This is a genomic window from Archangium sp. (genome assembly GCF_057119385.1).
In genome coordinates this window covers 1-56149 of sequence record NZ_DBNGVP010000207.1, presented here as the reverse complement: position 1 = coordinate 56149, position 56149 = coordinate 1, and the positions used below count along the sequence as shown (strand labels likewise).

At 70.3% G+C, this 56149-nt stretch carries 38 protein-coding genes and 2 pseudogenes; 25 read left to right on the top strand and 15 right to left on the bottom strand.

The window, feature by feature from the left end; all coding sequences use genetic code 11:
• Positions 1-113 precede the first annotated feature (113 nt).
• From AC16DP_RS47525 to AC16DP_RS47500, 6 genes are all read left to right on the top strand, one after another.
• Positions 114-485 carry a hypothetical protein gene (locus AC16DP_RS47525; protein ID WP_329729076.1) on the top strand — a complete coding sequence of 124 codons (372 nt, stop codon included), beginning with the start codon at positions 114-116 and terminating at the stop codon, positions 483-485.
• 136 nt (positions 486-621) lie between these two features.
• Entirely contained in the window at positions 622-978 is a 357-nt protein-coding gene (locus tag AC16DP_RS47520; RefSeq protein WP_414640718.1) for a helix-turn-helix domain-containing protein, read from the top strand.
• A complete protein-coding gene (locus AC16DP_RS47515) occupies positions 975-1586 on the top strand; it encodes an IS630 family transposase (protein ID WP_329729078.1) in 612 nt (203 codons plus the stop codon). The genes AC16DP_RS47520 and AC16DP_RS47515 overlap by 4 nt, the downstream gene beginning before the upstream one ends.
• A gap of 105 nt (positions 1587-1691) precedes the next feature.
• On the top strand, positions 1692-2888 hold the full coding sequence (locus AC16DP_RS47510; protein WP_329729075.1) for an NAD(P)/FAD-dependent oxidoreductase: 1197 nt from the start codon (positions 1692-1694) through the stop codon (positions 2886-2888).
• Positions 2889-3014: 126 nt separating this feature from the next.
• Positions 3015-3395 (top strand): hypothetical protein, encoded by a 381-nt coding sequence (locus AC16DP_RS47505; protein WP_329729074.1) that lies wholly within the window; start codon positions 3015-3017, stop codon positions 3393-3395.
• A 46-nt stretch (positions 3396-3441) separates the two neighbouring features.
• Complete coding sequence (locus AC16DP_RS47500; RefSeq protein ID WP_329729073.1) at positions 3442-5997, top strand: GAF domain-containing sensor histidine kinase; 2556 nt, start codon at positions 3442-3444, stop codon at positions 5995-5997.
• Between the two features lie 16 nt (positions 5998-6013).
• Here AC16DP_RS47500 and AC16DP_RS47495 read toward each other — a convergent pair whose 3' ends face one another.
• The gene (locus AC16DP_RS47495; RefSeq protein WP_329729072.1) at positions 6014-6877 is read right to left on the bottom strand and encodes a metallophosphoesterase family protein; all 864 of its coding nucleotides are present in this window, start codon (positions 6875-6877) and stop codon (positions 6014-6016) included.
• Positions 6878-6998: 121 nt separating this feature from the next.
• Between AC16DP_RS47495 and gluQRS the strand changes: the two genes are divergently transcribed.
• From gluQRS to AC16DP_RS47475, 4 genes are read left to right on the top strand one after another with little or no spacing between them, the layout of a single operon-like run.
• On the top strand, positions 6999-7946 hold the full coding sequence (gluQRS, locus tag AC16DP_RS47490; protein WP_329729071.1) for a tRNA glutamyl-Q(34) synthetase GluQRS: 948 nt from the start codon (positions 6999-7001) through the stop codon (positions 7944-7946).
• Between the two features lie 8 nt (positions 7947-7954).
• Positions 7955-8518, top strand: a complete 564-nt coding sequence (locus tag AC16DP_RS47485; protein ID WP_329729070.1) for an AgmX/PglI C-terminal domain-containing protein — start codon at positions 7955-7957, stop codon at positions 8516-8518.
• A 46-nt stretch (positions 8519-8564) separates the two neighbouring features.
• Positions 8565-9401, top strand: coding sequence for a GNAT family N-acetyltransferase (locus tag AC16DP_RS47480; RefSeq protein WP_329729069.1), 837 nt, complete (start codon positions 8565-8567; stop codon positions 9399-9401).
• Between the two features lie 20 nt (positions 9402-9421).
• Entirely contained in the window at positions 9422-9739 is a 318-nt protein-coding gene (locus tag AC16DP_RS47475; RefSeq protein ID WP_329729068.1) for a hypothetical protein, read from the top strand.
• Here the strand turns inward: AC16DP_RS47475 and AC16DP_RS47470 are convergent.
• The gene (locus tag AC16DP_RS47470; protein WP_329729067.1) at positions 9716-10321 is read right to left on the bottom strand and encodes a hypothetical protein; all 606 of its coding nucleotides are present in this window, start codon (positions 10319-10321) and stop codon (positions 9716-9718) included. The genes AC16DP_RS47475 and AC16DP_RS47470 overlap by 24 nt on opposite strands.
• A gap of 148 nt (positions 10322-10469) precedes the next feature.
• Here AC16DP_RS47470 and AC16DP_RS47465 point away from each other — a divergent pair, with 148 nt between their 5' ends.
• Positions 10470-11093 carry a MiaE family protein gene (locus AC16DP_RS47465; RefSeq protein WP_329729066.1) on the top strand — a complete coding sequence of 208 codons (624 nt, stop codon included), beginning with the start codon at positions 10470-10472 and terminating at the stop codon, positions 11091-11093.
• Between the two features lie 60 nt (positions 11094-11153).
• Here the strand turns inward: AC16DP_RS47465 and AC16DP_RS47460 are convergent, their stop codons facing one another.
• Both AC16DP_RS47460 and AC16DP_RS47455 read right to left on the bottom strand, forming a co-directional pair.
• Entirely contained in the window at positions 11154-16724 is a 5571-nt protein-coding gene (locus tag AC16DP_RS47460; RefSeq protein WP_329729065.1) for a lamin tail domain-containing protein, read from the bottom strand.
• A 164-nt stretch (positions 16725-16888) separates the two neighbouring features.
• Positions 16889-18745 carry an SLC13 family permease gene (locus tag AC16DP_RS47455; RefSeq protein ID WP_329729064.1) on the bottom strand — a complete coding sequence of 619 codons (1857 nt, stop codon included), beginning with the start codon at positions 18743-18745 and terminating at the stop codon, positions 16889-16891.
• A 229-nt stretch (positions 18746-18974) separates the two neighbouring features.
• Between AC16DP_RS47455 and AC16DP_RS47450 the strand changes: the two genes are divergently transcribed.
• The 3 genes from AC16DP_RS47450 (at position 18975) to AC16DP_RS47440 (ending at position 23131) form a co-directional block, all read left to right on the top strand.
• Positions 18975-20768, top strand: coding sequence for a phosphoenolpyruvate carboxykinase (GTP) (locus AC16DP_RS47450; RefSeq protein ID WP_329729063.1), 1794 nt, complete (start codon positions 18975-18977; stop codon positions 20766-20768).
• A 138-nt stretch (positions 20769-20906) separates the two neighbouring features.
• Positions 20907-21725: an outer membrane protein assembly factor BamD gene (locus AC16DP_RS47445; RefSeq protein ID WP_329729062.1), complete on the top strand. Its 819-nt coding sequence runs from the start codon at positions 20907-20909 to the stop codon at positions 21723-21725.
• Entirely contained in the window at positions 21725-23131 is a 1407-nt protein-coding gene (locus AC16DP_RS47440; RefSeq protein ID WP_329729061.1) for an ABC transporter substrate-binding protein, read from the top strand. Before AC16DP_RS47445 ends, AC16DP_RS47440 begins: the two co-directional genes overlap by 1 nt.
• Positions 23132-23209: 78 nt before the next feature.
• Here the strand turns inward: AC16DP_RS47440 and AC16DP_RS47435 are convergent, their stop codons facing one another.
• Both AC16DP_RS47435 and gspG read right to left on the bottom strand, forming a co-directional pair.
• On the bottom strand, positions 23210-23614 hold the full coding sequence (locus AC16DP_RS47435; RefSeq protein ID WP_329729060.1) for a DUF5335 domain-containing protein: 405 nt from the start codon (positions 23612-23614) through the stop codon (positions 23210-23212).
• Between the two features lie 102 nt (positions 23615-23716).
• On the bottom strand, positions 23717-24148 hold the full coding sequence (gspG, locus tag AC16DP_RS47430) for a type II secretion system major pseudopilin GspG (RefSeq protein WP_329729059.1): 432 nt from the start codon (positions 24146-24148) through the stop codon (positions 23717-23719).
• 403 nt (positions 24149-24551) lie between these two features.
• Here gspG and AC16DP_RS47425 point away from each other — a divergent pair, with 403 nt between their 5' ends.
• The 6 genes from AC16DP_RS47425 (at position 24552) to AC16DP_RS47400 (ending at position 40742) form a co-directional block, all read left to right on the top strand.
• Positions 24552-29831: a polyketide synthase gene (locus AC16DP_RS47425; RefSeq protein WP_329729058.1), complete on the top strand. Its 5280-nt coding sequence runs from the start codon at positions 24552-24554 to the stop codon at positions 29829-29831.
• A gap of 3 nt (positions 29832-29834) precedes the next feature.
• Positions 29835-30785, top strand: coding sequence for a hotdog family protein (locus tag AC16DP_RS47420; protein ID WP_329729057.1), 951 nt, complete (start codon positions 29835-29837; stop codon positions 30783-30785).
• The gene (locus AC16DP_RS47415) at positions 30782-36163 is read left to right on the top strand and encodes an SDR family NAD(P)-dependent oxidoreductase (protein ID WP_329729056.1); all 5382 of its coding nucleotides are present in this window, start codon (positions 30782-30784) and stop codon (positions 36161-36163) included. The genes AC16DP_RS47420 and AC16DP_RS47415 overlap by 4 nt, the downstream gene beginning before the upstream one ends.
• Complete coding sequence (locus AC16DP_RS47410; RefSeq protein ID WP_329729055.1) at positions 36150-36878, top strand: 4'-phosphopantetheinyl transferase family protein; 729 nt, start codon at positions 36150-36152, stop codon at positions 36876-36878. The genes AC16DP_RS47415 and AC16DP_RS47410 overlap by 14 nt, the downstream gene beginning before the upstream one ends.
• 320 nt (positions 36879-37198) lie before the next feature.
• Positions 37199-38557: an ABC transporter substrate-binding protein gene (locus tag AC16DP_RS47405; protein ID WP_329729054.1), complete on the top strand. Its 1359-nt coding sequence runs from the start codon at positions 37199-37201 to the stop codon at positions 38555-38557.
• Between the two features lies 1 nt (position 38558).
• Positions 38559-40742 carry a sensor histidine kinase gene (locus AC16DP_RS47400; protein WP_329729053.1) on the top strand — a complete coding sequence of 728 codons (2184 nt, stop codon included), beginning with the start codon at positions 38559-38561 and terminating at the stop codon, positions 40740-40742.
• A 47-nt stretch (positions 40743-40789) separates the two neighbouring features.
• Here the strand turns inward: AC16DP_RS47400 and AC16DP_RS47395 are convergent, their stop codons facing one another.
• The gene (locus AC16DP_RS47395) at positions 40790-42640 is read right to left on the bottom strand and encodes a methyl-accepting chemotaxis protein (protein ID WP_329729052.1); all 1851 of its coding nucleotides are present in this window, start codon (positions 42638-42640) and stop codon (positions 40790-40792) included.
• A 271-nt stretch (positions 42641-42911) separates the two neighbouring features.
• Here AC16DP_RS47395 and AC16DP_RS47390 point away from each other — a divergent pair, with 271 nt between their 5' ends.
• The 4 genes from AC16DP_RS47390 (at position 42912) to AC16DP_RS47375 (ending at position 47878) form a co-directional block, all read left to right on the top strand.
• Complete coding sequence (locus tag AC16DP_RS47390; protein WP_329729051.1) at positions 42912-44363, top strand: NAD(P)/FAD-dependent oxidoreductase; 1452 nt, start codon at positions 42912-42914, stop codon at positions 44361-44363.
• Between the two features lie 110 nt (positions 44364-44473).
• Entirely contained in the window at positions 44474-46588 is a 2115-nt protein-coding gene (locus AC16DP_RS47385; RefSeq protein WP_329729050.1) for an OPT family oligopeptide transporter, read from the top strand.
• 182 nt (positions 46589-46770) lie between these two features.
• A complete protein-coding gene (locus AC16DP_RS47380; protein WP_329729049.1) occupies positions 46771-47241 on the top strand; it encodes a response regulator in 471 nt (156 codons plus the stop codon).
• A 199-nt stretch (positions 47242-47440) separates the two neighbouring features.
• A complete protein-coding gene (locus AC16DP_RS47375) occupies positions 47441-47878 on the top strand; it encodes a citrate lyase holo-[acyl-carrier protein] synthase (RefSeq protein WP_329729048.1) in 438 nt (145 codons plus the stop codon).
• A gap of 9 nt (positions 47879-47887) precedes the next feature.
• Here the strand turns inward: AC16DP_RS47375 and AC16DP_RS47370 are convergent, their stop codons facing one another.
• The 6 genes and pseudogenes from AC16DP_RS47370 to AC16DP_RS47345 all read right to left on the bottom strand — a co-directional run bounded on the left by AC16DP_RS47370 (position 47888) and on the right by AC16DP_RS47345 (position 52895).
• The gene (locus AC16DP_RS47370; protein ID WP_329729047.1) at positions 47888-49060 is read right to left on the bottom strand and encodes a pyridoxal phosphate-dependent aminotransferase; all 1173 of its coding nucleotides are present in this window, start codon (positions 49058-49060) and stop codon (positions 47888-47890) included.
• Positions 49057-49374: a hypothetical protein gene (locus tag AC16DP_RS47365; protein ID WP_329729046.1), complete on the bottom strand. Its 318-nt coding sequence runs from the start codon at positions 49372-49374 to the stop codon at positions 49057-49059. The genes AC16DP_RS47370 and AC16DP_RS47365 overlap by 4 nt, the downstream gene beginning before the upstream one ends.
• Before the next feature lie 64 nt (positions 49375-49438).
• A pseudogene (gene bioD, locus AC16DP_RS47360) lies at positions 49439-50116 on the bottom strand (dethiobiotin synthase); the annotation flags it as partial.
• An 86-nt stretch (positions 50117-50202) separates the two neighbouring features.
• On the bottom strand, positions 50203-51327 hold the full coding sequence (gene bioF / locus AC16DP_RS47355) for an 8-amino-7-oxononanoate synthase (protein ID WP_329729077.1): 1125 nt from the start codon (positions 51325-51327) through the stop codon (positions 50203-50205).
• A 110-nt stretch (positions 51328-51437) separates the two neighbouring features.
• Positions 51438-52469, bottom strand: coding sequence for a biotin synthase BioB (gene bioB / locus AC16DP_RS47350; protein ID WP_329729045.1), 1032 nt, complete (start codon positions 52467-52469; stop codon positions 51438-51440).
• Positions 52470-52628: 159 nt separating this feature from the next.
• Positions 52629-52895, bottom strand: coding sequence for a GlsB/YeaQ/YmgE family stress response membrane protein (locus AC16DP_RS47345; protein ID WP_329729044.1), 267 nt, complete (start codon positions 52893-52895; stop codon positions 52629-52631).
• A gap of 211 nt (positions 52896-53106) precedes the next feature.
• Between AC16DP_RS47345 and radA the strand changes: the two genes are divergently transcribed.
• Positions 53107-54468: a DNA repair protein RadA gene (gene radA, locus AC16DP_RS47340; RefSeq protein WP_329729043.1), complete on the top strand. Its 1362-nt coding sequence runs from the start codon at positions 53107-53109 to the stop codon at positions 54466-54468.
• A 14-nt stretch (positions 54469-54482) separates the two neighbouring features.
• Here the strand turns inward: radA and AC16DP_RS47335 are convergent, their stop codons facing one another.
• Positions 54483-55352, bottom strand: a complete 870-nt coding sequence (locus AC16DP_RS47335; RefSeq protein ID WP_329729042.1) for a hypothetical protein — start codon at positions 55350-55352, stop codon at positions 54483-54485.
• A gap of 318 nt (positions 55353-55670) precedes the next feature.
• Positions 55671-56149, bottom strand: a pseudogene (locus AC16DP_RS47330) (hypothetical protein); the annotation flags it as partial.

The following is a 56149-nucleotide window of genomic DNA, read 5'->3' as shown; positions in this document are numbered from 1 at the left end:
CCATCAGCCAACGTGCCTCACCTTTCCAGTCTCGGTGATGGGATACCCCTGCTCACGGGGAGCCTGCCCATCACCCAGCTCGCTCATTCTGGCCCGCTTTTCCCTCATCCAGCGTGCTCGGTAACACAGAGGAGGCACTGGCGGACTTCGTCGCGTTCGCGACGCGCTGGGGTGACGGACTCGTACTGCTCGACATCCTCACGCCCCAGGTTCTGGATGAAGACCAGCAGATCTTCCGCCGGGTCCTCAACGCCAAACTCGATGAGGTTGAGCAACTGAGGCAGCAGATGACGATCTGCCGCCTCTTTCCTGGGTGGTTCCCCCTCGTGGGACCGACAGCGGTGATGCTCGCCTTCCTTTCTCTCGCATGCGGCAGGAAGGCGTTGGTTCGCGATTATCTCGCCTTCTACAATATCGATCACACCACGGCCGGTCCGCGTTGGGATGCGCTGGTGCGGAGCCTCAAGCGCAAGGCGAGAGGGTAGCGCGGCAACTCGCCCACTCATAGCGCTTCCCGATTGCGTTGAGCCCATTTCATATTTCAACACTGCGGGGGCTTTGGGAATCATCCCGATTGCGTTGAGCCTGCGCGCCTGATTTCTGAAGTGGCTGGAGGTGGACATGCCCCGGCCCTATTCCACTGACTTGCGCGAGCGTGTGCTTGCGGCCTGCGACCGCGGGTGCACGATCGAAGAAGTGGCTGAGCAGTTCGGTCTTGCGGTAGCCACCGTCAAGCGCTGGCGCCGCCTTCAGCACCGGACAGGCTCCGCAGGTCCAGTGCCGCACGGCGGTGGTCGTCCCCCTCGGGTTGTGGACAAGGGCCTGACAGTGGTGTCCCAGATCGTGCAGGAGCATGCTGACCTGACGGTCGCGGAGATTGCGGCGGAGTACAGGACGCGCACAGGGATCGCCGTGAGTCGCTCTTCCATGGGGCGCACGCTTCAGCGGTTGGCGCTGACGCGAAAAAAAAGTCCCTGACCGCCACCGAACAGAAGGCACGGAGGGTCCAACTCCTACGCGCGCTCTTCCTGCTGCTGGTGCACCTCATCGACCCTCACCGGCTCATCTTCCTCGACGAGTCGGGCAGTCACATCGGTATGACCCGGGAGTATGCTCGTGCGCCGCAGGGAGAGCGAGCACCTGCCAGCGTCCCACGCAATCGAGGCTGTGCCCTCACGCTGTTGGGCGCCCTGGACTGCCGAGGGCTGAGAGCTCTGATGACCATCGAAGGTGCCACCACGACGGAGGTCTTCGACGCCTTCTTGGAGCACTGCCTGGTGCCCGAATTGAAGGAAGGGGACGTCGTCGTGCTGGACAACTTGGGCGCACACAAGTCGGCGTCCGTCCTACGACGCGTCAGGGCGGCAGGTGCCTTTGTTCTCTTCTTGCCCCCGTATTCTCCGGAACTCAATCCGATAGAGCTATGTTGGAGCAAGTTCAAGAACCTGCTCAAGCATGCCGGTGCATGTACTCGCGAGGAACTCGAACACGCGGTCGCAGAAGCAATGAAATCAATAACCCCGGAGGATGCGGCGGGTTGGTTCCATCATTGCGGATACAGGCTCAACCCAAATGAGCACGACTGAGACAATCAGTCACTTCAAGCCACAAACGCAGGCTCAACGCAATCGGGAAGCGCTATCAGAGGAACAAGCTGGCGGGGCCGGGACCCAGGCGCTACAACGCGCGCGATGACATCCCTCCACGTCGCCATCGTCGGCGCGGGGCCGGCCGGCTCCTCCGCGGCCACGTTCCTCGCCCAGCAGGGTGCCCGGGTGACGCTGCTCGAGCGCAACCGCTTCCCCCGCGACAAGATCTGCGGAGATGGGTGCACGCCCCGCACCCTCTGGATGCTCGAGCGCCTGGGCCTCGGCGAGCTGCCCACCAGCACCGACGCCGCCCCCGTGGACTCCGTCTATGCCCTCTCCCCCGGCGGCGTCGTCCTCGAGGAGACCATCCCCTCGCGCCTCTTCGGCGGCAAGGCCAGCGTCATCGCCCGCCAGGTGCTCGATGAGCGGCTCGTCCGGCGCGCCGTCCAGGCCGGCGCCGAGCTGCGCGAGGGCGTGCTCGTGGACGGAATCGAACGGGACGAGCGCGGCGTCCTCCTGCGCTGCCGGGACGGCGAGCCGCTGCGCGCGGACCTGGTGCTCGGGTGCGATGGCTCCCCGTCCGTGGTGCGGCGCGCGCTCGGGGCTCCCGACTTCCCCCGCGACGAGGGCGCCTTCGCGGTCCGCGCCTACTACGAGAACGTCCGCCTCTCCCACCCGCGCAGCTTCGCCTTCTTCTGGGAGAAGGAGCTGCTGCCCGCCTACGGGTGGATCTTCCCGCTGCCGGACGGCCGGGCCAACGTGGGCCTGGGCATGCGGGCGGACCAGCTCGACGCCTCCGAGGTGAAGCTGCCCGCGCTGCTGGAGAAGTTCTGCGCGCTCCCCCGCGTGGCCGCGGAGCTGGCCGGCGCCCGGCGCGTGGGCAAGGTGAAGGGCCACCACCTGCCCTACGGCTCCTTCTCCCGGCACACCGGGTTCGACCGGGCACTGCTGCTGGGAGACGCGGCAGGCTTCGTCAACCCGCTCACCGGCGAGGGCATCGAGTTCGCCCTGGAGTCGGGCGCCTTCGCCGCCGAGGCGGTGGCCGAGGCCGCCGCGGCGGGAGACTTCTCCGCGCGGGGACTGAGCGGCTACGCGCGGCGCTGGGAGACGCGCTTCCGCACCGCCTTCCACCTCAACCGCCGGTTGATGTGGGCCTTCGAGCGGCCCTGGCTGCTGGACCGCGTCTTCCGCACGGCCAACCGCAGCACGTCCGTGCGCGCCGAGCTCAGTGACATCCTGGCCGGCGAGGCCACGCACATCTCCTGGCGCTTCGTGGCGGAAGTGGCACGCGGGGGCTGAGTAGCACACACCTCTGACACATGGATGACGTCTCGGAATGACGCACCGCGAAGGGGGTCGCGCCCCCTTGCACGCCCTTGGCACGTGGGCACATTCTTGCGGCGGACGGCCAACAGGGAGGTGGGCATGCTTTCCATCCACGAGCACGCAACGCTGGAAGAGGCGAGCACCGAGTTGCTCGAGTTCGCCCTCGAGCCGTCCAACTGGATGACGCTTCCACCCGCCGAGCAGGCAGCCGCCACCGTCCCGCAGGACGTGCGCTACCAGCGGCGCGTGGGCTCGCTGCGCATCTACACGGTGCTGGAGGTCGCGCCCTCGCTCGAGGTCTTCCTGCGCGTGGCCTTCCGCGCGCCGGGCCTCACGCCCGTGAAGGCGGCGGACCACCTGGAGGCCTTCCTCAAGCAGCGTCTGCCGCTGACGCCCAACAGCGAGTGGCAGGTGGAGGTGGACGAGCGCCGGTGGATCCACTTCGTGCGCCGCTACTCGGCCCCGCGCCTCCAGGCCTGATCGCCGGTACCACTCCCGCCCGGGTGGACGTCCCTATCTTGACGCCATGGCGGGGAGCGACACATCCACCAGCCCCGAGGCCCCCCTCCGGCTGTGTGACTTCATCCGGAGACACCGCGCCCGGGTGCTCGAGTCGTGGGCGGGACAAGCCGGTCTGCTGCCGGGCATCCAGGGCCTCTCCCGGCCGCAGCTCCTGGACCACCTGCCGGACCTGCTCGACCGCATCGCCAACGTGGTGGAAACGGTCCACACGGGCGAGCACCGCACCCTCGAGGAGTTCCCCGAGATGCATGCGCTCGAGCGGCTGGATGCCGGGTTGGACCTGGAGCAGGTAGCGAGCGAGTACGCCCTGCTGCGCGCGTGCATCCTGAAGCTCTACAGCGAGCACGTGGGCGAGCGGAACGCCGGGGTGGTGGTGCGGGAGATGTTGTACTTCAACCAGACGTGCGACACGGCCGTCGTCACCGCCGTGGCGCGTTATGCGCGGGCCCGCGAGCGGACGCTGGTGGCGTTGGATCGTCTCTCCGAGGCGGCGCTGGGCACGGAGGACCTGGACACGTTCCTGCCCCGGCTGCTGCGGGTCATCCTGGAGAGCACCGAGTCGGTGGACGCGCTCGCGCTGCTGCTGCGCGACGGGGACACGCTGCGGGTGGGCGCCTCGGTGGGGCTGGGCGAGGAGGAGTCCACGGGCTTCAGCCTGAAGGTGGGCGAGGGCTTCGCCGGAACCATCGCCGCCGAGCGGCGCCCGAAGGAGCTGCGCTCGGCCTCGACCCGCGGCATCCAGGCCCTCTACGGCGTGCCCCTGCTGGATGGAGAGCGGGTCATCGGCGTGGCGCACATGGGCAGCCGCACCACCCACGAGTTCTCCAACGAGGACAAGCTGCTCTTCCGGGTGATGGTGGGCCGGGCCGCCAGCCTCATCGTCCAGGCGCAGCTGGTGGCGCGCGAGCGGGAGGCGCTGGCGCGCGTGCGGGCGCAGGAGGAGCGCGCCGTGCGCCTCCAGGCGGTGACGGCCGCCCTGTCCCAGGCACTCACCACGACGGACGTGGCGCGCGTGGTGGTGGACAAGGCGGTGCGGGCGCTGGGGGCCATGGGTGGCTCCATCGGCCTGCTCTCGGAGGACGGCCAGTGGTTCGAGATGCTGGAGGCCCAGGGCCACCGCGACGAGGTGGTGCGGGACTGGACGCGATTCCCGGCGGACGCACCGGTGATGTTCCGCCAGGTGGTGTCCACGCGTGCGCCCGTCCTCTACGAAACGGTGGAGCACTTCCTGGCGGACTACCCGCAGTGGGAGGTGCTCGCGCGCGAGGAGGGCCATGGCGCCTTCGCCACCCTGCCGCTGTTGGCCGATGGCCAGGTGCTCGGGGCCATGGGCCTGACGTTCCGCGAGCGGCGCACCTTCTCCGCGGAGGAGGTGGCCTTCATGCGCGTGCTGGCGGGACAGTGCGCCCAGGCCCTGGAGCGCAGCCGCCTCTACGATGCCGAGCAGCGTGCGCGGGCCGAGGCCCATCTCCACCTGACCCGGCTCAACCTCATCATGGACACGGCGCCGGTGGGGCTCGCCTTCCTGGACACGGAGCTGCGCTATGTGCGCATCAACGAGCGCCTGGCGGAGATGAATGGGCGCTCCGTGGCGGACCACCTCGGACGCACCGTGCGCGAGGTCCTGCCCGGGCTCGCCTCCACCCTGGAGGCGCTCTTCCACCGCGTGCTGGAGACGGGACAGCCCGTGGTGGACCTGGAGGTGACGGGAGAGACGCCCGCCCACCCGGGCGTCCAGCGCCACTGGCTGGTGAGCTACTACCGGGTGCAGGACGTGAAGGGCCCCCCGCTGGGCCTGGGCGGCGTGGTGGTGGAGATCACCGACCGCAAGCGGGCCGAGGAGGAGCTGCGCCGCACGGCGGAGTTCCGCGAGCTGTTCCTGGGCATCGTCTCCCATGATCTGCGCAACCCGCTCAACGCCATCCGCCTGTCCGCCAGCACGCTGCTGCACTCCGAGGGGGTGGAGAAACATCAACTGAAGGCCGTGCGCCGCATCACCACCAGCGCGGAGCGGATGGGGCGGATGATCTCGGATCTGCTCGACTTCACGCGGGGGAGGCTGGGCGGAGGCATCCCCATCCACCCCCGGCCCGCCAACCTCCGTCACATCTGCCAGAACGTGGTGGAGGAGCTGGAGGCCGGCCACCCCGAGCGCAAGCTGAAGCTGACCGCGGTGGGCCGCTTCCAGGGGGCGTGGGACCCGGACCGGCTCGCGCAGGCGTTCGGCAACCTGGGCAAGAACGCGCTCGAGTACAGCCCCGAGGGCTCCCTGGTGGACTTCGTGCTCCGGGACGAGGGGGACACCGTGCGCCTGGAGGTGCACAACGAGGGCCCGCCCATTCCGGTGGAGGGGCTCTCGTCCGTGTTCGAGCCCTTCCAGCGAGCCGTGGAGCACACCGGCTCCTCGGGGCTGGGCCTGGGCCTCTTCATCGTCCAGCAGATCATCACCGCGCATGGCGGCACCGTGGAGGTGCGCTCCACCGAGGCCGAGGGCACCACCTTCACCGTGCGGCTTCCCCGCCACGCCGTGGAGAAGAGCCAGGGCACTCCGGCGAAGTAGACGGCCCCGTGGGCGCTCAGTTCAGCGCCCCACCGGGCACGTGCTTCTGTCCCCCCACCACCTGGCCGTCCTTCACCTCGATGACCCAGTAGCCCTCTCGGCCCGCCTGTGTGGAGGAGCCCGCGCTGAAGATGTGCGGGCGCTCGGCGGTGGACGGGTGGTGGTAGCGCTTGTGGATGTGGCCGTGGAGCACCGCGAAGCGGGGGCCCGGAATCAGCCGGAAGAGCGCCTCCGCGTCCCGCAGCCCGTGGAAGTAGCTGTCCGCCCGGCCATGGTGGGTGAGCGGAGCGTGGTGCACCGCCACCAGCACGGCGCGGCCGTCGAGCCGCGGATCCTTCACCAGCGCCGCGAGCCCCTCCAGTTGCGCCGGGCCGATGTGGCCATGGGCGATGCCCGGCAGGGAGGGCACCCGCGCCGACAGCAGGCCCACCACCGCGGCCTCCTGGCCCACCAGCCGCACGAAGGGGAAGGCTCCCTCGCGGCGGTACTCGGGCAGGTCACTCTCCAGCAGGTGGCCGAAGTACCGCGCGAAGCGGCCCTTGCGGTGACTGCCCGGGGTGAAGACGTCGTGGTTGCCGGGGATGACGGTGCAGCGGCCCGGATCCTCGGCCAGCGTGCCGAGCGACTCGCGCGCCAGCTGGAACTCGGGCTCCAGCGCATACGCGGTGACGTCCCCGGAGAGGATGAAGTGGTCCACCCCCTGTTGCTCCGCGTCGCTGGCGATGGCGGCGAGCGTCTCGGGAGCCCGCGCGTAGGCCTTCTTGCGCCCCCCCACGGACAGCTCGGCCAGGGCGGCCCACCGCCTCCAGCCGAGCCTCAAGAAGGGCAGGGAGAAGTAGTCGGCGGTGATGTGGACATCGGAACAATGGAGGAAGCGCATCCCGGTCCCCAGTTAACCTTCCGTGGCGTCCATGGCCACGGAAAGCTGCGCATGTCCGGTGCGGGGGCCAAGGAGGAAGCAGCCAGCCCTCCCCGGGCGCGTTAGTCTGCCAGGGACTTCCATGAGCTTCCGCGGACGCTTCGCCCCCAGCCCCACCGGCCGCATCCACCTCGGCAATGCCCGCAGCGCGCTGCTCGGCTGGCTCCAGGCCCGCGCGGCCGGTGGCCAGTTCCTGCTGCGCATCGAGGACCTCGACCGCGCGCGCTGCAAGCCGCAGTTCCTCGACGACCTGTACCGGGACCTGGAGTGGCTGGGCCTGGATTGGGACGAGACGCCCCTGGTGCAGAGCCAGCGCGATGACGTGTACCGGGAGGCCCTGGAGAAGCTGGAGCGCGCGGGCCGCGTCTACCCGTGCTTCTGCACGCGCGCGGAGATCGCCCGCGCCGCGAGCGCCCCCCATGGCCTGAGCGACGAGGGGCCGCGCTACCCGGGCACGTGCGCCGCCCTGACCCCCGAGGCCGTGGCCGAGCGGGCCCGGACGCGTGTGCCGGCCCTGCGCTTCCGGGCGGCCCCCGGCGAGTGGTGCTTCGAGGACGGGCTGCATGGCCGCACCTGCCAGGACGTGGCCACGCTGGTGGGCGACTTCGTGGTGCGCCGCAACGACGGGGTGGCCAGCTACCAGCTCGCCGTGGTGGTGGACGACGCGGCCAGCCACATCACCGGCGTGCTCCGGGGGGATGACCTGCTGACGTCCACCCCGAGGCAGCTTCAAATCCACGAGGCACTGGGCCTGACGCCTCCGCGCTTCTGGCACGTGCCCCTGGTGCTCGGCGAGGACGGCAAGCGGCTGGCCAAGCGGGAGGGCGCCTTCGCGGTGGCCGAGCTGCGCGAGCGGGGCATCTCCGTGGAGCGGGTGCTCGGGCTGCTCGCGGCGTGGAGCGGGCTGGGGGACGGCACGCCGGTGACGCTGCGGGAGCTGGTGCGGCGCTTCCGGCCCGAGCTGCTCCCCCGCTCCCCCGTCGTGGCCCGGGAGGCGCTGTTGAAGGAGGCACTGGGGCTCGGGGGTTGAAGGTGCACATGCGGGGCAGAGCCGTCTTCCTCTGGGTGGTCATCCCCTTCGTGGCCCTGAGCGTGCTGGCGCTCTGGCTCACGCGGGACACGTCCGCGCCCACCAGGGCCGTGGCCGTGGACGTCCCCGCCTCGCCTCCGCCCGGGCCGCCCTCCCCTGCCCCCGCTCCCGAGGTGCCCGTGGAGCGGACGCCTCCCGTGGCCCCACCGCCCCCCACGCCCCCCCCGGAAGAGGAGCCGAGGCTCGAGCTCCCGCCGGGCACGTGGAGCGAGGAGGAGGTCCGCGTGGCGCTCCGGTCCGTGCAGCCGCTGGTGCGCTCGTGCCTCGAGGACGCCTCGGTGCGCCACCCGGGTCCACAAACAGTGAGGCTGCGCTTCACCCTGGAGGCGCGGGGGGAGCGCGGCCACTTCCAGGACAGCGAGGTGGTGGAGAGCACCGTGCTGGACCCCTTCGTGCTCGCCTGCCTGGTCGATGCTTTCGCCGACGCACAATTTTCCGCTCCACCTGGGAAAGCGCCGCTGACGCTGACACATCCGTTCCACTTCCGGCCCGGAAAGCGCGGAGCCCCTTGAAAACCCTGGCGGGACGTATGGTGTAGTAGGACGGTCCGTCTCCCCCATGCCCATCACGGTCCAACAACTCGCCCCTTCGGACGCCGATGCGCTGCGGGCGCTGCTCGCCAAGGATCCGGCGCAGAACCTCTACCTGTTGGGGTTGCTGCAGGAGTTCGGCATCGCACCGGCGGACGGGCGCAGCAGCTTCTCGTACTGGGGACGCTTCGATGGGAAGACGCTCACGGCGGCGCTCTTCGTGGGAGGCGGGGGCGGACTGGTGGTGCCCTCGGCGAGCGACAGCGCGTCCACGGGAGTGATCGCGGACGCGCTGGCCGAGCGCGTGAGGCTGAAGGCCTCGGTGGGCGAGAAGCCGGCGGTGGACGCGCTGGTGCGCAGCCTGTGTCCGGGCAAGCCGCGGCTGTCGAAGAACTACCGGCTCTTCGCGGTGTCGGCGGATGACATGGGGCCGTTCACCAACCCGCTGCTGCGGCTGGCGCGCGAGGAGGATGTGCCGCGCCTGCTGCCGTTGGCGCTCGGGGCGGTGCAGGAGATCTACGGCCGGGACGCGCTGGCGGAGGATCCCCACTTCGAGGCGCGGGTGGCGCAGCGCGTGAGGGCCCGGCGCACCTACGTGCTGGAAGAGAACGGGGAGATGGTGTTCAAGGTGGACATCGGCAGCCGCTCGCAGTTCGGGGCGGAGCTGGAGAACCTGTACACGGTGCCCTCGCAGCGGGGGAAGGGCCACGCCACGCTGTGCCTGGGGCAGATCTCCCGCTTCCTGCTGTCGTCGTTGCCGAGGCTCACCCTCCGGGTGGAGGAGAAGGACGAGTCGCTGGCGCGGATCGCTCGCAAGGTGGGCTACCTGGCCGGCCGCACCCAGCGCCTGGTGCTGGCGGAGTAGTGCCGGTCCCGAGGGGTGTGATGAAGCAGGACGACCTCTTCGCGCGCATCCGGAGCATCTGCGAACGCCCCCGGATGTTCGCCCCCCACTTCTCGCTCGAACACCTGTTGCTGTTCATTCACGGTTATGAGGCGGCCCTGCGGGACACGCAACAGCCGGGCCAGCATGAACGCTTCGAGGCCTGGCTGTACGCGCAGCACCCGGAATGGCGGGCCTCGTCGATGTGGTGGGGGAAGCACCTGCTCGAAGCGTGCGGAGGCGACCTGGAGCGCACGCTCACGGAGATCATCGGACTCGTGGATCGCTTCGTGGCGTCACAGGCTGCTCACGGTCTGTGACGTGATGCTCGCTCCAGGCTCCGTCACCAACCGCTTCATGTATTCATCCACTGGAAGCCCGGCCGGGCCGGTGAACGCATCGTAGAGCCGATCCTTCACCCGCACGACGACATGCATCCATCGCTCACTGACTTGAATGGTGCTGCCCGGTTTGCCCGCGCGCATTTCGAATCCCAGGAACCGGGAGCCCTGAGCAGTGAACCGGACGAAGGAGGGCTCCGCACCGAGGCGTTTGAAGCCTTCGAAGATGGCCTTCGCCACCTCGATGCAGGGGCCCGCCCGTTGATTGCCCGTGCTGAATGCGTTTTGGAGCGCTCGCAGCCACAGGGGTGCCTGGCGTCCCATCTCCAGTTCCCACAGGGCGATGGCACCTGCGATGTCCCCTCGTGCGAGTGCCGCCAGGACCCGGACCCGAAGCGTGTCCGGCATCTGGAGCACGAGCTGGGAGAGCTGCGCGGGAACCCCAGCGGCCTGCGCCAGGACCAATTGCTGGGTGAGAACCGCAGGAGCCAGCACCCTGGGCGAAGCCTCAGCGGACATCGCGCCCATGGCGAGCACGACCATCAACCAGCGAAAGCGCATATCGAGGTGACCTCCCCGGGAATCATCCTCCACACCATGGCTCGCCCGGAAGGCGGGAAGCCAGGCTCACAAACCCGGCGCCCCATGACGGCAGCAGTAGCGTCCGCGAGCGGGGCGGTTACACTCCGCGCCCTCGCCGGAGTGCACCATGTCCCGTCCCACCCCTGAGCGCCGTCCCCTGTCCGGAGAGGGCCCCGTCATCCTCCGAGTCGCCTCGGATCCCCGCTGGCTGCCGCTGGCACTCGAGCGCTTCGACGAGGTGCTCGTGGACCATGCCCACTGCGAGAAGAAGGCGGCGGCCAACGCCCTCTCGCTGCTGCAGGTGTACCCGGACCTGCCCGGCCTGCCGGCGCAGATGGCACGGCTGGCGCGCGAGGAGAGCGCCCACCTGGCCCGCGTGCTGGACCTGATGGCGGCCCGGGGTCTGACGCTGGGGCGCGACGCCGGTGACCCGTACGCCCAGGGGCTGCAGAAGTTCGTCCGCACCTCCGCGGACGGGCGCCGGGTGGACCGGCTGCTGGTGGCCGCCGTCATCGAGGCCCGCTCGTGCGAGCGTCTCTCCCTGCTGGCCGAGGGACTCGAGGACCCCATGCTGCGCCGCTTCTACGGTGAGCTGGCGCAGTCCGAGGATGGGCACCAGTCCCTCTTCTTCCGGCTGGCCGTCACCGCGGCGGCGGGCGACGAGGCCACGGTGCGCACGCGGCTGGACGAGCTGCTCGTCCTGGAGGCCGAGGTGCTCGAGCGCATCGGCCTGCGCGCCGCCATCCACTGAAGCAAGAGGCCGCCCCGGTGTACTTGGGACGGCCTTGAGAAGCGTCCGTGGGACGGCGGGCTACTGGATCTCCGTGGCGCTCGCGGAGTTCTGCGGCTGACGCGTCGTGCGCAACACGAAGTCATTCGCGTTGTTGTCGCTGTCGTACCCGTTGCCACGAGTGGCGTCGCTGCCCCCCACGGCCATGGTCGCCGCGGTCGAGGTGGAGACCGCCTTGCGCTCGTAGCTGCCACTGGTGGCCAGGGTGCCCGTGATGGCGCTGCCCTCGGGGGCGTTCGCCGAGCCGTAACCCACCGTGTCCACAACCGTCACGCCATCCGCCTGGACGAGGCGCACATGGCCGCCAGCCTGGGCCATCGCCTGGGTATAGAACCCATTGGAGAGGGTGGAACCGGAGTAGGTGCCGCCGGACAACTCCAGCAGGTAATAGCCGCGGGCGGAGAGCTTCGCGCCGATCGAGAAGGTGTAGCTCGTCGCGTACGAACCACTGGTCGCCGCCTTGTACTGGAGCGTCCAGTTGGACAGGGACACGTCCGCGTTGGTCGGGTTGTGGAGCTCGATGAACTCGTCACCGTTCCCATTCGGCCCCGTATGAGCCAGCTCGCTGATGACCACGTGATTGGTCAAGACGGGAGGCGGCGGCGTGGCGACCGTCACGGTGCCGTAGGTGCCAGCCGGAGGCGTCACGGCCCCGCTCTGGTCGCAGTACGTATAGGGCGAATAGGTGCCCGTGGCCGGATCCAGGAGCCGGTAGCGGAAGCCGTACTTGTACGTGCCCGCCGTGGGAATGCTCAGGGTCCCCTGCACCTCATCGTTGTTGCTGGACGTGCTGGAGTAGCCGGCATTGGGGCTCGCCGCCGTCCACGTCCAGCCCGCCGGGTTGCTGGCATCCGTGCCGTAGCCCAGCTCGGCGGAGACATGCGGGTAGCCATCGTTGCCCTTCGTGTTCCGGTCGGTGACGCCGGGCTCTTGGAACTGGCTGAAGATCGTCCACGAGGAACCGGGAGTCACGGTGGCCGGGTAGACACCATCCCCGGACGGGAACGTCTTCGGGTACTGGATGGCGCAATAGTCCACGGGAGCCGCGGGCGCGATGCCGCACGAGGAGTTGGCGGCGTTGGGCGTACCGTAGTCGCCGCCCGAGAGCAGCGCCGTCAGCTCGGAGTCACACCAGTACCAGGGTTGCGCGCTGGCCGGGGTGCCCACCACGAGCGACGAGAGATTCATCGCGCGGCCCGTCGTCTGCGGGAAGCTCAGGGTGTACGTGAAGTCCTCCACCGAGGTGGCGCCGCTGACGAGCTGGATCCGTCCCTCCTTGTCCAGGTCGATGCCGGAGCCATAGGCGAAGTCCGCGGAGACGCCACCATTGGTGGCCGTGTCCTGGTTCTGCGCCAGGACGAAGGTGCCCTTGCGGTCGATGACGGCCGGCACGCTCCCGGAGCCCACCGTGAAGGAGCCCAGGGTGGTGCCGCCACCGTTCTTGAAGGTGACCGCGAGCCCGTTGAGGTTGAGCAGGGAGGAGGTGGTGTTGGTCAGCTCGACGTACTCCGTAGTGCCGACCGAGGCGGAGTGCATCACCTCGGAGACGCGGAGCGCGCTGGCGCCCGGCTTCGCCGCCGTGTCACAGGCGCTCTTGAAGCAGACGGCGTCGGTGCCCGGGCAGGCGGTGGTCGTCTGCGAGTCCTGGCACGTGGGGGTGTTGTCCACGTCCACGCAGGTCGACGAGTAGGTGATGCGTGAGACCCCATCCGGAGCACAGGTGGGCGAGGCCGCCGTGCAGGTGTACCCGGCGCACGGGTCCACGCGGGTCGTCACGCTCAGCACGGAGAGCACGCTCGCGTTGCCCACGTCGTCCTTCACCCTCAGCGCGAACTGGTACGAGGTGTTGGGGCTCAACCCGGTGATGACGCCCGACATCCCGGAGCCCGAGCCCAGCGGGCTCACCACCACCCCCGTGGTGGAGGCGGAGCCGAACGTCGAGTCGTCGATGGTGCTCGTCGCGTAACGCAGCTCGTAGCTGGAGGCGGAGCCGGCCATGGCGTCATCGCCCACGAGGTTCCACTGCAGCTCCACCCGGACGCTCGTCTTGCTCACCTCGGCGAGCACCGGAGCGCTCGGCGCGACGTCGTCCACGATGGAGAAGGCCGCACTGGAGACGGGAGCATACGAGCCACCCGAGGCCTCGAGCTGGAAGCCCGAGCCCTGCTGGTCCACGGAGAGGGAGCCGAAGGTGACGATGCCTCCCGAGGGGCTGGCCGGCACCATGCCACCGAGCACGGCCGCGGGATTGCCGCCGGTCAGGCGCAGGGAGATCTCCGGCTCCGAGACGTCGACGACGTTGCCGAACCCGTCCGTGACGACCACGCTCACGGTGCCCAGGGACTCACGTACCCGGGTGGAGCTGCCAGGCGGGTCGCGGAAGGCGAGCTTCTCGGCCGGGCCGGCGTCGACCCGGATGGAGGTCTCCGCCGCCAGGGAGGCGCTGGCCACGTCCTTCACGGTGAGCGTCTGGGCATCCACCCGGGCCGTCTTCAGCGTCACGGAGAAGGACCTGTGGCCGGAATCCCCGGGGACGAACGCGGTATCGCCGGGGAGGGCCGCCTTCGCGTCGCTCGATGCGAAGTGGACCGTGCCCGTGTAGCCGGTGGCCACGTTTCCGAAGCCGTCCATCGCCGTCACGTCGACGGTGAGCGCGGTGCCCGCGACAACAGGCCCCGAGGGCGTCACTGCCATGACGAGCTGCATCGCGGAGGCGGGGGTGACGTCCACCGTGTCGGAGCCGCTCTTGCCCAGGGCCGCGTCCGTCACGGTGAACGTGGTGGAGACGGCCTTCTTCGGCGTGAAGGAGAAGAAGGCGCTGCCCTTGTCCGCCGGGGCGAAGGTGTAGTCCGCCGGCAGCTCGGCGCCCGTCGGAGCCGAGGAGAAGCCCACCGTCCCGAGGTAGTCCTCCACGGTGTTGTCGTAGGCATCGAGCGCGGTGACCTTCACGGTGACCGGGTCGCCCGCCTTCGCGGAGGCCGGAGCGTCCATCAGGAAGCGCGCCAGCTCGGCCCACGTCACCTGGACACTGGCCGTGGCGGTGAGCGACGGGGTGGCCTTGTCCTCGACCGTCACGGAGTGAGCGAGCGCGCGCGCCGTGAACAGCTTGACGGGGAACTCCTTCGTGCCCAGGTCGGCGGGCGTGAAGGTGTACTCCGGCGGCAGCTCGGCCCTGCTGTCCGAGGAGGTGAAACGCACCGTGCCGGTGTAACCGGTCTTGGGCCTGCCGAAGCCGTCGAACACCTCGACCTTCAGCATGAACGAGTCGCCCGCCTTCACCGGGCCCGGCGGCCCCGTGAGCACCAGCGTGTCCGGAGGAGGCGGAGTCACCTCCACCTCCAGCGTGTTGCCCGGCAGCCCGTCGCTGGAGGACGCGGTGAGCGTCTGCTTGCCCGGGGTGCGCAGGATGACGCCAGGGAAGGTGTACTGCCCCTTGTCGGTGGCGGTGAAGGCGTGGCCCGCTGGCAGCGAGGCGCCGGCGTCACCCGAGGCGAGCGTCACCGTGCCGGAATAGCCCTCCGCGACATTGTCGAAGGAGTCCAGCACCTTCACCGTGGCGCTGTGCTCGGAGCCGGAGACGACGGGGCTCGAGCCGGACAGCACCAGGCGCGCGGCCGAGGCATGGGAGATGTTGAAGAAGTTGCTGGTGGCGGGGATGAGCGGGGTGCCCGAGGCGGTGCTCGCGGTGGCCTCCAGGGAGTAGTTCTCCCCCGCCTTGTCGATCCGCACGGCCCGGGTGCCGTCGAACGTGGCCACGCCTCCGCTGGCGTTGACGGTGAAGGGACCGAAGCCCGAGACGCCCTTCACGGTGAGCGTCACGGCGAGGCTCGAGCCGCTCACGATGCGCCCGGCCGCGTCCTGGATGGCCACCTGGACGGCGGGAGCCAACTGCGGCACGCCGGCCGTCCCGTTGCGAGGCTGCTCGAGGAAGACGAGCCGGGAGGCCTCGGGGTCCGGAGTGGAGGCCGAGCCCGTGACGCGCACGGAGTTGCCGGCGTTGTCCATCACCTTCAGGGCCACGTAGTAGGGGGTGCCGGGAAGGAGGCCCGAGAGCGTCGCCGACTCCAGCGCGGCGGCCGGCTTGGGCGAGCCCAGGACCACCGAAGAGGCCGAGGCGAAACCCGGGTCCGTGGAGTAGACGAGCTCGTGGCTGCTCGCCTGGCCGAGCAGACCGTCATCGCCGACGGCCTTCCAACCGACGGTGATGGAGTCGAGGCCGTTGACCGTGAAGGTGAGCTCCGGCGCGGAGGGCGCCAGGTTGTCGGTGATGGTGAAGGCATTGCTGGAAACGGGAGTCAGCCCGGAACCCGAGGCCGTCAGCACGTAGCCCGAGTCATCCTCGGCGATGGAGAGGCCGGAGAAGGAGGCCACACCGTCCACCGGGGTCACGGGGGCGCGGCCCACCAGCGTCCCGGTGGTCTTGTTGAGGCCGAGCGTCACCGATGGAGCGCGAGCGGCCACCCGGTTGCCGAAGGAGTCCGTCAGCGCCACCTGCACGCCGAACGTCTGGCGGACGAAGCGGTCCGTGGGCTGCCCGGTGAAGACGAGCTTCGCGGCGGCGCCGGGCACCACGCCCACCTCGCGGGTGGAGGCGAGGGCCGCGTTACCCGTGTCCCGCACCGTCAACCGCCGCGCGCCCGCCTGCTTCAGCACGAGCGCACCGGTGAAGACGTGGTGGCCCGCGTCGGCCGCGGTGAAGACGTAGTCCGCCGGCAGCGTGGCCGAGCCATCCGTGGAGGAGAAACGCACGGTGCCGGTGTAGCCCGTCACCCTGTTGCCGAAGACGTCCAGCACGGACACCTCGGGGCTGAGCGCGGCACCCGCCGTCACGGAGGCCGCCACCTGGGCCAGTTCCAGCGAGGCGGGCGCGGCGGGCGCCACGGCGAAGGAGGAGCTCGTCGTGCCCGTCAGTCCCGCGCCGCTCGCCACCAGGGTGTAGTTCGGCGCGGCCTTCTTCAGCACCAGCTCGGAGAAGCGCGCCACGCCATTCACCGCCGCCACCGACACGGTGCCCTCCAGGGCCGCGACCGCCGGGCCGGAGCCGAGCGCCAGCGTCACGGTGTTCGTGGCGCCCGTCATCGTCTCGCCATCCGCGTTCTGGATGGAGACCTCGACAACGCCGAGCACCGCGCCGGCCGTACCGCCCGAGGGCCCCTGGGTGAAGGCCAGCCGGGAGGCCGGCGGCACGACGAACTCGAGCGAGGGCCGGGACGTCAGCGTCACCGGGCCGCCCTCGGCCTCCACCGAGGCCGTCACCGTCTTGAGGCCGGCGACGGTGGAGGACACCCGGGCCACGGCCACGCCCTGTGCGTCCGTGGTGCCCTCGGGCTGCAGCACCGTGTTGCCCTCACCGGAGACCGCCACCTTCACGGTGCGGCCTTCCAGCGCCGTCCCGTCCTCCTTGCGCACCGTCACCGTGAGCTCGACGATGTCCTTGCCGTTGGCGCTGATCGCCAGGGTCTTGCTGGCCTCCACCGCCGAGCGGTCCGCATCCGGCATCTCGCGCATCGGTGGCGTCCCCGGGTCACAACCCGCGCCACATCCCACCGACAGACCGAGCAGCAACACGCTCCACGCGACCAGGCGCGTCATGACCCTCTCCCATCAAGAAATGCACCCGCCAGCACGGGGCACGGCGAGAACGAAGTGTCTTTTAGCAGACGCCTCGGCCTGCCCCCAATGTGGAGCGGGTGCGCCCAGGTGACGGGACCTGTGCGCTACGACCTGGGACGCATCTCCAAGACCCACCACCCCTCTCACCGTGGCGCCATGCGCTCGCTCACCGGCTCCCGGGCGCGAGCCGGCTCGGACCCGGCCTTGTGGAAGGGCCACACCAGGGGCACCACCGCCACCAGGAAGGCGAGCAGCAGCGCCGTCAGGGGCGTGCCCAGCCGGAAGAAGTCGGTGAAGCGGTAGTGGCCCGGGCCGTACACCAGCACGCAGCTCGGCTCGAGCGGCGTGATGAAGGAGCAGCTGGCCGCCAGCGTCACGCCAATGGCGAAGGGCCGCGGGTCCACGCCCAGCTTCGTGGCCGCGCCCACCGCCACCGGCAGAATCACCAGCGCGGCGGCCTGGTTGCTCATGGGCGCGGACAGGATGATGGTGAGCGCCATCATCAGGAGCAGCACCAGGCGCGGACCTCCGTACTCGCCGAGCCGCGCCGCGTGGGTGCCGAGGAACCTGCCCGCCCCGCTCTCCTCCATGGCCACGCCGAGCGCCAGCATGGAGCCGATGAGCAGCACCACGCGCCAGTCCACGCGGAAGGCCCGCCGCGCGTCCACGCACCCGGTGGCGATCATCGCCAGCATCCCCGCCAGCCCCGCCACCGACAGCGGCATCACCTTGAAGGTGCCCGCCGCGAGCGCCCCCAGGAAGAGCACCACCGCCAGCAGTGACTTGCCGTAGCGCGGCGGCTGGTACGCCACGTCCCCCAGGATGAGCAGGTTGACGCCGTCCGACAGCTCCTGGACCTTCTCCCGCGGGCCGCGCAGCAGCAGCACGTCACCGGCCGACAACGGCAGCGAGGACAGCGACTGCCCTCCGAAGAGCCGCCCCAGCATCTGCAGCTTCGTCAGCCGTTGGATGGCGGGCTTGCGGTGCAGCGCCAGCGCCACCAGGCCGTAGCGCTCCAGGAAGAGCGTCTCCTTCAGGCTGCGGCCGATGAGCGGGCTGCCCGTGGGCACCGTCGCCTCCACCAGCAGCGTGTCCTGGGGCCTCAAGTCCGTGTCCGACAACCGCATGTCCGGGCGGATCTCGATGCCCCTCAAGTCCTTCACCCGCAGGATGTCCTCGCGGTTGCCCTCGATGATGAGCCGCTCGTCCCCCACCAGCCGGTACGTGGGGACCGCCGGCTGCGACTGCCCCTCGCGCACCAGCCCGATGACGCGCAGCCCCAGGCCCTCGGTGATCTCCGCCAGCGCCTTGCCCGCGTAGCGCGAGTCCGGCGGCAGCTCCGCCTCGGTGAGGTAGTCGCGCAGGGACCAGTCGGCCACCGTGCCCTTGCCCACCCGCGCCGGCAGCAACACCGGCCCCAGCAGCACCACCACGAGGATGCCCAGCACCGCCACCGGAAACCCCACCGGCGACAGCTCCGCCACCCCGATGGGCTCCAGCCCGAAGCGCGGGAAGGCCGCGGACGCCACCAGGTTGGTGGACGTGCCGTACAGGAACACCATGCCCCCCAGCATGGAGGCGTACGCCAGCGGCAGCAGCACCTTGCTCTTGGGCACCTTGGCGCGCTGCGCCGCGCCAATGGCCACCGGCAGGAAGGCCGCCGTCGTCACCGTGTTGGACACGATGGAGGAGAACACCGCCACCACCACCATCATCGCCAGCACGAACGTCTGGTGCCCGAAGCGCGCGAAGAAAGCGAGCCGCTGCCCGACCAGGTGCACCACGCCCGTACTGGCCAGCCCCTCCGTCATCGCCAGCAGCGTGAAGATGAAGATGACCGTGTCGTTGCTGAATCCCTCGAAGGCCTGCTCGGGCGTCAGCACCCGGGTGACCGCCAGCAGACACACGATGACCAGCGAGCTGACCTCGATGGGTACGACATCAATGGAGAAGAGCACCAGGGCAACCAGCACGATGCCCAGCACGATGACGATGGTCATGGACGCCCCCAACGTGCGGACTCGTGTGCCCGGAGGTGAGACCCCTTCCGCTCCGAACGTCCGCTAGCCGAGAGCCTGTACTTCTCGAACGTCTTCTACTGAATAGTGGGGGTTCAATAAGTGAAATTGAAGGAACGTGGCAGCGCCGGGACGGTCTTCACCCGGGGCGGTTGTTGCTTTTACAGGGGCCTCCCGGGAAGGTTCGCCCACCAACTGAGGAGACAAGCGAATGGCTTCGACCCACAACGCGGCGCTCCAGGGCACTGCTCCCACGAAGAACGCGGAGCTGCTGGCCTGGGTAGCCAAGATGGCGCAGATGACCCAGCCGGACAGCATCGTCTGGTGTGACGGTTCCGAGGAGGAGAAGAAGCGCTTCACCGACATGGCGGTGAAGGAGGGCATCCTCATCCCGCTCAACCAGCAGAAGCGGCCGGGCTGCTACCTGCACCGCTCCAACCCCAACGACGTGGCGCGCGTGGAGCACCTCACGTTCATCTGCACCACCAACAAGGAGGACGCCGGCCCCACCAACAACTGGATGGAGCCCGAGGCGGCCTACACCAAGCTCACCCACCTGTTCACCGGCTGCATGAAGGGCCGCACCCTGTACGTGGTGCCCTACGTCATGGGCCCGCTGGGCAGCCCCTACGCCAAGATTGGCGTGGAGCTCACCGACAGCGTCTATGTCGCGCTCAACATGCGGATCATGACCCGCATGGGGAAGGCCGCGCTGGACATGCTCGGCGACTCCAACGACTTCAACCGCGGTCTGCACAGCACGGGAGATCTCAACCCGGACCGCCGCTACATCTGCCACTTCCCCCAGGACAACACCATCTGGAGCTTCGGCAGCGGATATGGCGGCAACGTGCTGCTGGGCAAGAAATGCCTCGCGCTGCGCATCGGCAGCTACCTCGGCGAGCACGAGGGCTGGCTGGCCGAGCACATGCTGATTCTGGGCGTCACCAGCCCCAAGGGTGAGACCACCTACGTGGCGGCGGCCTTCCCGTCCGCGTGCGGCAAGACGAACTTCGCCATGATGATCCCGCCCAAGGAGTACGAGGGCTGGAAGATCGAGACCGTGGGCGACGACATCGCCTGGATGCGCGTGGGTCCGGACGGGCGCCTGTGGGCCATCAACCCCGAGGCCGGCTACTTCGGCGTGGCCCCCGGCACCAACTACAAGAGCAACCCCAACGCCATGGCCTCCGTGGCCAGGGACACCATCTTCACCAACGTGGCCATGACGGCCGATGGTGACGTGTGGTGGGAGGGCATGGACGGCGAGGTCCCCGAGGAGCTCACCGACTGGCAGGGCCGCCCCTGGAAGAAGGGCAGCACCGAGAAGGCCGCGCACCCCAACAGCCGCTTCACCGCGCCCGCCTCCAACAACCCGGTCCTCAGCCCCAAGGCCAACGATCCCATGGGCGTGCCCATCTCCGCCCTCATCTTCGGCGGCCGCCGCTCCAACACCGTCCCGCTGGTGCTCCAGGCCTTCAACTGGACCCACGGCGTGTTCCTCGGCGCCACCATGGGCAGCGAGACCACCGCCGCCGCCACCGGCAAGGTGGGCGTGGTGCGGCGCGACCCCATGGCCATGCTGCCCTTCTGCGGCTACCACATGGGTGACTACCTCCAGCACTGGCTGGACATGCAGAAGAAGATCACCCACCCGCCGAAGATCTTCCAGGTCAACTGGTTCCGCCAGGACAAGAACGGCAAGTTCATCTGGCCGGGCTTCGGCGAGAACATGCGCGTGCTCGAGTGGATCGTGAACCGCGTCCACGGCCGCGTCCCCACCGAGGAGACGCTGCTGGGCTGGGTGCCGCGCTCCGACCAGGGCCTCAACCTCAAGGGCCTGGACCTGTCCCCGGAGGCCGTCAGCGAGGTCACCTCCATCAAGGAGGACGAGTGGAAGACCGAGCTCAAGAGCCAGGAGCCCTTCTTCGAGTCCCTGGGCCTCAAGGCCCCCGAGGCGCTCACGCTGCAGCGCAAGCTGCTCATCTCGCGCCTGGGCAGCTGAGCCACCGGCCCGTGGAGGGCCCGCCGTCTTCCGGGGCCGTCCCGCCACCAGGTGGGGCGGCCCCGCCGTTTTTCCGGCCCCCCCGTTCTTCCGGACCCTCTTCGCCCGGCGGGGAGTTCAGGAGTAGGCTCCGCAACCATGCGATTGGTCTTGGTTTTATTGGCGGCCTTCCTGTTCGCGCCCGCCCCCGCCCATGCCCAGCGGGGTGGCTCGCGCAACCCCAAGGAGCTCATCAAGCAGGCCGAGCGGCTCTACGACCAGAAGAAGTACCTGGAGGCCGCGGCGCTGCTGGAGAAGGCGAGCGAGTCCCTGCCGGACACGCGCATCCTCTACAACATCGCCCGCGCGTACGATCAGGCCGGCAAGGAGACGGAGGCCATCTCCTACTACGAGAGGTACCTGACGGACGGAGAGGACGCACAGCTGCGCAAGCGCTCGCGCCTGTCCATCGACCGGCTGCGGCTGCAGAAGGAGAAGGAGGAGAAGGCGACGGCGGCGGCGGAGGCCGAGCGCAAACGGCTGCGCGCGGAGGCCGAGGAGGCCAGGAAGCGGGCGGAGGCCGAGCGGGCCGAGGCCCGGCTCACCGACGAGGCCAACCAGCAGCGGCTGAAGGTGGCGTACGAGGAGGCACAGGCCTCGCGCAAGCGCATGCAGGTGACGTCCATCGCCCTGGGCGGCGTGGCGCTGGCGAGCGCGGGGGTGGGGGCCTTCTTCGGGGTTCAGGCCAACAACTCGCGCACCGCGTTCAACTCCGCCACGGAGCTGGACCAGAAGCTGGCGGCGAAGAGCGCCACCCGGAGCAACGCGCTGGTGGCGGACATCGGCTTCGGGGTGGGCCTGGTGGGCGCGGTGGCCGCCGTCCTGCTCTACCCCAAGGAGCCCGTGACGAAACCCGGCAAGGTCCGGCTGACATCTGCGCCCCGGGGGACCGGGGCCGGTGTGGAGGTGAACTTCTGATGCGCGCGCTGTTCTTGACGGGAGTGATGTCGGTGCTGGCCACCGGGTGCAGCTTCATCGTGGCGCCCGGGCTCGAGTGTGAGACGAGCGCGGACTGCCTGGAGGCGCAGGTGTGCACGGAACGGGTCTGCATGCCCCTGCCCGCCGGCTGCCAGGTCGAGCCCTACGGTTCCACCGACGCCGATGCCATCCGGATGGGCGGCCTCTTCCCCATCCACACCAGCCCGGAGCCAGGAGCCAGCGAGGACGAGTCCGACGTCCAGGGCTTCAACGCCGCACTGCTCGCGCTGGAGGAGGTCAACCAGCGGACGCTGAACGGAAAGAAGATCGCCCTGTACTTCTGCGACACCGGGAGCAGCAAGGACGTCGCCGAGGAGCAGGCCCGGTGGCTGGTGAAGGAAAAGAAGGTGGCGGCGGTGCTGACGGCTGGCAGCAGCCAGACGATCGCGGCGGCGGATGTGGCGATCCCCGCGGGCGTGCTCACCATGAGCTACAGCGCCTCCTCGCCGGAGCTCACCGCGAAGCCGGACACCAACGGCGGCCCGGTGGGCCTGCTGTGGCGCACCTCGCCCTCGGATGCCATCCAGGGCAGTGTCATCGCGAACCTGCTGCGCTCGGACAGCCGCTTCGGCGCTCCGGCCAAGGTGGGCATCCTCTATGTCGAGGATACCTATGGCCAGGGCCTCTCCAACATCATCTCCGAGCAGCTGAGCACCGGCCCGACACGGGTGGCCAACCGGCCCTTCCTCTACCAGCGCGGCGGCGACGTGAAGGCCGTGCTGGACTCGCTCGACATGACGTACGACCCGGACGTCACCGTGCTGATCGGCTTCGCGGATGACGTGAAGGCCATCCTCAAGGAGGCCGCCAACCGGACCAACCTCAAGCGGGAGAACGGCCACCGCTGGTTCTTCTCCGACAGCGTGAAGGACAAGGCCGTGCTGGCGGACGCGCTGGCGGCAGCGCAGGCCCGGGGCTTCTACGGTACGGCCCCGGCCCAGGGCACGGGCCAGGCCTTCAACACCTTCAGCGCGCGCTTCACCGACAAGTACAAGAAGGATCCGGCCGCGTACGCCTATACCTCCAACGCCTATGACGCCATGTACCTGCTGGCCCTGGGCGCGTCCTACTCCCTGAGCACCAGCAACGCGGTGACGGGAGCGAAGATCGCCGAGGCGCTGATGCGCGTCTCCAGCGGCGCGAGCAGCACCAACACCCAGCTCACCAACTCCAACTTCACCTACCTCGCGGCGGAGCTGGCCGCGGGCCGGAGCGTCAACATCGAGGGCGCCAGCGGCCCGCTGAACTTCGATGCCAATGGCGAGGCGCGCGCCCCCGTGGAGCTGTGGCAGGTGGGCGACACGGACTTCGTGACCATCGCGTCCAACCTCGAGCCACCTCCCTAGCACAAGGGCAGCCCCCCGCCCGCGAGCATGCGGGGGCGGGGGAGACGGCCACTCAGGGGCTCCGCTCCTCGAGTCTCCTCATGAACTCGGGGCGGACTCCTCGAAGCCCGTGGAGCCCGGCTGGAACTGGGCCGGCACCCCGCTCCCCTCGAAGAAGACGAGCGTCTTGCCGTTGTCCCCGTCCTCGATCTCCAAGCAGTCGATGTTCCCGTCGTCATCCACCTCGAGGTACACGCGCACCGCGTTGTCGATCTGGTGCGTGAGCTCCCGGCGCTCATCGCCCACCGTCACCTCGATGTTCCCCGCCTCGGAGCCCTTCGTCTCCAGGTCGATCCCCCTCAGGGGAAGCCTGCGCGTCAGCTCCTGGTCGCCGATGTCCCGGTTCTCCACCTCGATGCGGACGGGCTCACTCAGCGCCCGCTTGTTGAGGTTGTCGAAATAGACGGCCCAGGTCTCCCTCGGAATCTCGATCGTTCGTCCCATGACCTACCTCCGCACCCAGGAAGGTAGGTCCGGCGACGCACGCGCGATGCCCGCGGCCGCGTGCCGGTGGCATGGCGGTTCCCCGTCTGGCCGCACCACCGGCTACCGGTTCGCCACCGCGTCCTTCCGCAGGTCGCGCGAGGACACGTCCGCGTCCGCGCCCTCTCCGCCCGGCGAGCCGTCCGCGCCATAGGCGGTGATGACGGGCTTGCCACCCTCGTTGAGGTACACGTACTCGTTGCCCCACGGGTCCCTGGGCATCTGCTCCAACGTCTGCGTCTCCACCAGCGCGCGCAGGCCGGTGCTCGTGTCGGGGAACTTGCCCTTCTTGGCGTAGTAGAGCTTGAGCGCGTTCTGGAGGTTGGCGATGTCCAGGCGCGCGGTGTCCCGCTTGGCCTCCTCCAATCGAGGGATGACGGCCACGCCCACCGCGGCCATGATGAGGCCGAGGATGGTGATCACCACCATGATCTCGATGAGGGTCATGCCGCGCTGGCGGCGGCGCGTGCTGCGCGTGCTCTTCTTCTGGCTCATGTCATTCTCCTCGCGTGTGGCCTTCCGTCAGGCCACCGGGCTGCTTGTGCAACCCCCGCGCCCGGCGCCATGACGCGGGCGCTCCCGAGGGAAGCGCGGCGTGGCGGAGCGGAGCCGGGCGGCACCGGCGCGCCAGCGTGTCCGCGCGGCGGGGGAGCGCCCTGACAAGCCGTCAATGCCAGTGGAGGAGAGTGCGCTCCCGGTCAACAAAGCCCGGATGATCGCCCTCCAGGCGGCCAGCCAGCCCACTTCCCTGGGCCGTGCTCGCCACCCAGGCTGGTCATGTACGCCTTCACATCCCCCTCCACGGCACGAGCCGCGTGGTAGGATTGTCCTCCCCGAGGTCATCGCCCAAGCAGGATCCCCCCTCCTGGGTTCGGCCCGGTCTACAGAGAGAACCTGTATGGATGCCATCGCCGTGGTAGGATTGGGCTGCGTCCTGCCGAACGCCCTTCGCGTTTCCGACTTCTGGGCCAGCGTTTCCACGGGCAGGGTGTCCCTCTCGAAGGTGCCCTCGCGCGCATGGGACCACTCGCTCTACTTCCACCCGGACCGCACCATGCCGGACCGGGCGCATGCGGAGCTGGGCGGCTTCATCCACGACTTCGTCTTCGACTGGCGCAAGTACAAGGTCACCCCCGCGGACGCCCAGCAGGTCAACCCCTTCCAGTGGATGGTCCTGGAGGCGGGCACCCAGGCGCTCTCCGAGGTGCGGGTGCTGCCCCGGGACACCACCGGCATCATCCTCGGCGCCACCAGCCTCGGCTGGCAGCGCGACAGCGGCATGCACATCCGCCTGGAGGACATGCTGGACGCCGTGCGCGCCACGGACGAGTTCCGCGCGCTGCCTGGCACCCGGCAGCAGGAGGTGCTCGAGGTCACCGCCCAGCGGCTGCGCTCGCGCCTCAAGGAGTGCAGCGACGACAACGTGGTGGGCTCCTCGGCCAGCGTGGCCGTGGGCCGCATCAACATGCAGTTCGATCTCAAGGGACTGCACTACTCGGTGGACGCGGGGTACTCGTCCTCGCTGGCGGCGTTGGACCTGGCGGTGCGCGGGCTGCGCGACGGCGAGTTCGACCTGGCGGTGGCCGGTGGCGTGAGCGAGATGCTGACGCCGCTGGAGTTCATCGCCTTCTCCAAGCTGGGGGGGCTGTCGCACAAGGGCCACGTGAGGCCCTTCTCGGACGAGTGTGACGGCACGCTGCTGGGCGAGGGCGTGACGCTGTTCGCCCTCAAGCGGCTGGAGGACGCGGAGCGGGACGGGGAAACCATCTACGCGGTGCTGCGCGGCGTGGGCGGCTCGTCGGACGGGCGGGGCAAGTCGCTGGTGGCGCCCCGGCGCGAGGGCCAGGCGCTGGCCATGCGCCGCGCGCTCGAGGACGCGGGCCTGGGGCCGGACTCCGTGCAGTACGTGGAGTGCCATGCCACGGGCACGCCGGTGGGTGACGTCAGCGAGGTGCAGGCGCTGGCCAGCGTGTACTCGGGCGCGGCGGGCTCCATCGCGCTCGGCTCGGTGAAGGCCAACATCGGCCACCTGCGCGCGGGCGCGGGCGGCGCCGGCCTGCTCAAGGCCGTGCTCGCGCTGCACCACGGGCAGATTCCGCCCCAGCCGGGCGTGGAGCGCATCAACCCCAAGCTGGAGCTGGAGCGCACGCCCTTCTTCATTCCGCGCAAGGCGCAGCCGTTCCGCGCCGGCACCCTGCCGCGCGCGGCCGTCAGCTCCTTCAGCTTCGGCGGCAACAACTTCCACGCGGTGCTGGAGGCCTGGCAGCCCGGCACCGAGCGCAAGGCCGCCCCCCGCCGCCGCCAGGCCGAGCCGCTGGCCATCGTGGGCATGGGCGGCATGTTCCCCGGCGCCCCCAACATCGAGTCGCTCTGGAAGCGGCTGCTCGAGGGCCACGACGCCACGCGCGAGGTGCCCAAGGATCGCTGGAAGGTGGAGCGCTACCACCACCCGGATCGCAAGGATCGCACGTACACGAAGCTGGGCTGCTGGCTGGACGAGCTGCCCACTCCGACGATGGAGATGCGGATTCCGCCCGCGGCCTGGGCCTCGTTGGACCCCTCGCACGTGGTGACGCTGCTGAGCACCGAGCAGGCGCTGAAGGACGCGGGGTACTCGCCGGACAAGTGGGACCGGGACAGGGTGGCCCTGGCGCTGGGCTTCCTGCCGTACCAGGGCATCAAGTTCCTCGCCGACACGCGCGTGCGCTGGGCCGAGTTCGCCCGGGAGCTGCGCGAGACGATGGAGAAGTCCGGCCTGCCCGAGGAGCTGCGCCTGGCCATCCTGCGCAACGCGGAGGAGCGCTACAAGGCGGGCCTGCCGCCCATCAGCGAGGACAGCCTCACCGGCTACCTGGGCAGCCTCAACGCCGGCCGCATCTCCGCGCTCTACGACTTCCACGGGCCGCACATGGTGATGGACTCGGCCTGTGCCAGCTCGCTGGCCGCGCTCCACGGCGCCTGGAAGCTGCTGCAGCATCGCGAGGCGGACGTGGTACTCACCGGCGGCGTGTGGGCCGACATGTCCCCCGAGTTCTACATCGCCGGCTGCCGCTTCAACGCCCTGTCCGCCAAGGGCAGCCAGCCCTTCAACGCCCAGGCCGACGGCTTCGTCCCCGGCGAGGGCGCGGGCATCCTCGTGGTCAAGCGCCTGTCCGACGCCGAGCGCGACAAGGACCGCATCCACGCCGTCATCCGCTCCATCGCCGGCTCCAGCGACGGCAAGGGCCGCTCCGTGCTGCCCCCCAGCGAGATGGGTGAGACGCTCGCCATGCGCCGCGCCCTGGCCTCCGCCAACCTGCCCCCCGCCAGCGTGGACTACGTGGAGTGCCACGGCACCGGCACCGCGCTGGGGGACGTGGTGGAGACGAAGTCCACCCACAACGCCTACAGCAGCGAGGGCCGCACCCGCCCCATCCTCATCGGCTCGGTGAAGTCCAACATCGGCCACCTCAACGCCGCGGCCGGCGCGGCCGGGATGATCAAGGTCACCCGCGCCATGCAGGAGCGCGTCATCCCCCGCTCCCTCAAGAGCGAGCCGCGCAACCCGAAGATTCCCCAGGGCGTCGAGGTGGTGACGGACAACCGCGAGTGGCCCGCCCCCGCCGGTGGCGCCCCGCGCCGCGCCGGTGTCAGCTCCTTCGGCGTCGGCGGCTCCAACTTCCACGCCATCCTCGAGGAGTACAAGGGGCCGCCCTCGGCTCCGGGCAAGAAGGAGGGCGAGCCGGCGGAGGGAGACCCGAAGCTCGTCGCGGTGGCGGGCGCGGACGCGCGCGCGTGCCTGGAGCAGCTCAACGCCCTGTGCGAGCAGCAGGGCCCGCTGGAGGACACGCGCCACACGCCCGAGGGCCCCTGGCGCGTGGCCATCACCGCGCGCACCCGCGAGGAGCTGCGCAAGAAGCGCGACTTCCTGCGCAAGACGCTGGACGCCGGTGGTGACCCAGAGCCGCTGGGCCAGTCCGGCATCTTCGCGGCGGGCCCGGACGCGCCCCTGCGCGGCGCCAAGGTGGCCATCACCTTCCCCGGCCAGGGCGGCCAGTACGCCAACATGCTGCGCCCGCTCGCCCGCGCCTACCCCGTGGTGGCCCGGACGCTGGAGGAGGCGGACCGCGTCTACCTGCGCCTCACCGGCCGCACGCTGACGAGCAGCTTCTACACGGAGGATCCGAAGAACTACCGGCAGAACGACGAGGACATCCACGCGGCCGTCTTCCTGGTCAACGTGGCCCTCTACCGGCTGCTGAAGGCCCATGGCATCCACGCGGACATGGTCATCGGCCAGAGCGCGGGCGAGCTGGCGGCGCTGGTGACCGCGGGCAGCCTCTCCCTGGAGGAGGGCCTGCACGCCATCCACTCGCGCACCGTGGCCGTGCTGGAGATGCCCACCGAGGATCCCGGGCAGATGGCCGCGCTCGCGTGCCCCTCCGAGCAGGTGCCCTCCCTCATCGAGGGCCTGCCCGGCTACGCCACCCTCGCGGCGGACAACGGGCCGCGCGCCTGCATCGTGTCCGCGGATCGCAACGCCCTGCCCGGCCTGGTGGAGCGCTGCACCGCGCAGGGCATCGAGTGCACCGTGCTCGCCGTCTCCCACGGCTACCACTCGGAGCTCATCGGCGCGGCGCGCCCCGCCTACCAGAAGGTGCTGGAGGGGCTGACGTTCCACGCCCCCACGGTGCGCCTCATCTCCACCATCGACGCGGCGGAGTACGGCGGCCGGCCGCTGCGGGAGTACCCGGCGTTCCTGACCAGCCAGTTCGTCGAGCCCGTGCGTCTGCGCCAGGCCATCGGCGAGGCCCACGCGCAGGGCGCCCGCATCTTCATCGAGGCCGGGCCCAAGTGGTCTCTCACCCAGTTCACCCGGGAGATCCTCAAGGGCCGGCAGCATGGCGCCATCGCATCGATTCATCCCAAGGTAGGTGACATGGAACAGTTCAAGCGCGTGGTGGGATATTCATTCGTGAATGGCGTCGGCCAGCTCTCGGAGGATGCCGCGGGCGCCGTGGTCGAGGTGGAGCAGGCGCTGCTGCAGCTGCCGCTCGAGGGAGTGCTCGAGCCCGCCACCGCCTTGAAGGTGGCCATCGCCCTGGGACGCGAGTTCGGCGTGGACGCCTCCGTGGCCCAGCCGGAGAACCTGCGCACGTTCGACGCCATCGTCGCGCTCGTGGAACAGCTGCGCACGGGCCAGACCGCGGCCCCCGCCGCCACGAAGGCGCCCGTGGCCGAGCCCGCCGCGGCCGCCCCGCAGGTGACCACGGTGCAGAAGAGCATCGCCCTGGAGGAGGAGGTGCGCCGCGTCCTGCTGGACACCGTGGTGGCCAAGACGGGCTACCCGGAGGACATGCTGGAGATGAACCTCGATCTCGAGGCGGATCTCGGCATCGACACCGTCAAGCAGGTGGACATCTTCGCGCGCACCCGCGAGGCCTTCGGCGTCACGCGGGACCCCAGCCGCGCCCTGCGCGACTTCAACACGCTGCAGAAGGTCGTCGACCACATCGTCGAGCGCATCATCGCCACGGGTGCCGCCGCCGCCCCGGCCTCCGCGCCCGCCCCGGCCCCCGCCCCCGTGGCGGCCCGGCCCGCTCCGGCGGCTCCGCCCCCCACTCCGGCCCCTGCCGCCGCCCCGGCGATGCCCACCTCCACCATCGCCGCCTCGTTGGATCTCTTCGAGCAGGTGCGCGAGGTGCTGCTGCGCAACGTGGTGGAGAAGACGGGCTACCCGGAGGACATGCTGGAGCTCGACCTCGACCTCGAGGCGGACCTCGGCATCGACACCGTCAAGCAGGTGGACATCTTCGCGCGCACCCGCGAGGCCTTCGGCGTCACGCGCGACCCCAGCCGCTCCCTGCGTGACTTCAACACCCTGCGCAAGGTGATTGAGCACATCGTCGAGCGCGCGCAGCAGCTGGCCGCGGCCACGTCCGCCGCCTCCACCCGGTCCGCCGCCCCCGCTCCCGCCACCGCCGCCGAGCCGCCCGCGAAGCGCGCCAATGGGAACGGGCCGCGCTCCGTCCGCGAAGCGCTCCTCTCCATGGATCTCCGGCAGGCCGCCGGGCTGAAGGACGGCGAGGTGCGCAAGCTGGCCGAGGCGATGTCCTCGCGCCTGGGCGTCGCCACGCCGGAGACGGAGCCGGTCCGCACGCTGAGCGAGCTCGCCCAGCAGCTCGTGAAGGGTCACTGAACCGTGCAGCCCGATACCTCCCAATACCCGCTGCTGGAGGATGTCTCCGAGGTCTTCCGCGGCGAGAGCGCGGTCGCCAAGCGCGACGTGCACCTGCCGCGGGAGCTCGACGAGGAGATGCGGCCGCTGCCCGCCTCGATGGAGCTGGAGTTCCTGGCCGAGGTGGGCGCGCTCGTGTACCCGGACCGCGTGCTGGTGGGGATGAGGGACGTGCGCTGGTTCCTGCGCTCCTCCCAGCCCTCGTCCGCCGCGCGGCTGGTGGGGCGTGCCCGCCGCGAGGGCGATGGAGAGGTGTCGGTCTTCCTGTCGATGGAAGTGGTGAACACCGGCGCCAGCGCGGGACACGAGGAGGCCTCCGAGGAGCCCATCCCCGTCTGCCGCGCCGTGCTCCAGTTCGCCCACGCGTACGGGCCCGCGCCCTGGCCCCAGCAGCAGCAGATGCTGGCCCCCCGCTCGGAGAATCTCCAGAACGGCCGGCAGCTCTACACCTCCGCGGGCGGACAGGGAGATGTGCCCGAGTCGCTCCAGGTCATCTCCTGGGCCCGGCTGTGCGAGCTGGGCCGCATCCAGGGGGGGCTCGTCCACCCGCGCGTGTTGTCCAAGGTGCTGCCCGCCAGCCGCATCCAGGTGGCGCCCGCCGCCATGGAGGGCGCGCTGCACATGGTGAAGTGGCTCTGGTACGCCTTCTCCGGCGAGGGCTCGCGCGAGATGGCCATCTCCGAGGCCACCTGGTTCCGCATGCCCCGGCGCGACGAGCGCCTCATGTGTGACGCCCGCCTGTGCGGTGCCAGCGGCGGGCTGGCCTCCTTCGACGCCCACCTCCTGGGCCAGGACGGCATCCCCGTGCTCGAGCTGCGAGGCATCGGCATGGCCTCGCTGCCCACCGAGGACGTCGCCCCCACCCTTCCCCGCCTCGCCTGGCAGTCATTCGTCAAGAGCCTCTCTCCGCGATGACCTCCTCCACGCACATCCCTCTGGCCATCATCGGGCTCGGGTGCCGCCTGCCCGGCGCCGACTCCCCGTCGCGCTTCATGAACCAGTCCCTGGAGGGGATGCGTGCCCTGACACGGGCCCCCGCGGAGTGGGGCGCCGGGCTCGGCCTGCGCCATCCGCTGGTGGGCGGTTTCGCTCCCGAGGAGGGCAAGGACTGGAAGCAGTTCCGCCTGCCGCCCAACCAGGTGGAGAAGATGCACCGCATGGAGCGGCTGCTGCACCTGACGCTGCTCCAGGCGACGCAGGACGCGGGCTATGGCCCCGACAAGAGCCCCGGTGGCCGCTGCGCCATCTACCTGGGCGCCACCGGCCTGGGCGTGGACGTGAAGGTGGACCAGACGGTGCGCATCCGCTCGCCGGAGTTCCGCGAGCACCTGTCCGCCCTCCTCCAGGGCCGCGGTGACCAGGCCCGCCTGCTGGAGGCGGTGGATGGCTACATCGCGCAGCACGCCCCGCCCATCACCCCCGAGTCCGTGCCCACCACGGCCACCATCGTGGCCGGCCGCCTCTCCGGCCTGCTGGACACGCGCGGCGGGCACCTGGCCATCGACGCGGGCACGGCCTCCTCGCTGGCGGCGCTGAAGTTCGCCTCGTTGTCGCTGCAGCTCGGCCACTGTGACGTGGCGGTGGTGGGCGCGGTGTCCCCGCTGCTCAGCCCCTCCTCCTTCGGCATGCTCTCCGCGCGCGGCTGGCTGGCCGAGCAGGAGCTGCTCTCGCTGGATGGGCGCTCCGCGGGCACGCTGCCCGGCGAGGGCGCCGTGGCCCTGGTGCTGTGCCGGCTGGACGACGCGCTGGCGGACAAGCAGCGCATCTACGCCGTCCTGCACGGCGTCAGCGCCGAGGTGAACCTCAAGCAGGGCCTCTCGCGGCTGTCGCGCATGGTGGACAAGGCCGCGCGCGCCTGCCTGGACATGGCCGGCATCGAGGCGGAGCTGGTGCGGCACGTGGAGCTGCAGGCGTGCGGTGTCCCCGGCCTGGAGGATCAGGAGCTCATCGGCCTCAAGGCCGCGCTCAACGCCACGCGCACCGAGCCCCTCACCTTCTCCACCGCGGCCCCGCAGGTGGGCTTCCAACAGGCGGCCAGCGGGCTCGTCTCGGTGATGCGCGCGGCGCTGTCGCTGCACGGAGGCGTGCGCGCGCCCGTGGCCGGCCTCACCTCGCCGCGCCACGGGACGGAGGGCTCGCTGGAGTGCCTCACCCGGCCCATGAAGCTGACGCCGCGCAGCTACGTGGGCGTCAGCTCTCTGGGGTGGAGCAACATCGCCTACCACGCGCTGCTCGGGCCCGCGCCGTCCCACGAGACGTGGGCGGACATCCGCCCGGTGCGTCCGCCCAACCAGAAGTTCGCCATCGTCGGCATGGGCGCCATCGCCCCGGGCGCGCCGGACTCGCAGGCGCTGTGGACCAACGTCGTCTCCAAGGCGGATGCCATTGGAGACCTGCCCACCTCGCGCTTCGATGCCCAGCACCTGCTGGGCGCGCTCATGGGGCCCAAGGAGATGGTGCCCCGGCTGGCCGGTACGGTGGATCTGCCCTCGCCGGATGCGCGCTGGCTCCGGCTGCCGCCCAACCAGGCCGCGGCGCTGGATCCGGCCGTGCCCCTCTTCGTCAAGGCGGCGGAAGAGGCGCTCGGACAGGCCGGCTACGAGCCCGGGATGTGGAACGGGCGGCGCGTGCAGGTGGTGGTGGGCCAGCTGCCGGTGCGCGCCAAGGAGTTCGAGACCGAGCTGCGCTTCGTCCTGGAGCGCTACCTGTCCATGGCGTCCGAGGCCCTCCGGGCCCAGGGCCTGTCCGCCGAGCAGGTGGCCGCGCTGCTCGACGCGGTCCGCCAGCGCGTGGTGGGCAAGCTGCCCCCGCTGGATGAGAACACGTCCCAGTACTACTCCAGCCTGCCCGTGGCGGCGCGGCTGGCGGCCATCCACGACTTCACCGGCGGCGTGCTGATGGTGGACGCGGCCTGCGCCAGCTCCCTGGCCGCGGTGCACACGGCGATGATGTCGCTGGCCAACCGCGAGGCCGACATCGTGGTGGCCGGCGGCGTGGCCTTCAACCTCGTACCCGAGTACTCCGCCTCGCTGGCGGTGCTCGGCTTCCTGTCCCCGCGAGGCACCTTCCCCTTCGATGATCGCGCGGACGGCTTCGTGCCGGCCGAGGGCGCCGGCGCGGTGGTGCTCAAGCGGCTGGAGGACGCGGAGGCGTCGAAGGACAAGATCCTCGCCGTCATCTCCGGCATCGGCTTCTCCAGTGACGGGCGCGGCACCACCCTGCTCACCCCCAACCCCAAGGGACAGGCGCGGGCGGTGGAGCGCGCGCTGCAGGACTCGCGCGTGCGGGCGGATCAGATCGGCCTGCTCGAGGCGCACGGCCCGGGTACGAAGGTGGGCGACAAGACGGAGGCGGACGCCTACGGCGAGGCCTACCAGTCGCGCGGCCGCGACAACCCGGTGCCCATGGGCACGCTCAAGTCGCAGATCGGCCACACCTCGTCGGCCTCCGGCCTGCTGGGCATCATCAAGACGGCCTTCGCGGTGAGCGAGCACTTCCTGCCGCCCATGAACGGCGGCGAGTTCCCCAAGGCGGACATCCCCTTCGACCGGCTGCCCATCTCCCTGTCGCTGGAGGGCCGCCCGTGGCCCGTGCCCCGCGAGGGCCGGCGCTACGCGGGAGTGAGCGCCTTCGGCCTGGGCGGCTCCAACTACCACGTCATCCTCGAGGAGCACGACAACGCCCACAGCAAGCCGTGGACGGCGGATCCGCTGAGCGCCACGGCCAGCTACCCCATCCCCAGCCGTGGCCTGTCCGCGCAGCGCTGGCGCGTGGACCTGGTGCCGCTGTCGCTCTCCTCGGAGAAGCGCTACCAGCTGCAGGGCAAGAAGCTGCTGCTCGTGGGAGACGAGCCGGGCCTGGTGGCCGCCTTCAGCCGCCTGCTGCTGGGCAAGGGCGTGCGCGTGGCCACGGTGTCGGTGGCGGGCATCACGGATGCCATGGAAGTGGAGCGCCGGGTGCGCCGCGCCAGCGAGGAGCTGGGCGGAGCCGACGGTGTCATCGACCTGGGCGCCTTCGGGCCGGTGGAGTACTTCCTCACGCTGGGCAGCGCGCGCTTCGGGCGGAGGATGGCGGAGACCACCGCGCGCTGGCACGGCACCGGCCGCGCCATGTACGAGCGCCTGCGGGACGCGAAGGGGCGCACCGCCTGCTACGTGGCCGTCACCTCCATGGGAGGCGACTTCGGCTTCGTGGGGGATGGCGGCAACGTGATGGGCGGCTCCATGGCCGGCTTCCTCAAGGGGCTGAAGCAGGAGCTGCCCGGCGCGGTCATCAAGACGATCGACTTCGAGCCGCGCGCCTCGCACTGGGTGGTGGCCGAGACGGTGGCCCGCGAGCTGGAGGAGGGCAGCGACCGGACGGAAATCGGCTACATGGCCAGCCGCCGCTTCGTGGTGGGCCTGCGCCGGGCGGACTTCCCCCAGGAGGGCACCCAGGTGCTGCGCCGGGTGGACCCGAGCTGGGTGCTGCTCTTCTCGGGCGGCGGGCGCGGGGCCGTCTTCGAGGTGGCCAAGGCGGTGGCGCGGCTGGGCCCCAAGGTCATCGTCACCGGGCGCACCCCGGCCCCCACGGGGGACGAGCCCTACCTGGCGCTGGACGACAACGACTTCGAGACCTTCCGCAAGGAGGAGATGATCCGCCGCAAGAAGGCGGACCCCACCCTCACGCCGGTGAAGTTCAAGGAGGCCTTCGAGCCCTACGAGCGGGCGCGCGAGCTGTGGCGCAACCTGCAGGAGGTCTACGCCCAGGGCCTGCCCATCGAGTACGAGACGTGTGACTTCCGCAACGCCGCGGACGTGCGCGCCATGGTGGACCGGGTGCGCGAGTACCACGGCCACATCGACGGCATCGTCCACGGGGCCATGGTCGAGGCCTCCAAGAGCCTGCCGGACAAGACGCCGGGCTTCGTCGCCGCCACCATGGAGGTGAAGGTGCTGGGCCTCATCAACCTGCTGGAGGCCACGCGGCGCGATGACCTGAAGCTGATGATGTGCTTCGGCTCCGGCGCGGGCCGCTTCGGCAACAAGGGCCAGACGGACTACAGCGCCGCCAACGACTTGATGAGCAAGTGCGCCATGGCGTACGCGCACCGGGCGCGCCCGCACATGCGCTGCGTCACCATCGACTGGACGGCGTGGGACAGCGTGGGCGCCGCCGCCCGCAACCCCGAGGTGGTGCGCGGCACCGGCGTCTCGTACATCACCCCGGCCGAGGGCTCGTACTGGTTCATCAACGAGCTGCTGCTCGGCCGCACCGAGCGCGAGGTGGCCATCTTCGAGGAGCGCCTCTTCCGCGAGTGGCCCTTCCTCGGCGCCTCCGCGGACGGCCCGGACGCGCGCACCGTCTACGACGACCGCGGCTTCCTGCTCGTGCCCTCCGACTACCCGATGATCGACTGCGTGGAGCAGCACGGGGCGGAGACGCTGGTGGCCACGCGGACGTTCGACCTGAACACGGACCCCTTCGTGCTCCAGCACCAGCTGGACTCGGTGCCCATCATGCCGGGCACGTTCGGCTTCGAGATGCTCGGCGAGGCCGCCGCCCTCTTCCGGCCGGACCTGGCGGTGCTGCGCGCGGAGAACCTGCGGATTGAAACGCCGCTCAAGTTCTTCAAGGCCCCGCACGGCTCCAAGGGCAAGCCCGTCCACATCACCCTCACCGCCCGGGTGCTCAAGCAGCAGGGCGACGAGATGACGCTCTACGTCGAGTCCGCCAGCGACCTGGCGCTGGGCGGCCGCTCGGACCAGACGCAGCGCCGCATCCATCAGCAGGGCATCTACGTGCTCGGGCCGCCGCCGCGCCACGAGCCGGGCAACGGCAAGCTGCCGGAGGCGCTGCCGGGCTCGCGCGCGCGCTCCATCTTCCACCTGGCCAAGGAGCCGCTGTACCTCGGCCCGCTCTTCTGCCGCGCCGAGTGGGTGTACGTCGGCGAGACGGAGGTGGAGGGCATCATCCGCGCCCCGCGGCAGCGGGAGATCTTCACCCACGTGGCGCGGCCGCGCTTCCAGTTGGATCCGCTGTTGCTCGACGCCGCCTTCCAGGTGGCGGCCAACTGGGACGGCCACCACAACAACCTCGTCTCCGTGCCCATGGGCGTGGAGCAGCTGGTGCGCGGGCGGCAGCGGCGCCTGGGCGAGTCCGGGCACGTGAAGGCGAGGATGGTGAAGGTGGAGGGCGATGACGTCCTCTACGACTTCGAGGTGCGTGGCGAGGACGGCGCCCTGCTGCTGGGAGGCACGGGGCTGTGGTTCCGCCGGCTGCGCCGGGGAGAGCGCCGGAGTGCGGAGGGCTGAGCGGCTGCGGCTGCCCGGCGGCCGGGAGGTGGTGCTCGGCTGGGGCGAGGTGGGGCGGGAGGACGACGCCTCGCTCTCGCCCCTGGAGCGCGAGGGGCTCGCCCGGTGCAGGACGGACAAGCGGCGGCGGGAGTTCGTGGCGGGCCGGCTCGCCGCGCACCGGGCGCTCGCGTTGCTGGAGCCCGAGGCGCGCGCGGAGGTGACGGCGCGCGAGGACGGGCCGGACGCCGGCAGGCCCTTCTTCTCACCGGGGCACGGGCTCGCGCTCTCCATCTCCCACAGCGGGGAGCTGGCGGTGGCGGCGGTGTCGCGCGGAGGCGCGCTGGGCGTGGACCTGGAGCAGCGGGTGGAGGCAGGCGCGGCCTTCCTGGAGGAGGCCTTCGCGCCGGGCGAGCTCGCGGGCTACGTGCCCCTGTGCGCGGGACACCTGGACCCGGTGACCGCGGCGTGGGCCCTGAAGGAGGCGGTGCTCAAGGTGTGGGGCGTGGGGCTGCGCGCGCCCCTGCAGAAGGTGGCGCTGCGGCCGGTGCTGCTCCACGCCGGGGGGGACGCACTGTCCCTGCGGGTGACGCTCGACACGTGGGAGCTTCCCCCGGGACTCGGGGAGCCGCCCCCGGCACTGACCGCGCTCCTGGTGGCGTGGCGGGCCGGGGGGGTGCTGGGCCTCGCCGGGCTCGTCCCAGACGCGCGACGCCGCGGGGGCCGGCTTCAGTGACGCGTGTGCCTGTGGGACGCCAACCAGACGTCCACTTCCGCGACACGCTCCCGCGGGCCCCTGGGTGCTCCGGCGCAGCAGCCGCGCCCCGCACAACGGTTGCCACCGGATGGCCATGATTCCTGTTCCACTTCATGCGCTTTGACGGCGCGTTGACGCTGCGATGACGAAGCAGCGCGGCGTCACCCGGCTTCAATGCCTCGTCATTCCCAGACAGGGTGGCTGGCTTTCAGGATTCCCCCGAGGCGCTCCCCGCGCCCCACCCGGGAAAACAAGGTTTCCGGCTACCACGTCCAGGGCAACGGCTCTACAGTCCCGGCATGCATGCCAACGCGCGTCCTCCCATCCGTCCGAAGCTGGTGTTGGCCGCGGTCGCCGGAGCCGGCGTGGTGCTCGCGCTCCTGCTCTCCACCCGCGCCACGCCCCCGCCCACCTCGAGCACCGCCGCGGACTCGGGCGGCTCGGTGCTGGGCGGAGAGACCGTGCGGCTGCTGCTCGTCGGAGATCCCTTCGCGCTGGCCCTCCAGGAGGCCGCCCCCGAGCTGGAGCAGCTCGCCGGGGGCCGGCTCGAGCTCGAGGTGGTGGGTTACGACGACGTGCGGCGGCTGACCCTGCGCAACGCCCAGGACCAGGTCAGCGCGTACGACATCGTCAGCTTCGATGTGGTGTGGACGGGCGAGTACGGCCAGCTGGGCGTGCTGCTGCCGCTGGAGACGTGGATCTCCCAGGCGGGCGCCCAGGTGGAGCCCGAGGACTTCCTGGACATCGCGTACACGCAGAGCCGCTACCACACCCGGCAATTGGGCCTGCCCATCCAGCCGCACCCGGAGCTGCTGTGGTACCGCAAGGACCTGCTCGCCGCGGACGGGCTGCAGCCGCCGCGCACCACCGACGAGCTGCTCCGGGTGGCGCGGCACTACCACCGGCCGGAAGCCGGGCAATATGGCCTCGTCTGGAATGGACAGCGGGGCCAGGCCTTCGGCCAGCAGATGGCCCACTTCTATGCCGCCTTCGGCCAGCCGCTGCTGGACGAGCAGGGCCGGCCCACGCTGGACACGCCCCGGGGCGTGGCGGCGGCCCGCTTCGCGCTCGAGCTGCTGAAGGTGTCACCGCCGGATGTCGTCAATACCGCGTGGGATCAGCGCCCGCGCCGCATCGCCCAGGGCCAGGCGGCGATGACGTACGAGTGGGGCGCCCGCGCCTGGCTCGTGGAGGAGGCGCCCTCCTCCGCCGTGGCGGGGAAGATCGGCTACGCGGCGGCGCCCCATGCTCCCGGAGCCGCGCCGGTGACGCCCATGGGGACCTGGAGCCTGGGCATCCCCGCCAACATCGGCCCCCGCCAGGAGCTGGCCTGGCGCATGCTCCGCTGGCTCACCTCACGGCAGGTGTTGAAGGTGCTGGCCCACCACGGCAGCGGCGGCATGCCGCGCAAGAGCCTGCTGCGCGACCCCGAGCTCATCCACCGCTACCCGGTGTTCTCCGTGGTGGACCAGCTCTCCCGGGCCGGCCAGCTCCAGGACTGGATGCGCCCCGCCGTGCCGCAGTGGCCCCAGCTCGCGGAGATCCTCGGCACCACCTACCACGACATGCTCCTGGGTCTGCTCCCCCCCGAGCAGGCGGCTGCCCAGGCACAACAGCGGGCGGAAGCGCTGTTCGCCCCGAGCGCCACGGGAGACTGAAATGGCTCCGGGCCCCCAAGCACCCCTCCCCCGGCACCGCTCGCTGCTGCGCTCGCCGCTCTACCTGCGCATGGTGGCCAGCATCACCGCCGTGCTGCTCATCCCCGCCATCATCACCTCGCTCTACAACGTCCAGCGCTCGGCCCAGGCGCACCTCGAGGCCAGCCACCCCCAGCTGCTCCAGGCCACCGAGGCCAAGGCCACCGCCGTCGAGGCCCTCCTGCTGCGCTCCATCAGCGACGTGCTCCTGCTCGGCCAGGCCCCGCCCATGCGGCGCTACGCCCAGGCCCTCGCCACCGCCCCGGCCTCGCCTCCCCAGGACGTGCTCGAGCTCTTCCAGACGGTGCTGCGCCGCTCGGGCGGCCTCTATGACGGCATCACCCTGCTGGATCGCACCGGCCAGGAGCAGGTGGCCGTCCTCCTCGACGGCAAGCGCCTCCAGGTCGTCCCGAAGCAGGCCCTGCGCTCGCGCGCGCACGAGGCCTTCTTCTCCGGGGCCATGAGCCTGGGCGGCATCTCCGGCCAGCTGGCGCCCGTCTACCTGAGCCCCGTCGAGCTGGAGCAGTCCCCGGAGGGCCACCGGCCCGCGCTCCACTACGCCCTGCAGGTGCTCGCGTTGGATGGGAGCGCCGCCGGCGTGCTGGTGGTCTCCGCGCCGCTCCAGCCCCTGCTGCGGCCGCTGCGCCCCGATGAGCCCGAGGACCGCGTGTACCTGGTGGATGCCTCCGGCAACTACCTCGCCAGCCCCGAGCCCCGCCACCTCCACGGGGACATGACGGGCCCCGGCCCCACCCTGCGCACGGAACGCCCGCGGGACGCGAAGGAGCTCCTCGGCCGGCCGGGCGGGACGCTGCTCGACACCGCCGAACGGCCGGGCTACCTCCAGGCCTTCGCGCGCATCCGCCCCGCGGGCCAGGGCACCATCCAATGGACGGTGCTGTACGAGCGGCCCCTGTCCACCCTCCTCGCCAGCGAGCGGGAGATCTCACGCGTCATCCTCGCCACCACCGCGGGCTCGCTGCTGCTGGCGCTGCTGGTGGCGCTGTTCTTCACCCGGGGCCTGGTGGGCCCCATCCGCCAACTGGCCACGGCGGCGGACGCGCTCAGCCAGGGACAGTGGCAGACGCCCCTGCCCTCCAGCCGCCGCCGCGACGAGCTCGGCGAGCTCACCGAGTCCTTCGCGAAGATGGGCCATCAGCTCCAGTCCGCCTGGCTCGACCAGCAGCGGCACGTGGAAGCGCTGCGCCAGGCCCACGACGAGCTCGAGCAGCGGGTCAGCGAGCGCACCCGGGAGCTGCGCGAGGCCCACCACCAGCTCATGGAGGCCGCGCGCGTCGCCGGGCGCGAGGAGATCGCCACCACCGTCCTGCACAACGTGGGCAACGTGCTCAGCAGCGTCAAGGTCTCCACCCAGCTCCTGGAGGAGCGCTTCCGCCGCTCGCGCCTCCACAACCTCTTCAAGGCCCTGGAGCTGCTGCGCGGCCATCAGCAGGAGCTCGCGCGCTACCTCACCGAGGATCCCCAGGGCCGGCTCCTGCCGGCGTACCTCTCCTCGGTGGGCGGCGTGCTGGCCGAGGAGCACGCGCAGCACCAGAAGGAGCTGGAGGGGCTGCGCAAGAACCTCGACCACATCGGCAACATCATCAGCGTGCAGCAGTCGCTGGCCGCCCGGCCCTCGCAGCTCCTCGAGGAGTTCGACGTGTGCGACGCCGCCGACGACGCGCTGCACATCCAGTTGCGGCAGTCCTCGCAGATCGAGGTGGTGCGCGATTACGCCCAGGTGCCGAAGGTGCTCACCGATCGGCACAAGCTGTTGCAGATCTTCGTCAACCTCGTCAGCAACGCCCGGCATGCGCTGATGGCGGCCCCCATCTCCCAGCGGCGCCTGGTCGTGCGCATCCGGGCCCTGGACGAGAGCATCCAGGTGGAGGTGAGCGACAACGGCATCGGCATCTCCGAGGTGAACATGCGGCAGATCTTCCAGTACGGCTTCACCGCCAGGAAGGACGGGCACGGCTTCGGGCTGCATGGCTGCGCCCTGCTGGCGCAGTCGATGGGAGGCAGCCTGCGCGCCCGGAGCGATGGGCCCAGCCAGGGCGCGGCCTTCACCCTGGAGCTGCCGTGGAAGCCGGGAAGCCCGGCCAGGCCCGCCCCGGACGAGGCGAACGGGCACGCCCATCCGTAGAGGGCTTCACCCCGGCAGCGCGAGCGGTCCCGCCAGGCCCCCCCGGCTCAGGCCACCGACTCTCCACCGCCCGTGCCCGGAAGCGGCGGCGGGCCGGCGGAAGCGCGCTGCTTGCGGCTCTGCCAGTCGTACTCGCCCACGAAGGTGCTCACGCGCTCGGCCACCAGCCGCATCTGATCCGCGGCCTCGTCGCTGGTGCGCAGGCTCGACATCGTCTGGTCCATGATCTTCGTCAGATCATTCACCGCCTGGAAGATCTGCCCGATGCCCTGGTTCTGCTGCGTGACGGCGGCGGAGATCTGCCGCACGGAGCTCACGTTGTCGCGCACGATGCCGGACAGCTGCCGGATGTTGTCGCCGAAGGACTGCAGCTGCTGCACGCTGCCCTGCACCTTCACGGAGCCCCCCTCCGTCATGTCCGCCGTGACGCGGATGGCCTCGCTCAGGTCCTGCAGGATGTTCTGCACGCTGTGGGTGGCCTTGATGGACTGATCCGCCAGGCTGCGGATCTCCCGCGCCACCACGCTGAAGCCCTTGCCGTGCTCGCCCGAGCGCACGGCCTCGATGGCGGCGTTGAGCGCCAGCATGTTGGAGCGGTCCGCCAGGCTCTTCACCGTCGTGGTGATGTTGGCGATCTGCCGCGCCCGCTCGTCCAGGGAGCGGATGCTCTGCGCCATCTCCATCACCTGCTTCTGGATGTCGTGCATGCCCGAGAGGCTCTGCTCGAGCGCGGCCTCACCGGCGCGGCCGATCTGATCCGCGCGCTCGGCCTGCTGCAGCACGTCCTCCGCCTTCTGGGCGGCCACCATGGACGTCTGTTTGATCTCCTGGGCGGTGACCTGCGTCTCCTGGAGCGACGCGGCCTGGATGGAGAGCGCCTCGGTCTGATCCTTGTGCGAGTCGTTGAGCGCCTCCGCGGACCTGCCCAGCAGCGACGCCGAGTCACTCAGCGAGGAGGAGAACGTCCGCAGCCGCTCGAAGGCGGACGCGGTGGACATGGACAGGTCACCCACCTCGTCGGTGGCCACCCACTCCGGCAGCGAGGGCCGGCCCGAGGCGATCGACTCGATGGACTTCTGCACGGCCTCGGTGCCCTGGCTCTGGTGGCGCGCCAGCTCCCAGGCGCACCACGCCGCCGCGAAGATCATGAAGCCACCGACGCACACCACCGGCACCACGATGGTGCCCAGGATGTTGGCCACGTCCGTGCGCAGCTGGGCCAGCACCGCGGCGGGCACCAGCCGCATCAGGTTGGTGAACAGCTCACCGAAGCCGTACTGGGTCTTCTTGTAGACGATGATGCTCGTCACCGTCAGCGTGGCGAAGACGAAGAGGGCGAAGCAGTAGGGCAGGTACCAGCGCATCTTGGGCCAGGCCTGGCCGCTGTCCTCCACGCGCGCCTGCGGGTACTTGTGGAACTCCTCGAGGGCGTAGGGGCGCAGCAGCCGATCCAACCGCAGCGCCATGCGGATGCCCACCACCTTCGCCAGCACCATGAACGAGGCCACCGTCAGCGGCACGTCCCAGGCATCCAGCCCGTACAGCACCGTGGGCCAGCCCGCCCACAGGACGCAGGACACGCCGTAGCCCAGCCACATCCGGAGCTCGATGCGCCGGGGCGCCTTGAGGATGCGCTTCAGCCGCTCGCCGGGAATCTCGTCCACACGAGGCGTGAGCGCGTTCTTCAGCTCGAGCCAGATGAACAGCAGGGGCAGCATGGCCCCGAACACCGGCGTCAGCGTGCCGAAATTGACCCAGGTGACGAACCAGGCCCGGTCCGGAGGCAGACCCAGGGTCAACGTGATCATGTAGGCCACGGGACCCAGGGCAGTCAGCATCGCGATCTGCTGCTCCAGGAAGAACTTGAGAACCAGCCGCTTCAACTCAGCGTTGCTCATGGATGGGCGGCATCCTAGCACTGTTCGCCTGAAATGCCGTTTTCCGTCCGCGCTGCTCCGCACATACATGGCGTGAAGCCGCTCCCTCGGCAGGAGCAGGGCCATCCATCCCGTTGGATCGTGTTGACGCGACCCGTCGTGTTGGGGCGGCTCCTACCCTCTCCGCGCAGTTGGCACATACCGGGAGACCGTACCGGTTCTTTTCAGCTTCACCTATCCTCGCAAGCCCCCACAGCGAGCAGTCGATCAGCCCCCCTATCAGGAGGTGAGAGTGCGTCCCAACGAGCGAGGACCCGGACAGGCCATTGTCATTGGCGGCAGCATGGCGGGACTCTTGAGCGCGCGGGTGCTCTCCGGGCAGTTCGAGAAGGTCATCATCCTGGAGCGGGAGCGGCTGCCGGAAGGCCCGGAGGCCCGGAAGAACGCGCCGCAGGGGCGCCACATCCACGCCCTGCTGGAGGCCGGGCTGACGGTGCTGGACGGCCTCTTCCCCGGGCTGGTGCGGGAGCTGGTGCACGAGGGCGCGGATCTCGCAGATCTGGCCCGGGACGCCGCCTGGTTCCAGTCGGGCAGCTGGAAGGTGCGCTACGAGGGCGGTCCCCGGTCCGTGCTCGTCTCGCGGCCCTTCCTGGAGTGGAAGGTGCGCGCCCGCGTCACCTCGCTGCCCAACGTCGAGGTGTGGCAGGGCTATGGCGTGGAGGAACTGCTCACGGACGCCTCGCGCACGCGCGTCACCGGGGCGAAGGTGAAGGGCCCCGAGGGCGAGCAGCTGCTCGAGGGCGGGCTGGTGGTGGACACCAGCGGCCGGGGCTCGCGGGCCCCGCACTGGCTGGAGGCGCTGGGCTACGGCCGCCCGGAAGAGGAGCAGGTGGGCATCGACCTGGGCTACACGAGCCGGCTCTACGAGCGCCCCGCGAACTTCGAGGAGTGGAAGATCCTGGTCATCAACGGCCGCGCCCCCGAGGCGAAGCGCTCGGGCTTCATCTCCAACGTGGAGGGCGGACGGTGGATCGTCAGTCTCAACGGGTACTTCGGGGACCACGCGCCCACGGATGACGCGGGCTTCCTGGAGTTCGCCCGGAACCTGCCCGCGCCCCACCTCTACGAGTACATCCGCGACGCGAAGCCGCTGAGCGCGCCCGTCTCGTACAAGATTCCGACGAGCCGCTGGATGCACTACGAGAAGATGGCGCGCTTCCCGGAGGGCTTCGTGCTCCTGGGTGACACCGTCTGCGCCCTCAACCCCGTCTTCGGGCAGGGCATGACGGTGGCGTGCCTGGGGGCGAAGCTGCTCGGGGAGAAGGTGGCCCGGGCGCGCGCCTCGCCGGGGGGCCTGTACGCGGGGCTGGCGCGGAGCTTCCAGAAGGAGCTGAGCAGGATCGTCGGCCTGTGCTGGTTCCTCACCACCACCATGGACCTGGCCCACCCGGAGGCCCGGGGCAGGCGGCCCTTCGGGCTGAAGGCCGTGCAGTGGTCCGTCCAGAACATGATCGACCTGACCTCGCTGGACGCGAAGGCCTGCCACGCCTTCTACGAGGTGCTGCACATGCGCAAGGGGATGGAGGGGCTGCTGCAGCCGGGCTTCGTCGCGGCGCTGACGGCCTACAACCTCAAGAGCCTGTTCGTCCCGCGGGAGCAGCGGGCCAACCTCACCACCCTGCCCCCCCCGCCCGGGCGGAGGACGCCCCCGGCGGCTCCGGGCGCGCGGGACATCGCCGCATAGCGTCACGCCCGCCTGCCTGGGCTCCGGCTCCCAGCGGTCATTTGGAGGACCGGGGAGGGAGTTGTAGAACTCCACCCCCGACACGGTCGTCCCCCTTCTGGGAGCCCCCATTGAAGCCTGAAGCAGCCAAGTCCGAGGCGGTTCGGAGCGTCGCCGTCGCGGCCGCCTCCGCCGCCCCCGAAGCCGTCAAGACAGCGGAGTTCCAGCCCTACATCCCCGCGGACCGGAGCGACGTCGCCGAGTTCACGCCCAAGGCCATCGGCATCGGCGTGCTCTTCGGCGTCATCTTCGGCGCCGCCACGGTGTACCTGGCCCTGAAGGCGGGCCTGACGGTCTCCGCCTCCATCCCCATCGCGGTGCTCGCCATCTCCCTGCTCAAGAAGCTGGGAGGCTCGACGATCCTCGAGAACAACGTGGTGCAGACCATCGGCTCGGCCGGTGAGTCCATCGCCGCGGGCGTGGTGTTCACCCTGCCCGGCTTCCTCTTCCTGAGCACCGACAGCCAGGGCTCCAGCTTCTTCGAGTACTGGACCATCTTCACGCTGGCGCTGCTGGGCGGCGTGCTGGGCACGCTGATGATGGTGCCGCTGCGCCGCTCGCTCATCGTGAAGGAGCACGGCAACCTGCCCTACCCCGAGGGCACGGCGTGCGCCTCGGTGCTCATCGCCGGTGAGAAGGGCGGAGACCTGGCGAAGATCGCCTTCCAGGGCGTGGGCTTCGCCTTCGTGTACGCGCTGCTGCAGAAGATCGTGAAGCTCATCGCCGAGACCCCGGCGCTGGTGACGAAGCAGGCCAACAAGTACTTCCCGTCCGCCACGCTGAATGGCGACATCACCCCCGAGTACCTGGGCGTGGGCTACATCGTCGGCCCGAAGATCGCCGGCGTGCTGGTGGCCGGTGGCGTGCTGGCGTGGCTGGGCATCATCCCGCTGCTGGCCTCGGTGGTTCCGCCGGACACCATCGCGGAGCAGCTGGTGAAGCTGGGCTACCTGACGAGCCTCACCACGGCGGGCGGCCCCGGCGGGTGGGATCCGGCGACGCACGGCTTCGCCAACACGGCCACGGCCATCTACCGCGCGTACGTGCGGCAGATCGGCGCGGGCGCGGTGGCCGCGGGCGGCTTCATCACGCTGCTCAAGACGCTGCCCACCATCGTGGCGGCCTTCAAGGAGAGCATCGCCTCCTTCAAGGAGGGCGCCGCGGGCGCCGCGCAGAAGCGCACCGAGCGCGACCTGCCCATCACCTTCGTGCTCTTCGGCAGCGTGGGCCTCATCCTGACGATGGCCGCCCTGCCCTTCCTGCCGGGCAGCGTGTTCGGCCGGCTGCTGCTGGGCATCCTCATCGTGGTGTTCGGCTTCTTCTTCGTGACGGTGGCCTCGCGCATCGTCGGCATCATCGGCTCGTCGTCCAACCCCATCTCCGGCATGACGATCGCCACGCTGATGGCCACCTGCCTCATCTTCATCGGCATCGGCTGGACGGGTGACATGTACCAGCCCATGGCGCTGTGCGTGGGCGGCATGGTGTGCATCGCCGCGGCCAACGCGGGTGCCACCTCGCAGGACCTGAAGACGGGCTACCTGGTGGGCGCCACCCCGCGGGCGCAGCAGATCGGCCTCATGATTGGCGCGGTGGCCGCGGCCATCGTCATCGGCCTCACCATGAAGCTGCTGGACACCCCCACCGAGGCGCTGCGGGCCCAGGGCGTGCAGCACATGATCGGCACGGACGCCTTCCCCGCCCCGCAGGGCACGCTGATGGCCACCCTCATCAAGGGCCTGCTGTCCTTCAACCTCGACTGGCAGTTCGTGCTGGTGGGCGTGGCCCTGTCGGTGACGATGGAGCTGTGCGGCGTGAAGTCGCTGTCCTTCGCCGTGGGCGCCTACCTGCCCCTGTCCACCACCGCTCCCATCTTCGTGGGCGGCGCCATCAAGGGCCTGTCCGACTACATGGCCAGGCGCAAGGGCGAGCACGTGGAGGAGTCCGAGCTCGGGCCCGGCAACCTCTTCTCCACGGGCCTGGTGGCCGGTGGCGCCCTGGCCGGCGTCGTCGTCGCCATCCTCTCGGTGAACGAGGGCGTCAACGCCGCCATCTCCAAGCTGTCCGTGGAGCAGGCCCTGCACCACTCCGTGGGCGCGGCCGGCTATGACCTGATCGGCGTCATCGCCTTCGCCCTCATGGGCTTCGTGCTCTACCGCATCTCGCGCAAGCCCACGCAGGCATAGCCACCCCACCCCCGTCTTCAGCCCCGAGCGCCCGGTGGGAGTCTTCCCCACCGGGCGCTTTGCTTTGGTTGACGGGAATAGGACTCCAACTTAGCTGTAGAATTTCAGCTGGACTTCAGCTAAAACTCCGAAGGCAGGAGAGTCCCGAGGAACAGCCCGGAATCCTCGGAGGAGAGAGTCCCATGTATGAGCTCAGCCAGCGTGTCGTTCTGCTCGTCGAGGACAATGCCGATGACGAGCTGATGACCCTCCGGGCGTTCCGCAAGAGCGGCCTGCACAACCCGGTGGTGGTGGTGCGGGACGGCGCCGAGGCGCTCGACTACCTCTTCATGCAGGGCCGGCACGAGAACCGGGATCCCTCCATCCGGCCGCAGGTGGTGCTGTTGGATCTGCACCTGCCGCGCATCGATGGGCTGGAGGTGCTGCGGCGCATCCGCGCCAACGAGCAGACGCGCGCGCTGCCGGTGGTGGTGCTCACCTCCTCCAAGGAGGAGCGCGACCTGGTGGAGAGCTACGAGCTGGGGGTGAACAGCTTCGTGCACAAGCCGGTGGACGTCACCGCCTTCTTCGAGGCGGTGCGGCAGCTGGGCATGTACTGGCTGGTGCTCAACGAGCTGCCGTCCGCGGCCGCCGCGCCCCGGAAGACGGCCTGAGGGCCTGTCCACTGCCGTACGCTGCCTTCCCCGGAGGGCAGGACTTTGCTGGCTGGAGAACGCTCGCCTCCCTGTTTGCATGAAGAAGGAGGGAGCCGTCCTTATCTCCCGTCAGGCGCATCACGAAGCAGCGTCAGGCGTCTCCATTAAATGGATGGAGACATGGGCCCACTTCCGGGCCTCTGGGGAGGAGCCCACGATGAGCACAGCCCTGGTGAATCGAGCGTCGGTGCGCGCCGAGGAGGCACGTGTGCTGGAAGCACGGGAGCAGCGTTCCAAGGTGCGTCAGGAGCTCGCCCGGAACATGTCCGGCCGCTCCATCATCGAGCTGGCCCTGGACGTGCCCCGGGGCACCGCGTCCAACGAGGACTGCCAGCACCTCTTCCTCGCCGGGCTGCAGCGGCTGGAGCAGGAGCTGGGCACGTCGCCCGCGGAGATGCTCGAGGACGCGGCGGGCTACTACGGCCTCTTCGTCACGCAGCTGCCCGCCCTGCTGGCGCGCCGCCGGGCCACCCGCATCGAGGGGGAGGCCGCGTGGGACCGGCAGCTGGGCATCGAGTGCTACGGCCTCGCCGGAAGCCTGGGGACCACGGGCAAGGTGCCGCGCGAGGCGGTGGGCGGCACGGCCTCCCGGTAGGGGAGGCCGCTATCCGCTCGTGGCCAGCACGCGCACGAGCGGCTCCATCGCGGCGGAGAAGACCTCCGGTGCCGGCAGCAGGGACAGCACCAGGAAGGCCCCGCCGGTGAAGTCGTAGAAGTAGCCCGGCTGCACCCCCACGCCCGCGTCGAGCAGGGCCAGGCAGGTGGCCTCCTCCCCGGGCTCCAGCGGAATGCGCAACACGGTGCTCCATCCCCCCTGAGCGGGCAGGACGTCCCAGCGGGCATCCCCCGGGCGGGCCTGGAGCAGCCGGCGCCGGTTCTCCTTCACCCGGGCCAGCAGCGCCTGTTGGAAGCGCGGTGCGTGCGCCAGCAGCCCCGGCAGGGCGAGCTGCACGGGCGTGTTCACCGGCAGGTACGTGTCCGCCACCAGCTCCAGGCGGGCCAGGGCCTCCTCGCGGAGGGCAGCGGGCCCGCCCACGTGCGTCCAGCCCAGCTTGAGGCCGGGCAGCCCCGCCACCTTGGACAGGCCGGAGAGGGAGAAGGTGAGCATGGGCAGCTCGCGCCCGGCCACGGTGGGCACCCGGCCTGGCGCCTCGTCCCAGGCGAAGTCGGAGAACACCTCGTCCGAAATGAGCGCCAGCCCGGCCTCCGCGCACAGCCGCCCCAGGGCCTCCAGCTCGCCCTCGTGGAGATAGTGGCCGGTGGGGTTGCCGGGGTTCACCACGAGCACGGCGCGGGTGCGGGCGTCCCTCGCGGCGGCCACCTCCTCCACGTCCAGGCCGAAGCCGTGGGCGCGCGGCAGGCGGTAGGTGCGCGCCTCCACGCCCTCCAGACGCGTGAGGTACTCGAAGAGGGGGTAGCTGGGCGCGGGGACGAGCACGTTGTCCCCGGGCTCGCACAGCAGCTTGAAGAGCCAGCCGTAGGACTCGCTCGTGCTCGCCGAGAGGACGAGGTGCGCGGGGGAGACGGGGGCGCCACGGGAGGCCAGGTGCGCGGCCACGGCCTCGCGGGCCGGGAGGAGCCCCAGGGGCTCGGGCGCGTAGCCGAGGGCCCCGGGAGTGGCCAGCAGGGCCGGCTCGGGCGCGGGCAGGCCCACGCGGGTGGGGTTGGTCTCGGTGAGATCCAACAGGGGGAGCCCGCGTTGGCGGCGCTCGTCGAGCGCCCGGGCCAGGGGGATCCAGGTGCGGGGGAAGCCGGTGCGGGAGGAGAAGCCGCTCACAGCCCCGTCTGCAACATGGCGGAGGCGACGAGGCGGATCAGCTCGCGGCGGATCTCCTTGCGGCAGTGCTCGACGGCCTTCGGGTGGGGCGCGGCCAGCCCGTCAGCGCGGGAGCGGATGGCGGTCCGGACCACGAGATCGACCTTGGCGGGCTCGATGTGGAAGAGCCGCTGACCATCCTTCTGGAGGAAGTAGGAGATACCGCGCGCATCGAGCAACTTGGAGAGGTAGCGCCTGGCATCGGCGAGGAGCGAGAGGTCGATGATGTCCGCCATTCGCGTGGCGTTCTCGCGCAGATCGAAACATGCGTCCATTTCACGGCCGTGCAACACGAAAACTTGCACTCGCGCGCGCCTTTGGATCGCCGCGGAGGCCGATTTATCGGCCTCGCGCGCGTTCGGGCACGAGTGGAGCGAGCGCCTTGCGGAAGGCCGCGTGGCGGCGGCGTGGATCCTCCAGGTAGGGAACTGGACCGAGGACCTGGATGTGATGGCGCTCGGCGATGAGGGAGGGGTTGTCGCGCTCGGAGGGGTCGCGGGAGGGAGAGCTCCGGGAGAGGAGCACGGCCGCGACAGGGATGTTGCGCGCGGCGAGGGCCTCGAGGGACAGGGCGGTGTGGTTGAGCGTACCCAGGCCGGCGCGGGCGACGAGCAGGACGGGGAGCCCGAGGAGGGAGATGAGGTCGATGACGTCGTGGGAGGAGTCGAGGGGGACGAAGAGGCCACCGGCGCCCTCGACGACGACGGAGCCGTGGCGGATGCGCTCCCAGGCGGCGAGGGTGGTGTTCCAATCCGGCTCACGGCCGAGGCGGCGCGCGGCGACGCCTGGGGCGAGGGGCGCGCGGAAGCGGTGGGGGCAGACGATGTCGAGGGGCAGGTCGCTCCGGGCGGCCTCGCGCAGGGAGAGCGCGTCGGAGGGAGCGGAGAGGGAGGCACACCCGCTCTCATAGGGCTTGAAGCCCTGGGGAGAGAGCCCGGCATCGGCGAGCAGGGAGAGCAGAGCGCGTGAAGCCTGCGTCTTCCCCACCCCGGTATCCGTGCCCGTGACGAAGAACCGCGGCCATTGCCCCTCTCCCTTCGGGAGAGGGACGGGGTGAGGGTATCGAGAACCTCGAGTTGCCACACGACCTCCCACTTGGAGATTCAGAGTCGCAGCGAGCGCAGCCCTTCCAGGGCGAGGTCCAGATGGCCCTCGGTATGGGCGGCGGAGAGACAGAAGCGAAGCCGGCTGGTGCCCACGGGGACGGTGGGAGGGCGGATGGCCTTCACCAGCAGGCCCTTGGAGCGCAGCGCGCGAGCCGCGGCGACGGCGGCCTCGGGCTCGCCCACGATGACGGGGAAGATGGCACTGCGGGGCTCGGCGGCGAAGCCGAGCGAGCGCAGGCCCTGGGAGAAGCGGCGGATGTTGCGCCACAGGCGGGCGCGCAGGGCGTCATCGTGCTCGACGATGTCCACGGCGGCCCCGGCGGCGGCGCACAGGGCGGCGGGCAGGGCCGTGGAGAAGACGAGGGGCCGGGCGCGGTTGAGGACGAGCTCCACCACGGGGCGGGAGGCGCAGATGTACGCGCCCAGCACGCCGAGGGACTTGCTCAAGGTGCCCATGCGCACGTCGACGGCGCTCTCGAGCCCCAGCTCCTCGCACAGCCCGGCGCCGCGGGAGCCGAGCACGCCGGTGGCATGAGCCTCGTCCACGAGGAGCGCGGCGCCGTGGGCGCGGCAGACGCCGACGAGCTCCCGCAGGGGCGCATGGTCCCCGTCCATGGAGAACACGGTGTCGGTGACGACGAGGCGCCTTCGTGCGGGAGTGGAGGCGAGGGCGCGGTCGAGCACCTCGACGTCGGCATGCGGGTAGACGACGGTGCGGGCGCGCGAGAGGCGGCAGCCGTCGATGAGGGAGGCGTGGTTGAGGGCGTCGGAGAAGACGGCGTCCTCGGGGCCGAGGAGGGCCTGCAGGGTGCCGACGTTGGCGGCATAGCCCGAGTTGAAGAGAAGGGCGGCCTCGGCGTGCTCGAAGGCGGCGAGCCGGGCCTCCAGCCGCTGGTGGGCGGTAGTGTCGCCGACGACGAGCCGGCTGGCGCCGGAGCCCACCCCATGGACCTCCAAGGCGGCCATGGCGGCGGCGCGCACGGAGGGCGAGGCGGCGAGGCCCAGGTAGTCATTGGAGGAGAAGTTGACGAGCGTCTCCCCGCCGACGCGGACGAGGGGGCCCTGGGGGGAGTCGAGCGGCTCGAGGAACCGCTTCAGCCCGCGGGAGGACAGGGAGTCCATGTCCGCCCGGGCCCAGCCCGTGACCACCGCGGCCCCATTGCCCACGGGGGCAACACTCCCCTCTCCCTCCGGGAGAGGGACGGGGTGAGGGTATCGCGAATCCCGGGTCATTACCGCGCCGTATCCGGCTCCAGGGGGCGGATGCCGGCCTTCTCGAGGAGGGCCATGTCCTGGGTGTACTCGGGGTTGCCGGTGGTGAGGAGCTTCTCGCCGAAGAAGAGCGAGTTGGCGCCGGCGAGCATGCACAGCAGCTGGGCCTCCTCGTTCATCTGCATGCGGCCGGCGGACAGGCGCACCATGGCCAGGGGCATGAGGATGCGGGCGGTGGCGATGGTGCGGACCATCTCCACGGTCTGCACGGGCTTCTGGTCCTGCAGCGGCGTGCCCTTCACGGCGACGAGCGCGTTGATGGGAACGGACTCGGGGTGGACCTCCTGGTTGGCGAGCGTGAGGAGGAGCTTGCAGCGGTCATCCAGGGACTCACCCAGGCCGATGATGCCGCCGGAGCACACGGAGATGCCGGCCTGGCGCACGCGCTCGAGGGTTTCGAGCCGGTCCTGGTAGGTGCGGGTGGAGATGATGTCGCCGTACTTCTCCTCGGAGGTGTCGAGGTTGTGGTTGTAGGCGGAGAGGCCGGCGTCCTTGAGACGCTTCGCCTGGCTCTCGGTGAGCATGCCGAGCGTGGCACAGGCCTCCATGCCGAGCGCCTTCACGCCGCGAACCATCTCCAGGACGTTGTCGAACTGGGGCCCGTCCTTCACCTCGCGCCAGGCGGCGCCCATGCAGAAGCGGGTGGCGCCGGCCGAGCGGGCCTTGGAGGCGGCATCCAGCACGGAGGGCACGGACATGAGCTTCTCGGCCTGCAGGCCGGTGTCCTTGTGGTAGCGCGCGGCCTGGGGGCAGTAGCCGCAGTCCTCGGGGCAGCCGCCCGTCTTGATGGACAGCAGCGAGCACAGCTGCACCTTGTTGTCCTGGAAGACGGCGCGGTGGACGCTCTGCGCCTTGTGGATGAGCTCGAGCAGGGGGAGCTCGTAGAGGGCGCGCACCTCGGGGAGCGTCCAGTCGTGGCGGACGACGACACCCGGAGGCGGAGCGGCGAAGTGGGCGTGACCGTGGAAATCGTGGGCGGCGGAGTCGGACATGGGCTCCTCGGGGGGTGTGGAGCGCGCACGGTGCGTGGACGGACCGCCCTTGTCAACCACGCAGCGCGCCCGGGTTGACGACCCCGATCCACCCCCCGAGGGAGGGACCCGGCGGAGGAGGCACGACGGGCGTGCCCCTCCCCTACCGGGTCCCCGACATCAGGCGTGGATGCGACGGCCCCGGCCCGCCATGCTCACCACGAGTAGCACCACGATGGAGCCGATGATCGACATGATGAGACCCGTGGCATGCAGGTCCGTCACGGCCCGGTGCGTGAAGAGCGAGCCGATGAAGCCACCCACGAACGAGCCCACGACGCCCAGCACCATCGTCATGACCAGACCCATGGACTGACGGCCCGGAACGAGAGCACGCGCGATCAGACCCGCCACCAGACCCACCACCAGCAACCAGAGGATGCCCATCTTCGTTCTCCCTTTCATGGGGTACCGCGACGTGCGGCCCCGATTGGGAAGAAACGTGGTGAGCCCAGCCCCGAGGCACAACTTGACGGGGAGGCCCGGGAGAGACCCCCATGCCCGGCCGCTCGCTCGCCGGACGGCCCCCGGGGAGGGGCGGGCAGGCGTGAGGGAAAGCGAGGGAAACGTGGGTGCCCTGGGATAGACAAGGGGTTCCATGGCGAAGGCAAAGACGCACTACACGTGTCAGGCGTGCGGGTACCAGTCGGCGAAGTGGTTGGGGAAGTGTCCCGACTGCGGCGCGTGGAGCTCGCTGGTGGAGGAGACCGAGGCGAAGGTGGACGAGAAGCGCCCGGCGTGGGGCGCCTCGGGAGGGGCGTCCAAGCCGGTGCGGCTGCGCGAGGTGAGCGGCGAGCAGGAGGAGCGCCGGCGCACGGGCATCGCCGAGTTCGACCGGGTGCTGGGAGGCGGAGTGGTGGACGGCTCGCTGGTGCTGCTGGGAGGAGACCCGGGCATCGGCAAGTCCACGCTGCTCTTGGCGGCACTGGACAAGCTGGGGCGGTGGGGCCCGGTGCTGTACGTATCGGGCGAGGAGTCGCTGCGGCAGACGAAGATGAGGGCCGAGCGGCTGCGGGTGGAGAGCGAGGACATCCACCTCTTCGCGGAGACGGACGCGGACCGGGTGCTGGCGGTGGCCGAGGGCCTCAAGCCACGGGCGCTGGTGGTGGACTCCATCCAGACGATGTACCTGCCGGAGCTGGGCAGCGCGCCGGGGAGCATCTCGCAGGTGCGAGAGGTGGCGGGGCGCTTCATGGCGTTCGCCAAGCGCAGCGGGGTGCCGACGTTCCTGGTGGGGCACGTGACGAAGGAGGGCTCCATCGCGGGCCCGCGCGTGCTGGAGCACATGGTGGACACCGTCCTCTACTTCGAGGGCGAGCGGGGCCATCCGTTCCGGATTCTTCGGGCGCACAAGAACCGCTTCGGCTCGACGAACGAGATTGGCGTCTTCGAGATGAAGGGAGCGGGGCTGGTGGAGGTGCCGGACCCGTCGGCGCTGTTCCTGGCCGAGCGGCCGGCGGGCAAGGCGGGCAGCGTGGTGACGTGCACGCTGAACGGGACGAGGCCGCTGCTGGTGGAGGTGCAGGCGCTGGTGGCGCCCACGGGCTACGGCACGGCGCGGCGCACGGCGATTGGCGTGGACGGTAACCGCGTGGCGCTGCTGGCGGCGGTGCTGGAGAAGAAGGAGGACATCCCGCTGGTGGGGTGTGATCTCTTCGTGAACGTGGCGGGAGGCATGCAGCTGTCGGAGCCGGCGTGCGACCTGGCGGTGTGCGCGGCGCTGGTGAGCAGCCTGCAGAACCGGCCGCTGGAGGCGCACACGCTGGTGCTGGGCGAGGTGGGCCTGGCGGGAGAGGTGCGCGCGGTGGGCCAGGTGGAGCCGAGGCTGGCGGAGGCGGCGAAGATGGGCTTCCAGCGGGCCATCATCCCCAAGGGGAGCGCGAGGCGGCTGGAGGGCACGAAGCTGGAGGTGGTGGGAGTCGAGACGCTCTCCGAGGCGCTGGGAGCGATGTTCGACTGAGGGGGGGGGGCCGTTCAGCGAGGAAGGGACATGCCCGCGGCAGCAGGTACCCGGGCCGGAGGCGCAGGGGGTGGGGGACGCGCCGGGAAGGGGATGACCTGTCCACCTCCTTGGGTCGGCGGCTGCTGGGCTCCCGAGCCCATCTGGCCTTGAATCGCACCCCACAGGACCGTCGTCGCGATTCCACCGATGAGGTCGATCACCATCCCCACGGTCCCGCTGACGGTGGCGAGTTTCTCACGCCGGCTGATCATCCCTTCCACGGCCTTTTCCACCCACCCGCCATACTGCCGCAACTCCTCCACCGTGAGGTCCACCCACTGCGCGTCCCTGTATGCAGCCACTTCCGAATCAAAGGGCTTCTGACTGCGCGTCCACCGGTACTGCACCACCCCCGGCTCGGAGGTCTTCCACTCCAGCCGCCAGATGTATTGCCCTGCCGCGAAGCGAATCAGGATTTCGCCGTGGAAATCCGTGCCCCCAGTGAAGCGTTCGCCGACCAGGATGGTCCGGTTCAGTGCAGCCAGGTACTTCCGTGCCTCCTCGCGGCCTTCGCTGAGGGCCTGCTCATGCCAGGGTTTGATCTCGAAGAGCACCAGGCGGGAGACATCGGCAATATCCGGGCATATCAAGACCTCGTCCGGAAGCAGGAGGGATTCATCTCCAATCCTTGCATCACGAATGATGGATTTGAGTGATTTATTATTATAGTACGTTACGCTATCTGGATAACTGACACCATACCGGAAAGCAATCAGCCGGTGTGAGGCATTGCCCATGAAGAACTCCCAGGGCATCTGCGAATCCAGCTTCCGGCCGGGTACATTGTAGCCCTGAAACACAGGGCCAGGAGACTGCCCACCCGCCGCTGGGACGTCGCTCATGGCCAGCAGCACTCCCTGCCGAGGAGTGCCAGTTCGCGGCGTCTCAAAACCTGGGCTCTCCGAGTTCCAGGCAGAGGAACTCCGCCCTCCGGAGGCTGTCACACAGCCGGCGAGCACCGAGACGAGAATCACAGCAATGCACCATGCGAACTGAGACCTGGGTGGACAGCAAGTGGTGGCACTCACGTGTAACTCCCGATCCGCTCGTGCGAGAAGTCACGAAGCCGGGAAGAAGTAGAAACGGAGAGCGACGAGTAACTCCAGGCCCTCGGCAGTCAGGTCACCCAGCGCCCCCCTCCTACCGGCACACCTCGATTCCTAATGCTTCTCGAGTTCGCGCTCCCAGATGGTCAACAGCCAGATGAGGTCCCCTGGACGTGCGCCAGAGACCCGGTCGAAGGACCATGAGTCGAGTGTAGCGAGGCGCTCACGTTGGAAGTCAGGGTCGGCCACCACTCTGTAGTGCTTCAACTTCCCGGCATGCGCCAAGGCTCGCGGCATCCCCCGGAAGATGGCCTCGATACAGTCCTCCCGCGTCGCCCGCGCCATGCGCTCCGCCGCCAGGGCCAGGCGCTCGCGCACTGAGGCGTCCTCCTCAGGGCACCACGCATCCATGGCCCAATCACAGGAGGCCACCATCACCTCCTCCAGCGTTTGCGCCGTCCCCAGCTTCTTGAAGAGGTAGCGCGCGGAATCGAGCGGCTCCCAGAAGCGCAGCACCGCCTGCAGACGCTTCGCCGTACGCTGCGCACTCACCGGGCCCATCTGCGCGAGAGCGAAATGGAGCGCGCCCCAGG

What these genes read in the sequence shown, in the direction of transcription:
- AC16DP_RS47475 (WP_329729068.1), top strand. Translation starts at nt 9,422, where the DNA reads ATGAAGCAGGACGACCTCTTCGCGCGCATCCGGAGCATCTGCGAACGC.
- AC16DP_RS47495 (WP_329729072.1), bottom strand. Translation starts at nt 6,877, where the DNA reads ATGCGCTTCCTCCATTGTTCCGATGTCCACATCACCGCCGACTACTTC.
- gspG (WP_329729059.1), bottom strand. Translation starts at nt 24,148, where the DNA reads ATGAGCCAGAAGAAGAGCACGCGCAGCACGCGCCGCCGCCAGCGCGGC.
- AC16DP_RS47520 (WP_414640718.1), top strand. Translation starts at nt 622, where the DNA reads ATGCCCCGGCCCTATTCCACTGACTTGCGCGAGCGTGTGCTTGCGGCC.
- AC16DP_RS47455 (WP_329729064.1), bottom strand. Translation starts at nt 18,745, where the DNA reads ATGACCATCGTCATCGTGCTGGGCATCGTGCTGGTTGCCCTGGTGCTC.
- AC16DP_RS47460 (WP_329729065.1), bottom strand. Translation starts at nt 16,724, where the DNA reads ATGACGCGCCTGGTCGCGTGGAGCGTGTTGCTGCTCGGTCTGTCGGTG.
- AC16DP_RS47500 (WP_329729073.1), top strand. Translation starts at nt 3,442, where the DNA reads ATGGCGGGGAGCGACACATCCACCAGCCCCGAGGCCCCCCTCCGGCTG.
- bioB (WP_329729045.1), bottom strand. Translation starts at nt 52,469, where the DNA reads ATGTCCGACTCCGCCGCCCACGATTTCCACGGTCACGCCCACTTCGCC.
- AC16DP_RS47335 (WP_329729042.1), bottom strand. Translation starts at nt 55,352, where the DNA reads ATGAGCGACGTCCCAGCGGCGGGTGGGCAGTCTCCTGGCCCTGTGTTT.
- AC16DP_RS47505 (WP_329729074.1), top strand. Translation starts at nt 3,015, where the DNA reads ATGCTTTCCATCCACGAGCACGCAACGCTGGAAGAGGCGAGCACCGAG.
- AC16DP_RS47345 (WP_329729044.1), bottom strand. Translation starts at nt 52,895, where the DNA reads ATGGGCATCCTCTGGTTGCTGGTGGTGGGTCTGGTGGCGGGTCTGATC.
- AC16DP_RS47425 (WP_329729058.1), top strand. Translation starts at nt 24,552, where the DNA reads ATGGATGCCATCGCCGTGGTAGGATTGGGCTGCGTCCTGCCGAACGCC.
- AC16DP_RS47445 (WP_329729062.1), top strand. Translation starts at nt 20,907, where the DNA reads ATGCGATTGGTCTTGGTTTTATTGGCGGCCTTCCTGTTCGCGCCCGCC.
- AC16DP_RS47470 (WP_329729067.1), bottom strand. Translation starts at nt 10,321, where the DNA reads ATGCGCTTTCGCTGGTTGATGGTCGTGCTCGCCATGGGCGCGATGTCC.
- radA (WP_329729043.1), top strand. Translation starts at nt 53,107, where the DNA reads ATGGCGAAGGCAAAGACGCACTACACGTGTCAGGCGTGCGGGTACCAG.
- bioF (WP_329729077.1), bottom strand. Translation starts at nt 51,327, where the DNA reads ATGGACTCCCTGTCCTCCCGCGGGCTGAAGCGGTTCCTCGAGCCGCTC.
- AC16DP_RS47365 (WP_329729046.1), bottom strand. Translation starts at nt 49,374, where the DNA reads ATGGACGCATGTTTCGATCTGCGCGAGAACGCCACGCGAATGGCGGAC.
- AC16DP_RS47415 (WP_329729056.1), top strand. Translation starts at nt 30,782, where the DNA reads ATGACCTCCTCCACGCACATCCCTCTGGCCATCATCGGGCTCGGGTGC.
- gluQRS (WP_329729071.1), top strand. Translation starts at nt 6,999, where the DNA reads ATGAGCTTCCGCGGACGCTTCGCCCCCAGCCCCACCGGCCGCATCCAC.
- AC16DP_RS47380 (WP_329729049.1), top strand. Translation starts at nt 46,771, where the DNA reads ATGTATGAGCTCAGCCAGCGTGTCGTTCTGCTCGTCGAGGACAATGCC.
- AC16DP_RS47465 (WP_329729066.1), top strand. Translation starts at nt 10,470, where the DNA reads ATGTCCCGTCCCACCCCTGAGCGCCGTCCCCTGTCCGGAGAGGGCCCC.
- AC16DP_RS47400 (WP_329729053.1), top strand. Translation starts at nt 38,559, where the DNA reads ATGGCTCCGGGCCCCCAAGCACCCCTCCCCCGGCACCGCTCGCTGCTG.
- AC16DP_RS47450 (WP_329729063.1), top strand. Translation starts at nt 18,975, where the DNA reads ATGGCTTCGACCCACAACGCGGCGCTCCAGGGCACTGCTCCCACGAAG.
- AC16DP_RS47485 (WP_329729070.1), top strand. Translation starts at nt 7,955, where the DNA reads ATGCGGGGCAGAGCCGTCTTCCTCTGGGTGGTCATCCCCTTCGTGGCC.
- AC16DP_RS47510 (WP_329729075.1), top strand. Translation starts at nt 1,692, where the DNA reads ATGACATCCCTCCACGTCGCCATCGTCGGCGCGGGGCCGGCCGGCTCC.
- AC16DP_RS47480 (WP_329729069.1), top strand. Translation starts at nt 8,565, where the DNA reads ATGCCCATCACGGTCCAACAACTCGCCCCTTCGGACGCCGATGCGCTG.
- AC16DP_RS47395 (WP_329729052.1), bottom strand. Translation starts at nt 42,640, where the DNA reads ATGAGCAACGCTGAGTTGAAGCGGCTGGTTCTCAAGTTCTTCCTGGAG.
- AC16DP_RS47375 (WP_329729048.1), top strand. Translation starts at nt 47,441, where the DNA reads ATGAGCACAGCCCTGGTGAATCGAGCGTCGGTGCGCGCCGAGGAGGCA.
- AC16DP_RS47440 (WP_329729061.1), top strand. Translation starts at nt 21,725, where the DNA reads ATGCGCGCGCTGTTCTTGACGGGAGTGATGTCGGTGCTGGCCACCGGG.
- AC16DP_RS47435 (WP_329729060.1), bottom strand. Translation starts at nt 23,614, where the DNA reads ATGGGACGAACGATCGAGATTCCGAGGGAGACCTGGGCCGTCTATTTC.
- AC16DP_RS47405 (WP_329729054.1), top strand. Translation starts at nt 37,199, where the DNA reads ATGCATGCCAACGCGCGTCCTCCCATCCGTCCGAAGCTGGTGTTGGCC.